A 56594-nucleotide genomic window follows, 5' to 3' on the forward strand; every position below is an offset into this window, starting at 1 on the left:
GCGGCGGGTGAACAGTTCGGCCATGGCGGCGTGTTTGCGTGCGCAGGCGGCGGCTTCGATGCGCGCCCAGCCGGTGATCGCGTCGCAGACCACCGAATCGGCCGACTCGGGCAGCTCGTCCATCTCCGGCGGCAACACGTCGAACATGTGTTCGATACTACTCTGCCGCTCTGACACGACACCTCCAAAGCGAAGCCGCGTGAGGGTTACGCCGCTTGCGCGAAGCCCCAGTCGAACAGGCCGATCGCCTGCCCATAGAGGTCCCCGCTGCCGTACATCTGGACCACCACCAGGCGGCGGTTGCCCCGCTGTGCGGCGCCGACGTAGGTCTTGCGGGCGAGGTTCGTGAAGCCGGTCTTGCCGCCGAGGTCGCCGGGGTAGCGGCTGAGCAGTTCGTTCTGGTTGGTGATCGACTTGCCGGGGAACTGCGCCGACGGCTGCCGCATGATGTGGGCGATCAGCGGATAGCGCAGCGCCGCCCGGGTGATCAGCGCGAGATCGTGCGCGGTGGTGATCGATTCCCATCCCGGACCGTCGAGTCCCGACGGCGACGACGCCCTGGTGCTGCGCGCACCGACACTCGCGGCCTTGCGGTTCATCGCCGCAACAGCGACCCGCTGGCCGCCGAGCATGTCGGCGAGCATGTTCGCCGCATCGTTGCCCGACACCATCAGAAGCGCCTCGAGCAGCTGGCGGGTGGTGTACGGCTGGCCGGGTTTCAGTCCGACACAGGAACATTCGACCTGGGTGTGCGACTGGTTGGCGCGGGCGAAGTTGTCCGGCCGCAGATGATCGAGCACCACCGTGGCCAGCAGGATCTTGATGGTGCTGGCCGGCGCATGCGGCTCATGAGGGTTGCGGCTGGCCAGTACCCGCCCGGAGTCCAGATCGGCGAGCAGCCACGACTGTGCCGGGCCTTCGGGCAGCGACACCGCACCCGCGGGCGCCACCCCGACGGGGTCCGCAGCGGCGGCGGGGAGGGGCACCACCGCCAGTATCGGGACGGCGAGCGCCGCTACCAGCGTGCGCGCCCAGGAACGCTCGCGCGACGTGGCCACGGCCGCCGAGCGTAGTGTTGCCGCCGCATCGAAATCGTCTCGAACTCATTGCAGCTCGGCGTCGACAGGTGTGACGACGCCGGCCGCGGGTTACAGCGCGCCGACCCCGGCGTCGCGGTTGAGCGCGAAACCCCAATCCAGCAGTGCCGCGGCCTGATCCCAGTACGTCGGCCCGCCCTCTTTGACGAGTCCGTACATCATCGCGACCACGAGCCTGCGGCCGTCGCGCTGCGCGGCGCCCACGAAGGTCTTGCGCGCGATGTCGGTGAAGCCGGTCTTGCCGCCGATGGCACCGGGGTAGCGGTGCAGTAATTCGTCCTGGTTGACCAGAACGGCGTCGCCGGCCTTGGTGAAGAACACCGTCGACGGCATCGCCGTGATCTGTGCGAACACCGGGTAGGCCATCGCCGCCCGGAAAATGACCGCGAGGTCGTGCGGCGTCGACCAGAACGGCATGCCGGGGCCGTCCAGTCCGGACGGGGTGACCGCGTTGGTGCCGTGCGCGCCGAGCGAGGCCGCCTTGGCGTTCATCTTCGCGACCGCGGCGTCGGCGCCACCGAGCATCCGGGCCAGCGTGTTGGCCGCGTCGTTCCCCGAGACCAGCAGCAGCGCCTCGAGCAGATGACGGGCGGTGTAGACGTGGCCGGGCTGCACGCCGGCGCAGTTGCACTCGACCCTGGTGTCGGCCTCGTCGGCGACGATCGTCGACTCCAGTGGCACCTCGTCGAGCACCACCTGCGCCAGCAGCACCTTGATGGTGCTGGCGGGGGCGTAGCGGGTGTTCTGCTCGCGGCCGGCGAGCACGCGGCCGGTGTCCATGTCGGCCACCACCCAGGCCTGGGCGGGTCCGTCGGGGATGGGCAGCGAACCCGTCGGCTGGCTGACGCCCACCGCGGGCACGGCCGAGGCCGTCACCGTGGTCGTCGTCGCGCTCGATGCGAACAGACACAGCGCGGCCGTCACGGCCGCCAACAGCCTCCCCATGGGCGGTGAGCCTAACCCGACGGTTGCGGGTGATTCCACATCCGGTCGCAGACGGGCGCCGGGACGGGCAGCGCGGACTCCGGCAGCGGGGGCACCGCCGACAGCAGTGGGTTCCTGTCCCTGCGCGCACCCGCCTCCCGGCCCTGACCCCAGCCGACCATCCGCCGGTACCCGCCGAGCAGGCCGGACCGGGCGACCGCGTCTTCGTCGGCGTGCGGGCTGTCCGCCCCGACGGGCGTCGCCGCGGGGGACACGTAGAGGGCGTCGGTGGGGCAGTACGCCTCGCACATGAAGCAGGTCTGGCAGTCGCCCTGACGGGCGATCGTCGGCACCCCGTCCGGTCCGCGGTCGAAGACGTCGGTGGGGCAGACCTTGATGCACATGTCGCAGGCGATGCAGGCCTGCGCGCTGACGATCTCGATCACGCGCAGGCCCCCGCGGCCACCGGGTCGGCCGCGAACCGCTGTGCGACCGGATCGATGGCCGTCCACACCTCGTCGAGACCGCCGACCAGGATTCGGTGCGCGAACGCCGGCGAGGTGTCGGGGAGGTCTTCGCGGCGGTGCAGGCCGCGGCTCTCCTGCCGCACCAGTGACGCCGCGGTGATCCAGCGGGCGGTCGCCACCAGCGCGACGGCCTGCCGCGCCTTGTAACCCTCCCGGTCGGGCAGCGGCGCCAGGCCGCCGGACACGTCGCGCCACAGCGTCTCCAGCGCCGCCGCCGACTCGCGGAGCCGGTCGGCGGCCTTCAGGTAGCTGCGCAGCGGCGGCAGGATGTGCGACTGCACCGCGCGCACCACCTCGTCGGCGGTGGGTGCACCGCTGCCGCCCCGGACGGACCCGGGCGTCGCTGCGGCCGGCGCGGCCCTGCGGCGCCTGCTGAACTCGGCGGCGCCGCGCCCCGCGAACGTCCCGGAGGCGATCGCCCATGACCCGTTGCGGCTGCCTCCACCGCTGACCGCGCCGGTGACCAGTTCGCGCGTCGCGGCGTCACCGGCGGCGAACACGCCGGGAACCGTTGTCGCGCAATCGGGCCCGGTGATCCGCAGGCCGCCGGTGCCGCGCACGCTGCCCTCGTAGACCATCCGCACCGGGTAGGCCGTGGTGAACGGGTCGATGCCTGCCTTGTCCAGGGGCAGGAAGTAGTTGGGCTGCGCGTCGCGCATCGTCTGCCGGACGTGGGCGGGGGCCCGGTCGAGCCGGGCGAACACCCGGCTGCCGTGCGCCAGCGCCCACTGGGCGTCCTGCCGTCCGGTCAGGCCCGGCCGGGTGGCCAGCGGCTGCCCGTCCTCGTCATAGAAGCTGCCCCACTGCAGCATCCGGCCCTTGGTGTGCCCACCCCACTCCGGCGCCAGCGCATACGCGCTGCAGAACTCCATGCCGGACAGGTGTGCACCGTGCTCGGCGGCCATCAGCAGGCCGTCGCCGGTGTCCACGTTGGTGCCGAATGTCCCGGACAGGAAGGCGGTGCCGCCGGTGGCGATGACCACCGCGCCCGCACGGATCCGCCACGGCCGTCCGCCGTCCTGCCGCGCGATGCCCGCGGCGCCGTCGACGACGCCGTCGCGGTCGGTGGTCAGCTCGAGTGCCGGATGGTGGTCGAGGATCCGCACGCCGCTGCGGTGGGTCCGGCGCCGCATCCGGCGCATGTACTCGGGTCCCTGCAGGCTGCTGCGCAGCGGTTCGCCGTCGGGCCCCACCGGGAACGGGTAACCCCACTGCGCCAGGTGTTCGATGCGCTCCCATGAGGTGGCGAGCACCCGCGACATCCAGTCCTGATCGGTGATGCCGCCGGCCACGGCCTGATGGCGGCGGACCGCGTCGTCGCGCGGGGACCCCGGCGGCACCAACCACAGATTGTTGCCCCCGGCCGCGGTGGCCCCGCTCGTTCCGCAGTAGCCCTTGTCCACCAGCGTGACGCGGCTGCCACTCTCGGCCGCCGAGATCGCCGCCCAGGTGGCGGCGGGGCCGCCGCCGAGCACGAGCACGTCGGTGTCGTGGATGTCAGGAGACGGCGTTGTGCCGGTCATCGCCCACCTCCTCGCGCACACCCAGTTCGGCGAGCAGGTCGCTGCGCAGCTCGGCGAAGCCGGCGTCGCCGCGGGTGCGCGGGAACGGCAGACCGACAGGGCGATTCAGCGACACCCGCCCGCCGGAGAGCACCACCACCCGGTCGGCCAGCAGGATCGCCTCGTCGACGTCGTGGGTGACGTGCAGCACCGCCATCCGCCTGCGGGCCCACAGTTCGTGCAGCAGCTTGTACATCTTGATCCGGGTGAGCGCGTCGAGGGCCCCGAACGGCTCGTCGAGCAGCATCAGGTCGGGTTCCCGGACGAGCGCGCGCGCGAGCGCGACCCGCTGGGCCTCGCCGCCGGACAGCGACAGCGGCCATGCAGCGGCCTTGTCGGTGAGGCCCACCTCGGCCAGTGCCGAGCGGCTACGGTCGGTCCGGCTCGGCGCGTCCGGTCCGCGGTCGGTCAGCGCGAAGGTGACGTTCTTCAGCGCCCGGCGCCAGGGCAGCAGCCGCGGATTCTGGAACACCACGGCCCGCGACCGCGGCGCCACCACCGATCCGGTGACCTGATGGTCGAGACCGGCCAGGATCCGCAGCAGCGTGCTCTTGCCGGAACCCGAGCGGCCCAGCATCGCGACGAATTCGCCCTCGGCGATGTCGATGTCGAGGTCGTCGAGCACTCGTTGCGCGCCGAATGCGCGGCGCAGCCCCCGGACGGTCACCACCGGAGCGCTCATGCGGTGCCCTCGAAACCGGTGAAGCCGTTGCGCCAGGACAGCAGCAGCCGTTCCAGCACCCGCACCAGTGAGTAGGACGCCAGGCCCGCCACCGCGTAGATCACGATCACCAGCAGCGAGACGTCGAACTGCAGATTGGTCTGCGCGCGCGACATCAGGAAGCCGATGCCCTCGGTGGTGTTGATCATCTCGGCGAAGATCAGGCTCAGCCACGCGCTGGACAGCCCGAGGCGAAGGCCGACAAGGAAATTCGGCATCGCGCCGGGCAGGATGACCTGGGTGATCAGCGTGGACCTGCGCGCCTCGAGGGTCTGGGCCATCTCGACCAGCTGCTGGTCCACACCGCGGATTCCCGCGTAGGTGTTGATGTAGATGGCGATCGCGACGCCGAGGGTGATGAGCACGATCTTGGGGCCCTCACCGATGCCCATCCAGATGATCAACAGCGGGGTGAGCGCGAAATTGGGTACGGCCTTGAGGATCTGCATCGTCCAGTCGAGCAGGTCCTCACCGGTGCGGGTGAGGCCCGCCAGCACCGCCAGCAGCACACCGAACAGGATGCCCAGCACGGTGCCGGTGAGCACCCGCGTCGCCGACACCCCGACGTGCAGGGCGAGCTGGCCGTCGGACAGCAGGCGCCATGCGGTGGTGGCGACGTGTGCCGGATTGGGGAACAGATCCGGGTTGAGCAGACCGGTGGTCGACCCGATGGTCCACGCCGCCAGGATCAGCACTGGGCTCACCATGCGGCGCACCGGGCGCGGGATCATGGCCCATACGCCGCGCCGCCGGCGGTGCCCGGCGACGACGTCGATCAACTCGGGTGCTGGGGCGCCGGCGCGTGCAGGCGCAACTGTGGCCGTCACTGCTTCGCCCCGGCCCATTCACGCACCGAGTACTCGTTCTCCAATGACCCGTCGGCGTTGAGGAACTCGTAGGCCGCCTCGAGCTGATCCACGCCTTCGGCGGGGAACGGTTCGGTGTTGAACTCGTCCTTCTTCGTCGCCTGTTTGACGAAGTCCAGTTGCGTTCCGTCGGTCTGGGCGACCCAGGCGAGGTAGGCGTCGAAGTTCTCGGTGATGTCGACATTGACCGCGGTGACGGCCTTGCGCCAGGCGTCGGCGAATTCGGGGTGCGCCTCGGTGAAGGTGTCGAGCGCGATGTTGGTGCCGGTGCTGCCGAAGCCGTGCCGCGACAGACTGTCGATGACGGGGAAGCCCTTGTTCTCCAGTTCGATCGCGCTGGCCCCGGTGACGACGGTGGCGTCGATCCGGCCCGAGCTCAACCCGGCGATGGATTCGGGTGTCGGCACGTCGCGGACCTTAATTTTTCCGGTGAGGCCGGCGGCGGCGATCAGCTGCTTGGCCGCCCGGTCGCGGATGGTGCCCTGCGGTGCGGTGACCGACTTGCCGACCAAGCTCGCGATGTCGGTCGGTCCGCCCTTGGCGCCCACCAGCCACGCGTCACCGTTGATCGAATCAAGGCTCAGCAGGACGACTTTCGGGTCTCTGCTGCGGGCGCGCAGCGCTGGGTTGTCCCCGATGGCGGCGACGTCGACGGCGCCGGCGAACAGCGCCGAGGCGACATCGCTGCCGGACTGGAAGAACGAGTACTCGATCTTGTCGACGCCGGCGGCCTTGAGCTGCTCGGAGAGGATGCCCTCCTTGTCGCCCCACCCCAGCGACCCGGCGGGGGTCCCGGTGGGAGAGGTCGCGCCGATGCGGAGTGTGTAGCCGGTGCCGTCGCCGTCATTGGCGCAGGCGACGACCGTCGCGAGGAGCAGTGCTGATGCCGCGGCGAGGCGTGAAAGACGGTTGAACACAGGAGAACTCCGAAGGTGAGGTGACGCGCGGGAACGCGGCGTCGGCGGGGCCCGTTTCGAGGGCTTGCTGTAGTACACGTCGATCGCCGGGTCCGGTCGATCCTTTGAATCACCTTGACCGCAAGATCACCTGCCGCTGCGGTCGTGTTGAATGACGCCATGTTGTCGCAGGCGGAGATCTCGGACCGGCTCGAGATCCAGCAGTTGCTGATCACCTACTCCGAGGCGATCGACCGGCGACGGTTCGACGAGCTGGACGAGGTGTTCGTGCCCGACGCCTACATCGACTACCGGGCCACCGGTGGCATCGACGGCCGCTACCCGGATATCAAGACCTGGCTGGCCGATGTGCTGCCGAAGTTCTTCAGCGGCTACGCCCACATGCTGGGGCTGCCGGCCATCCACCTCGACGGGGACACCGCCACCGCCCGCACGTTCTGCTTCAACCCGATGGTGTTCGTCGGCGAACGGCCGACCACCATGCTGATCGGCCTCTGGTACGAGGACGAGTTCGTCCGCGCCGACGCCGGCTGGCGGATGAGCAGGCGTGTCGAGGTGAAGTGCTTCGACAAGCAGTGACGCCGCGATTTCCGCTTGACCTGTCCGTTCTGGCACAATAGGCGGCTGTCTACCGGGCGACCCGCCCTGTGCGATCGGCCTCCGGCTTCTCGCGGGGTGCTTGTCCGGTGGTCACACACGCAAGGCAAAACCGGACCGGGCATCCCGCCCGCGTCGCTTGAATTGCAAGCGTGGCAGACACAGGAGAAGCGCCACACATGGCTGTCAAGATCAAACTTGCTCGTTTCGGCAAGATCCGCAACCCCCAGTACCGCATCGCCGTCGCCGACGCGCGCAACCGACGCGACGGCCGGTCCATTGAGGTCATCGGCCGGTACCACCCGAAGGAAGAGCCGAGCCTCATCGAGATCGATTCCGAGCGCGCGCAGTACTGGCTGGGCGTCGGCGCCCAGCCCACCGAACCCGTGCTGGCGCTGCTGAAGATCACCGGCGACTGGCAGAAGTTCAAGGGTCTGCCCGGCGCGGAGGGCACGCTGAAGGTCAAGGAGCCCAAGCCCAGCAAGCTCGACCTGTTCAACGCTGCGCTGGCCGAGGCCGACGGCGGCTCCGGCGCCGAGGCCACCCAGCCGAAGAAGAAGAAGGCGCCCGCCAAGAAGGCCGCCTCCGACATCGAGGCGACCGCCGATCCGTCCGGTTCGGCCGACAAGTCCGAGCCCGCGGCCGAGGGCGCTGACGCCACCGTCGCCGGCGCCACCGGCGCTGACGTCACCGAAAGCTGAGGCGGCCGTGACTGTCGTCGTCGACGCCGTCGAGCATCTGGTGCGCGGAATCGTGGACAACCCCGATGACGTGCAGGTCGACCTGGTGACCAACCGGCGTGGCCGCACCGTCGAGGTGCACGTCCATCCCGACGATCTCGGCAAGGTGATCGGGCGAGGCGGGCGTACCGCGACGGCGCTGCGCACCCTGGTCGCCGGGATCGGTGGCCGGGGCATCCGCGTCGACGTGGTGGACACCGACCAGTAGTCCCCCTGCCCCTGGGCAGGGCCGAAACGACGCGGGGAACACGATGGACCTGGTAGTCGGTCGTGTCGCCAAGGCGCACGGCGTAACGGGCGAATTCGTCGTCGACGTCCGCACCGACGATCCGGAAGGCCGATTCGTCGCCGGCGCCCTGCTGCGTGGCCGCTCGAGGGCCGGCCCCGAACGCGAGTTCGTGGTCGAGTCGGTGCGTCCCCACGGCGGGCGGCTGCTGGTCCGGGTGCAGGGCGTGGCGGACCGTACCGCCGCCGATGCGCTGCGCGGCACGGTGTTCCTCGTCGATTCCGCGGACCTGCCACCGATCGAGGAGCCCGACGAGTACTACGACCACCAGCTCGAGGGTCTCACCGTGCGCACCGTCGGGGGGCTCGAGGTGGGCACGGTGACCGAGGTGCTGCACACCGCGGGCGGCGAGCTGCTCGCGGTGCGCCGGTCAGGCGGCGCGGAGGTACTGGTGCCGTTCGTGGCCGCCATCGTCACCTCGGTGTCGCTGGCCGACGGCTCCGTTGAGATCGACCCGCCCGAGGGCCTGCTGGAGATGAACTGACGGCATGCGGATAGACGTCATCACGATCTTCCCGCGTTTCCTCGATCCGCTGCGGGAGTCGTTGCCCGGCAGGGCGATCGAGGCCGGCCACATCCAGTTCGGCGTACACGACCTGCGGCGGTGGACCCACGACGTGCACCGGTCGGTGGACGATTCGCCCTACGGCGGCGGCCCGGGCATGGTGATGAAGGCGCCGGTGTGGGGCGATGCGCTCGACGAGATCTGCACCCCCGACACGCTTCTGGTCGTCCCGACGCCGGCAGGCCGGCTCTTCGATCAGGCCACAGCGCGGCGGTGGACGGCCGAACGGCACCTGGTGTTCGCCTGCGGCCGGTACGAGGGCATCGACCAGCGGGTGCCCGACGACGCCGCGAGGCGCATGCGGGTCGAGGAGGTGTCGATCGGCGACTACGTGCTCACCGGCGGCGAGTCCGCGGCCGTCGTGATGGTCGAGGCGGTGGTGCGGTTGCTGCCCAACGTGCTCGGCAACCCGGCGTCGCACCAGGACGACTCGCACTCCGACGGGCTGCTGGAGGGCCCCAGCTACACGCGGCCGCCGACGTGGCGCGACCTGACGGTGCCGGAGGTGCTGCTGTCGGGCGATCACGCGAAGATCGCCGCGTGGCGGCGGGAGCAGGCGGTGCAGCGCACCAGGGACCGCAGGCCCGATCTGCTGGGCGGCGACTCCTAGGAGATCCTGCCGCCGGGGAACATCGTTCGGACGAACTGCGTGATCGTCTCGCGGGCCTCCGCGGCGCCGGCGGGCTGGTCGGAGCCCACCACCATCACGTACCGCCGGTCCTTACCGACGATGCCGGTGGACAGGTGCATCCAGTCCGACCCGACGCAGCACATCCAGCCCTGCTTGTAGCCGACCCGCTCGCCCGGCAACCCGTCGGGGATACCGAAGCGCTGGGGATAGGTCCCGCCCGGCTGGGTTCCGTCGAGTCCGGTGGGCGCCGCCGAGAACAGGTCGCCGACGATCATGTCGGCCTTGTCGGGAGGCAGCCCGCCTGCGCCGGAGAGCAGCATGTCGTAGAAGCGCACCAGGTCGGCGGCCGTGCTGATGGTGTTGTACCAGAGGCCGTTGCTCGGTGGGCGGGTGCCGCGCAGGCCGTAGCGGGCGGCCACCTTCGTGACGATCGAGCTTCCGCCGTAGCGATTCCAGAACACCTCGGCGGCGCTGTCGTCGGAGGAGCGCAGCATGGCGTCGAACAGCGTGCGGTCCTCCGGAGAGAGCGGTGCGTCGCTGCGCAGCATCTCGTCGGCGATGAAGAGCTTCACCACCGATGCGATGGCGATGCCGCGCGTGTTGCCGTTGGACACCGTCAGGCCGGTGTTGCGGTCGAGCACCAGGGCGGTGATGTCGGCCCCGGCGTCGGCGGCCTCGGCGGTGGCCAGCTGCGCCCGGTCGGCCAGCCCGTCGAAGCTGGCGGCAGGCTGGTCGGGCGGCGCGATGGGCAGCGGGGCCAAGCTGCCTTGCGGCGCCACCACCGTCAGGTGCGGGGCTTCGGCCGGAGGCGGCGGCGTGCCGTACACCCGCGCCTCGCAACCGGAGATCGCGAGCGCCGCGGCCAGCAGGGCTGCGCCGGCCGTCACGACCCTGCACGGCCGTCGCATATCTCTCCTCGGCATACTTTCGGGAGTCATCGCAACCGGCGGTCGCACCGTTGCCCTGGCCGGTGATTCCAGCCTAACGGCTCGGTGGGGGGCACGCCCGCCCGTCCGCCCCGGCCGGTCGCCCGCCGGTGGAACACGGCGATTTCGCTGCAACGGTGCCCGTCTGGCACAATTGAGCAGTTGTCCGCAGCGGCCGGTTACGTCCGTGTGCTGCGTGATACACCTCGAAACGCCCGGAACACCCCGGCACGGTGGCGCGCCGCACTGCGACAGCCTGCCCCGACGCCGCGAACAAACAAGGAAGTGTCACCGATGAACACGCTGGACTTCGTCGACCAGACGTCGCTGCGCGACGACATCCCGGCTTTCGGCCCCGGCGACACCATCAATGTCCACGTGAAGGTCATCGAGGGGTCCAAGGAGCGCATCCAGGTCTTCAAGGGTGTGGTCATCCGCCGGCAGGGTGGTGGCATCCGCGAGACCTTCACGGTCCGCAAGGAGAGCTACGGCGTCGGCGTCGAGCGCACCTTCCCGGTGCACTCGCCCAACGTCGACCACGTCGACGTGGTGACCCGCGGTGACGTTCGCCGGGCCAAGCTGTACTACCTGCGCGAACTGCGTGGCAAGAAGGCGAAGATCAAGGAAAAGCGCTGACTTGCCGCGCTGTGACCGTTGCGACGGTCGGCACGCCACGCTGGCTAGTCTGACCTGGTGACCCGATCCAGCGACCCCGCCGACACACCAGCCGACGGGATGGCCGAGGACACCGTCGACGAAGCGGGACCGGACCGAGAGCCGGATCGCGAGCAGGACAAGCCGGACCGGAAGCGCGGCGCGCTGCGCGAGGGCGCGATCCTCGTCTCCATCGCGCTGGTTCTGTACTACGTGATGCTCACGTTCGTCGCGCGGCCCTACCTGATCCCGTCGGAGTCCATGGAGCCGACGCTGCACGGGTGTCCAGGCTGTGTGGGTGACCGCATCATGGTCGACAAGCTGACCTACCGGTTCACCCAGCCCGAACCTGGTGACGTCGTCGTGTTCAAGGGCCCGCCGAACTGGAACATCGGCTACAAGTCGATCCGGTCGGACAACACCGCGATCCGCTTGGTGCAGAATGCGCTTTCGTTCGTCGGCTTCGTGCCGCCCGACGAGAACGATCTGGTCAAACGTGTGATCGCGACCGGTGGGCAGACGGTGGAGTGCCGTGCCGCGACCGGGCTGACAGTCAACGGCAAGCGGCTCGACGAGCCGTACCTCGACGCGCAGACCATGATGGCCGATCCCGCCATCTACCCGTGCCTGGGCAATGAGTTCGGCCCGGTCACCGTGCCGGACGGCAGGGTGTGGGTGATGGGCGACAACCGCACCCACTCCGCCGATTCCCGGGCGCACTGCAGCAATCAGCCGGCCGACGCGCAGCGTGGGCTGCTGTGCACGGGCGACCCGACGGCGGGCACCGTGCCGGTGGACAATGTGATCGGTAAGGCGAGGTTCATCGCGTGGCCGCCGTCGCGGTGGGGCGGCGTCGGCTCGGTGAACCCCCAGACGGATTCCTAGCGGCGGCGATCGAGCCGCGGCGCGAGATGCGGAGGCTGAGCGTGCCGGCGACCTGGCCGCCCCGGGCGGTGATGCGGAAGTCCGCCGGACTGCGCACCCTCGAATCGGCGCTGTACCGCGGTGGGCTCGGACCCGTCGCGGGCGTGGACGAGGTGGGCCGCGGTGCCTGCGCCGGTCCGCTGGTCGTCGCCGCGTGTGTGCTCGGCCCGAACCGGCTGGAGAGCCTGGCCGCCCTCGACGACTCCAAGAAGCTGGGCGAGAAGGAGCGCGAGCGGCTGTTCCCGCTGATCCGCCGCTACGCCCTGGCCTATCACGTGGTGTTCATCTCCTCGACCGAGGTCGACCGCCGCGGCGTGCACGTCGCGAACATCGAGGGGATGCGCCGTGCGGTGGCCGGCCTGCCGGTGCGGCCGGGGTACGTGCTGTCCGACGGGTTCCGGGTGCCGGGGTTGCCCATGCCGTCCCTGCCGGTCATCGGCGGTGACGCGGCGGCGGCGTGCATCGCGGCGGCGAGCGTGCTGGCGAAGGTGAGCCGGGACCGGTTGATGGTCGCCATGGAGGACGAGCATCCCGGCTACGGGTTCGCACTGCACAAGGGCTACTGCACGCCGACGCACACCGCGGCGCTGGCCGAGCTGGGGCCGTGTCCCGAGCACCGGTACTCGTTTGTGAACGTACGACGCGCGGGTAGCCGCACCGAGGTGGTGGTGCGCGAAGCCCCCGGCGGAGTATTGGACGCGCTGGATCAGGAGCCGGAGCAGCGGGGCGACGTCGGGTGAGGAAAGATGACATGAACCGAGCAGAAGGACAGCGCAGCCCATGAGTGCCGAGGATCTCGAGAAGTACGAAACCGAGATGGAGCTCTCGCTGTACCGCGAATACAAGGACATCGTCGGTCAGTTCAGCTATGTCGTGGAGACCGAACGGCGGTTCTACCTGGCCAACAGCGTCGAGATGGTGCCGCGCAACGCCAACGGCGAGGTGTACTTCGAGCTGCGGCTCTCCGACGCCTGGGTGTGGGACATGTACCGGCCCGCGCGGTTCGTCAAACAGGTGCGGGTGATCACCTTCAAGGACGTCAACATCGAAGAGGTCGAGAAGCCGGAGCTCCGGCTGCCGGAGTGATGCGGTTCAGGACGCGACGGCGACCGGCGCCAGGTAGCCGCGTTCCGCGGCGACGTCGGTGAGCAGCCGGCGCAGCTGCCGCCTGCCGCGGTGCACCCTCGACATCACGGTGCCCAGCGGCACGGCCATGATGTCGGCGATCTCCTGGTATTTGAATCCCTCGACGTCGGCGTAGTACACCGCGAGCCGCTGGCCCTCCGGCAGTGCGTCCAGCGCGGCCCGGACGTTGTCGTCGGTCATCGCCGCAAGGGCCTCCAGTTCGGCCGACGGCCGCATCGCCGCCGTGGCGTAGAACTGGGCGTCGGTCAGCTCGTCGGTGAGGAACTCGTCGGGCCGGCGCTGGGATGTCCGGTAGGCGCCGATCCAGGCGTTGCTCATGATGCGGAACAGCCAGGCCCGCAGGTTGCTGCCCTCGCGGAAGGTGGCGAAGCCGACGTAGGCCTTCATCATCGTCTCCTGCACGAGGTCCTCGGCGTCGACCCGGCTGCGGGTGTGGCGCAGTGCGCCCCGGTACAGCTGGTCGACGTAGGGCAGTGCGTCCCGCTCGAATCGCGCGGCCAGCTCCGCGTCGATCGCGGTCGGACCGCACGAGCGCAGAATTCGTTCTCCAGCAATCATTTCCGTAGCCACCATGTCCGTCATCCCTTTCGAGTCGGTACGGGAATGACGCTATGGCCACCGGGGTGCGGCCGGAATGCTGCTGGCCTCACAGCCTTGTGGGGGTTAGCACTACCTCGCGGAGCGGTCAGTCCGTCCTGGTGAGCGTGAACGGCATGCGGATGTTCAGCCATCTGTTGACCCCGCACGCGCCGCTGGGCCCGGTCGTCTCGTCGAATCCGGTGAGCCGGTCGTGGCGGTCGGGTGCGTCGAGGCGGGCCGCCCAGAAGGTGAACGACTGCTCGCCGGGTGCGGTGGACCCGTCGGGGCATCGTTGCCAGTCCGGGATGACGCGCACGGCCCGCCAGCGCTGGCTCTGGTACACCAGGTCGGCGCTCCAGCCCTGGTCGCTGGTGACGGTGCCGGTGCAGTCCTGGTAGGTGGTGCACGACGAGGTGAGGGTCCAGGTCGCCGTGACATCGGCCTGGTAAGCCATGATCTCGTTCGTCTTGGCCCACAGGCCGTCGGAGAACGCGGTGAAGGTGCCGTTGAGGGCGACCTCGTCGCCGGTGGCGGCTGCCGGCGCCGCCGTGACCCCGGCCGATGCGACGAGCGCGGCGACGAGGAGCGCCGGCGGGCGGGTCATCCGGCATCCGAGTAGACGAGGTTCTGCCAGGTCTTCGGGGTTCCGGGGGCCGCCACATCGGCCTGAGCGGATATTTCGCCGGTCGGGGATGCGTACTGACCGGTGGTCGGGTCGTAGCGTGCGACGGCGACAGTCGCGCTGCGGGAACCGGAATCGGTGGAGTATCCGCTCGGCGCGGCGACCGGACCGGGCGGCGGCCCCGGCGGTGGCGGATCCGCGGGCGCCGAGGGTGCGGGCCCGAAGGGCGGTGTTCCACCGAGGGGTCCGAAGATCCGCTCGTCGACGTCGACCCGCCCGTCCGGCGGGACGCCCTGCGCGATCAGATTCGGGTCGAGCGGATACGGACCCAGCGCGTGCTGCCGGGTGGCCAGCGGCTGAAAAGGCCTGTCGCTCTTGCACTCGTCGACAGTCGGCGCATACTTGCCGGGTTTGTCCATGCACGGGAAGTTGCGGGCGCCGCGCACTGCGACCGGGGAGTCCTGCGGCAGCTTGCAATAGAGACCGTCGGGTGTGTCGATGGTGGTCGTGTCCGCCGGGGACCGCCACTGCGACGGCGGCAGGAACCCGACGGTGCAGGACGGCGGGTCGCTCACCGAGATGCGGAAGTCTCCGATCGGGATGCCGGTGGCGTTGTTGCTGCCGACTGCCGACTGGTACATCGCCGACGCGGGCGGCAGCAGCACGAGTAGCTGCTCGAGGCCCGGCCGGTAGGTCACCGCGACCTGACCCAGTGACGTCATGTTGGCCAGCAGCACCGGCAATGTCGGCCGCACCTGTTCGAGCAGCCGCGAGACCTCCTGCGCTGCAGCGGGTCCGGTCTGCAGCAGGGTGCGGACCTGCGGGTCGTTCGTCACCAGTTGGCCACTCACCCCGGCCAGCCGCTTCGACCAGGTGCGCAGTGAATCGGCACTGACGGCCTGACCGTCGAGCACCGGGCGGGCGTCCTCGACGAGTGCTGCAGTCCGGTCGGCAACCGCGTCGGTGTCACCCGCGATGCGCGACGCCGAATCCATCAGGGACTGCAGGTCGTACGCGGCGCCGTCGAACGCCGCGAAGGACTCGTCCAGCAGTTCGGTCAGTCTGTCCTTCGGGATGCTGGTGATCAGGGCGCTCAGCCGGTCGAGCATCGGTGCCACCTCCTGCGGTATGACAACCGCCGCGGCCGGTATCACCGAGCCGTCGCGAAGGTAGGGGCCGCTGCGGGTACGCGGCTGCAGGTCCACGTACTGCTCGCCGACCGCGGAGACGCTGCGCACCTCGGCCTGCAGATCGGCGGGCACCGGTGGCGACGTCGCCAGCGACAGCGTGGCCACGGCACCACCGCGGTTCACGTCGACGCCCGTCACCCTGCCGATCTGCACACCGCGGTAGGTGACGTTCGCGAATCGGTAGAGGCCGCCGGCGTTGGGAAGTTCGAGTGTCACGTCGATCCGCCCGACACCGAGCATCGTCGGGACCTGCACGTATTTCACGACCATCACTGTGACGCCCACGATCGAGGCGAGGGTGAACACGGCCAGTTGGATCCTGATCAGACGGGTCAGCATCAGCCACCACCCCCCGGCGGCGGCCCCGGCGGGGCGGGCAGGGCGGTGGGTAGCCGCTCTGGTCCCAGCACCCCCACCGGCGGTGCGACGGCCTCACCCAACGGATTCTTGGAGTAGAACGAGGCGTAGCCCGGGTCCCCCGGGGCGGGCACCAGCGGGGCGTTCTCGTCGCCGAAGGACGTGCCTGCCAACAGACCCCGCTTGAAACGCCCGAGTGTCAGGTCGACGGTGACGAACAGGTTCATGTAATCGCCGCGAATACCGCGGTCGATGATGTTCTGGTTCAGCGGGAATGTCGTGGCGAAGCCGAGCGCCTGACTGATCTCCGGTCCGACGTCGACCAGTGCTCGCAGCGTCGGTGCGAGATGCCGCAGGTTCTCCAGGAGGTCCGCCTTGACGGCGTCGGTGACCGCGGTTGCGGTGTCGCTGAACGTGCGCAGGCTGTTCAGTGCCTCGATCAAACGGGGGCGCTCGCGCAGCAGCACGTCGAGCGCTGCGGGGACCTCATCGAGTGCCCGCCTGATGACGTCGCGCTGACCGGCCATGGCCGCGGCGAATCTGTTCAGTTCGGTGACCGTCGCGATGATGTTGTCGCGCTGGTCGTTCAGGGTGCCGACGAAGGTGTCGAGCCGGCCGAGCAGGTCGCGGATGTCGCTCTGGCGACCGGCGAACACAGCGTTGAGGGAGTGGATGATGTCGCCCATCTGACCGAGCCCACCTGCGTTGACCACCGCCGAGAGCGCGGCGAGTGTCTGCTCGGTCGAGGGATAGGTCGACGAGCGGTTCAGCGGGATCGTCGCGCCGGCGTCGAGCACACCGCTGGGCGGCTGCCCGATCGGGGTCGTCAGCTCCAGGTGCATGGAACCCAGCAGGCTGGTCTGGCCGACCGTCGCCGCGGCATTGGCGGGAATGTCGACGCCGGGGCGCACCGAGATCTCCACGTCGGCATGTCGGCCTGCGACGCGGATGTGCCGGACGTTGCCGATGACGACGTCGTTGATCATGACGGGCGAATTCGGTTCGAGTGTACCGACATTCGCCAGCTCTACGGTGTATGACGCACCGCCGCCGACTGTCCCCGGCAACGGCAGCGAGTTGGCGCCCTGGAAACTGCACCCCGTCACGCAGACCATCGCGGTCATGGTGACGGCGATGACACGCCGGCCGATCGTTCTCAGCGTCACGGCGAGGGCCTCTCGGCGGGCAGGAGCATGGCGGGCAGGTCGGCAGGCGGCGCAGGCGGCGCTGGTGGGCCCGGCGGAGGTCCTGCAGGCGGTTGTCCAACGGGTGGGGCGCCGCCACCCGCGGGTTGGTAGGCCGAGTCATCGGGCGCGATCGGCATGGGGTCGGACGTGGTGCCGGGCCCACCAGGCATCAACTTCGGGTCGGTGTAGATCAGCTTGCCGGGGGAGGGGACCGAGGTGAGAAGCGGGTTGATCGGAAACGGCAGCAAGTTGAAATTCAGCCGGTCCAACCCTGGGCCGAGGAACTGCGAACAGAGCTTGCTGGTCTCGCCCGAGGTGGCGTTCTCGAGCGCGCCGATCATGCCGCAGAAGAACAGCGTGGGGTTGGCCATGTTGTTGAAGATGAACACGCCGCTGGCGCCTCCGGTGCGCGGATCCATCATGTTGTAGGCGTTGGCGATCGCCGAGGGCGCGATGTGCAGGACCTGTTCCAGGTCGGGCTGGTGGTCGACGAGGTTCTGGGTCACGTTCACCAGGCGCTGTAGCTGTTCGGACGTTCGGTCACGGCTGCCCGCCACGAAGCGCTGCACCGCGCCCACGGCCTCGGACAGGTTCGTCAGCGCCGCGTCGAGGTCGTCGCGACTTCCGTCGAGAACGCTCGACAGGGTGGCGAGCCGGTCCTGGAACGAGACGATCTGCTCATTGCTGTCGCGCAGCACCGCGACGAACGTCTGGAGATTCTCGATCATCGCGGTGATGTCGCCGCTTCCGTCGGCGAGGACCCTGCTGATGCCGGCCAGTTGGGACACCGTTTGGCGCAGCTTCGCTCCGTTGCCCTCCATCGCACCGGCGGCGCTGTCGATGAACCGGCCAACCGAACTCGTCGACACCGGCCCGGTCGGCCCGAGGTCGGTGGCCAGTCGGTTCAGCTGCTCCTTGACCTCGTCCCATTCGACGGGGACAGCGGTCCGGTCCAGCGGGATCACTCCGCCGTCGGGCATGGTGGGGCCTTCGCCACCGGACGGAGTGAGCCCGACGAACCGGGCCGACACGAGGTTCTGCGCGACGATGACTGCTTTGGCAGCGGCGGCCACGCGGACCCCGTGATCGACCTCCATGGCCACGACGGTCTGGGTTCCGTCGGGCTGGATCCCGGTGATGGTGCCCACCTTCACGCCGGCGATCCGGACCTCGTCACCGGGGTAGATGGAGTTTGCGCTGGTGAAGATCGCGGTGATGGCGGTCGGGCGGAACATCTGCCGGTGGACGAGGAAGGCGCCGGCGGCGACGATCAGCACGACGAGTGTCACCGCGGCGGCCCGGACCAGGGCGGGTCGGGTCATCGCGGCGGCCTCTCGGGAATGCCGTTGCGCGGGAACGGTATCTCCGCCCTTGGCCCGACGTTGTCCGGCGGCTGCCCGGCGTTGACGCCGCGCCGGAAGCCGAACGCGTAGTCGAAGAACGGCTGCAGGACGAACGGCAGGTCGAGGTTCGGGATGTAGGCGGAGTAGAACGGTCCGCTTGCCACCGTCTCGCCGAGGGTGATCTGGAACTTGGCCAGTCGCGGCAGCGCGGTGGCGATGTTGTCGCGCTGGCGCTCGAGCATTGCGAGTACTTCGTTCAGCTGGTCGAGGGTGGGGGCGAGTTCCTGCTCGTTGTCCCGCACCAGCCCGGAGACCTGTTCGGCGAGGGCCGATGTGTAGGCCAGCAGTTCCACGATGACCTGTCGCCGCTCCGACAACGTGCCCACCAGCGCGTCGGCGTTGAGGATCAGGGTGGAGATCTGATCGCTGCGCCCGGCGAGGATCTCGGTGACGTCGCGGCCGCTGGCGAACAGCGCGCCGAGGGAGTCGTCGCGTTCGTTGAGTGCCTTCGAGATCCGCGTCAAACCGTCGAATGTCGGTCCGAGCTGCGGGGCGATCTGGTCGATCGTGGTCGACAGGGTGTCCAGCGCCATGTTGACATCGCCGGTGTTCGTAGCGGCGGTGTTCGTGGTGAGCTCACCGACGGCGTCGGTCAGCGTGTACGGAGAAAAGGTGCGCGACAACGGGATCACGTCGGACTGCCCCAGCGTGCCCTCGCCGGACGACTCCAGCGCGAGTACGCGCTCGCCCAGCAGCGTGCCGGTGCGGATGTGGGCGGTGGTTTCCGACCCCAGGGCGATCTTCGCGTCCGTGGCGAAGGTGATCAGCGCGTTGGGGTCCTGCAGCGAGATGCCGGTGACGCCGCCGATGGTCATTCCGGAGATCGTCACCTTGTTACCCACCGCCAGTCCGCTTGCGTCGGCGAACACCGCCTGGTGGCGGACCGACGTCGCCCAGCCGATCAGCCTCTCCGGGGAGAGCCCGACGGCCACGATCAGCACCGCCAGCACCAGGCCGATGAACCCGGCCCGGATGACCTTGACGCCACGGTATTTGAGCATCAGTTCTCAGCGCACCTTCCGCCGTCCTGCGAGTAGACCGGGAAAACCGCGGTCCGGCCCTGCAGATCGGTGACACGCACGCCGAGCGAGCAGATGTAGTAGTTGACGAAGCTGCCGTAGGAGCCGATGCGCACCAGCTTCCGGTAGTTATCGGGCGCCTTGACCAACGCGGTCTCGAGACGATCCAACTCGTTGACCAGATTCGGTGCCAGGGCGCTGAGTTCGTCGACCGTGGCGGCCAGCGGCGCGCGGGTGTCGTCGAGCAGGTCGGTGAGCGAGGCGGTGCCTGCGGCCAGCGAGTCAATGGCGGTGCCGATCGGTTCGCGTTCGACGGCCAGTTCGGAGACCAGGCGCTCGAGGCGGTCCAGCGCACCGGAGAATTCGTCCCCCTGATCGCTGAGCGTCGCCAGCGTCGTGCGCAGGTTCTCGATCACCTGGTCGATCACCTGACTCTTGTCGGCCAGCGCGTTGGAGAACGACGACGTCCGGGACAGCAGCGATTCCGCGGCGTCGCCCTGCCCCTGGACGATCTGGATGAGTGAGGCGGACAGTGCGTTGACGTCGTCCGCGTTGAGGCCCCGGATCACCGGTTTCAGGCCGCCGAGCAGCAGATCGAGATCAAGTGCCGGTGCGGTCCGGTCGGCGGGGATCCGGGCTCCGGCGGGCAGGAGCGTCGTCTCGCCCACGTCGTCGACCAGTTCGAGGAAGCGGTCACCGACGAGGTTGAGATACCGCACCACCGCGCGTGTCCCGGTGGTCAACACCACCGCTCGATCGGCATCGAAGGTCACCACGATGCTCTTGTCGTCCTGCAGCGCCAACTCTCTCACGCTGCCGATCCGTACGCCGGCGTAGCGCACCGTCTCGCCGGCGCGAAGGCTGGAGACGTCGGTGAAGACCGCGGAGTACTCGTTGGTCGGGCCGGTGCGGTACTGACCGAACACGGCGAACAGGCAGGCGGTGAGTGTCACCATCACCACGGTGAACGCGCCGATCCGGACGGCGGGGACGCCGGGCCGGCGACTCATCCGGGTTGCCCGATCTGGGCGCTGTTGCGGGGCGGGCCGTCCTGCGGGCCGAACAGAATCTGTTTGAGCAGGTCGGAGTTGAGCACGATGCCGCGGTTGTTGTACTTCCACGGATTGGCCCCGGTGTCGGCGATGACGAAGGGCGGCGCCTTGCCGTACGGGACGGCGGGCAGGTCGGTGCACTGCGGGCCACCGGTCGCGGCGACCTTCGGCAGGTCCGCCGGGTACCGGTAACGCTCCTGCCCCCAGAAGAATCCGGCGAGCACCTCCACGCCGGGCACGTTGAGCGGGCCGTTGTTGGACATCACGTTCAGCGACTGGAGTCCGCAGGTGAGCGCGCCGCGGTAGTCGTCGGTCAGGGTGGTGATCGGTGTCAGCAGCCGCAGCACGTCGGCGAGTGGCTGGCGGTTCTGCTCCAGCACCGGGGTGCCGACGTCGCCCAGGCCGATGAGGCTGACGAGCAGGGTGTCCAGGTCGTCCTGCCGGTCGACGACGGTGCGACTGAGCGTGGCGGCGTTGTCCGCGACGGTCAGCAGGTCGGGCGCGGCGTCGGCGTAGGCCGCGAACACCCCGGGCGCCGTCGCCAGGTCACGGTTCAACGCGTCGAGATGCGGGTTGATCTTCGCCAGTGCGGAATTGAGGTCCTGCAGTGCGTTGCCGATCCGATCGCCGCGCCCGTTCATCGCTGCGGCGATGGCGCCGAGTGTCTCGCTGAGCTTCTCCGGCTGCACCGTCGATAGCACCGATACCAGCTGCTCGAAGAGGGTGTTCACCTCGATCATCACCCGGTCGGTGTCGAGCACCTGGCCCGGCTGGATCGACGCCTCCGACGGATGTTCGGGTGGGATCAGGCGAATCACCTTGGCGCCGAACACTGTCGTCGAGGCGATGTCGACGGTGACGTTGGCGGGGATGACACCGACCCGGCGTGGTTCGATCGACAACCGGATGGCCGCACGGCCGTCGGCCAGGTCGTCGATCGCCTCGACCCTGCCGACCTGGACACCGTGGATCTGGACCTTGGCATCGGGGTTCATCACCAAGCCGGCGCGGGGTGACAGCACCGTCAGCGGGACCGATTCGGCGAAGCCGTCGCGGAAGAAGGTCGCCGACAATGCCACCAGTCCGATGACGAGCGCGACGCTTGTGGCGCCCATCAGTGGACGCACGACTGCGGCCTTCACCCCTGCTCCTTCCCCCCGTCCCGCGATCCGATGGTGTGCCGGTCTGCCGGTCAGCCCCCCGCGAACGAGTGTCGCGGAATGGTCAGCGGCAGGTCGACGGAGCTCAGCAGGCCCGATTGCGCCGTGACGACACAGGGGATCGCATTCACTACTCGCATGGCCGTCGACACCATCGCCCTGCACCGGAGGTCATTGCCGGGAACCCGGCCCGTACTGGGTTGCGATGAATCCGATGCCGCCCGTCGACCAGACGACGACCCGTTGCTGCGCTGCTGACGGTCCCGCGTTGGCCATGGGCCCTCCACTCAAGTAAAACCTAACGTTTGCTCCGGAAGTTAGCAGTCGCCACCAGGCCGGTCAAGGGTCGGATTGATCCTTGTAACATGAACACGGCAGCGCACAGGGCGTGCTACAGAAAGGCGCGGGCGAGCCGCACATTCGGCCGCATAGAACAAAAATTAGGTTAGAGTCGCACACCGTGACAGCTGCAGCCGCGAGGTGGCGTTGATGTTCACCATGCGGTTCGACATGCGTACTACCGCGGGCGCCGCATCCCGGCCCGATCTGTATGCGGCTGCCGTGGAGATGTGCGCGTGGGCCGAGACACGCGGCGCGCTCATCGCGGTCCTGTCCGAGCATCACGCCACCGACGACGGTCACCTGGCCGCACCACACCTGCTGGCGGCCGCGATCGCCGCCCGGACCCGGCAACTCGGCATCCTGCTCGCCGCCGTGCCCATCCCGTTCTGGGATCCGGTGCGGCTGGCCGAGGAGATGGCCGCACTGGACATCATCAGCCGCGGCAGGGTGTCCTTCGCCTTCGGGATCGGACACCGCAGTGAGGAGTACGACCATTTCGGGGTGGACCAGCGCACCCGTGGGCAGTCCGCCGACGAGCGGTTGGCCCTGGTGCTGCGGTTGATTCGGGGTGACACGGTCGAGGTCGACAGCCGCTGCGTCCGGATCAGCCCGCCGTGCGCCACAGCGGGCGGTCCGGCGGTCCTGGTCGCCGGCGGCAGTCCGGCGGCGGCGCGGCGTGCGGGCAGGCACGGCCTGGGCTTCATCTCCCAGACCGCCGATCCGCACCTGCGGGAACTGTACGAATCGGAATGCCTTGCGCACGAACTCCCCCCGGGCATGGTGCAGTTCCCGGTCGCCGGCGCGCCCACCGCGGTGTTCGTCGCCGACGACGTCGACCGGGCATGGGCTGAGCTCGGGCCCTTCCTGCTGCACGATGCGCGGACGGCGGCGGCCTACCGGCACGGTGAAGACACGGTGGCCAGCATCTCGCGGGCCGACAGTGTGGCGACACTGCGGGAGTCCGACGGGCCCTACCGCATCCTGACGCTTGCCGAGGCCTCCGATGCCGTCCGCGCGGGCCGGCCCCTGCCCCTGCTGCCGTTGTGCGCCGGCGTGCCCCCCGACGTCCCTGGCCCTACCTCGAACGCGCGGTCATGGCGGCAGGCCACGCGTGACCGACCCCTGCGAAGGAGCTGTCGTGCAGAGAGTTTCGAACCCCCCGCTGCGCACCGTCGTCTGGTCGACCGGCGGGGTCGGGGCCATCGCAATCGACGCGATCGCCCGCAGGCCCGACCTGGAACTGGCCGGGGTGTGGGTGCATTCGCCGGAGAAGGTCGGCATGGACGCCGGTGAACTCGCCGGACGGGAGCCGCTCGGGGTGACGGCCAGCGACGACGCCGATGCGCTGATCGCCCTGCGGCCCGACTGCGTCGTGTACGCAGCCAGCGGGCCGCAACGCGACTCCGGCGCGGTACCGGACTATGTGCGCCTCCTCGCCGCCGGGATCAACGTGGTGTCGACGTCGTCGACCAGCCTGGTCTATCCGCCGGCCTACTACTCGCCGGAGTGGCGGGACCAGCTGCAGGAGGCGGCGACATCGGGGCAGGCCTCGCTCTACGCTTCGGGTATCTTCCCGGGGTTCGGCTCCGACCAGCTCGCACTGCTACTCGCCACACAGTCCAAGAAGATCGACGTCATCACGGTCACCGAGATCGCCCTCAACGACCACTACCCGGTGGCGGACGTGATGATGGATGGGATGGGGTTCGGCAGGCCGCTGCAATTCGAACCGATGCTCAAGACACCGGGTTTCATCGAGATGGCCTGGAAGGCACCGATTCAACTGATGGCCGAGGGCCTGGGGGCCGAGGTCACCGAGGTGCGCGGCACGCTGGACCGGCGTATCACCGACCGCGACATCGAGGTCGCGTTCGGCACCATCCCGGCGGGCACCTGCGGCGCGGTGCGCACCAGGGCGGCCGGTGTGGTCAACGGACGCGAGGCGGTGGTGGTCGAGCACATCATCCGGATGGCGCGCGACGTCGCGCCGGACTGGCCGGCTTCGGAATTCGACGCAACGTACCGGGTCGACATCTCGGGCGATCCCGACATCCACTGTGCGATGAACCTCGGCGCCGCCGAGGGGCACGGCGCCGGCCGGGCCGCGATGGCGGCCACCGCGATGCGCGTGGTCAACGCGGTCCCGTACGTGGTCGACGCTCCTGCCGGTCTGCTCAGCTCGCTCGACCTGCCGAACACCCTGCCTCGCTACGCCTTCGAGTGAGCGGCGCTTGAGCTAGCCCGCGGTCACGCCGCGCAGGCTGGTGTCGCGGACGTGGATCAGAGAGGCCCTCGTCCCGATGTGGCGCAGGATGTTCTCCGGAATCCAGCTAACGCCGATCACCGACCGCGCCAGCATCTCGAGAGAGGGACTGGAGATCGTGATCTCACCGTCGCGGACAGCCTGCGCCAACAGGGCTCTCATCTGGCGTAACCGTTTGGCGTAGAGCCAGCCCGGGTTGGGGGTGTCCGGTGGGGCCAGCCGCATCCACGCGAGCTGGATCCGGAATTCGTCGCCGAACCGGTCCAGGGCGTTGGTGTGGATCCAGCTGATCGCGTCGAGCTTCTCGATCGCGGACGACTCCGACTGCAGCACACCGGTCCAGCCGACGGCGATCTTCTCGCCGAACGACCGCATGATCGCGGCCAGCAGTTGGTCCTTCGATCCGATCAACCGGTAGACGGTCCCGGTGCCCAGCCCGGTCGCCGCGGCGATGTCGCGCACAGTGGTGTTCTCGTAGCCGCGCCTGCCGAACTCGCTGCGAGCCACCGCGCGGATGTGCGACGTCCTGGCGTCGACCCCGGCGTCGACGTCACTCTGCCACGTGTCGACCACGTGGTCGGCCGCGACGAAGGCGGCCGACGCGTCGAGTGCGGCGTCGGTGGGCCGCCCGTCGGCGACGCCGTCGAGCAGGATGCGGCACAACAGGACGGCGGTCTTGTCGGTTGCGGCCCTGTGGCGCATGACATCGAGCCCGACCTGCAGCATGGTCGAGCAGATCCGGTCGGCCAGCACGGACAGATCGACGTCGGCGCGCAGGTATCCGCTCCAGCGCGCCGCCCGCAGCGTCTGCGCCATGGCGTCCAGCGTGGCTGTCGGCCGCAGGCCGGCCAGATCGACGAGTTCGGGATTGGGACTCGGACTTTCGTAAAACGACATCTGCAGGGCCGCACGGTGTGCGACCGCGCAACGAGCGATGGCGGTGCCGAGTTCCACGATCCGTTCGGAGGCCGCCCTGGGGTCTGGTTCGTCCAGCCGGTCCTGCGCGCGCGCGGCAATGCGGTCGAGATCGTCGTGGTAGCGCCGCAGCAACTCGACCAGCAGCGACTCCTTCGAGTCGAAGTGGTGATAGAGGCTGCCGGGGAGAATGCCTGCGGCGTCGGCGATCTCCTGCAGGGAGGTGCGAAGGCCTGACGTGGCGATCAGAGTTGCTGCGGTCTGCAGGATCTCGGTGCGGCGGGTGCCGTCGTCATGAGCAAGCCCAGTGGATTGACGCAAGCCGGAACGTGGGCCGGGGGCACGCCTCGGCGCGCTGCGCGGCCCCGCCGTCACGTGCGAACGCCCCACGACATCTCCACGAGCCCCTACTCCCGTCGCGACGACATCCGGCGGCGAGGGCGAATCCCGCCGGCGAACCGACCCAATGTTTGCTTCACGCTACCAGAGGGCACCGTCCCCTGAGGTGTCTGGTCATCGCGAAACCGCCGGTAGAGGCCGTGCGGGGGCATGCGGTGGACGGGCGGCGGGTTTACCCCGTCACGACGACGACACCGGCAGGCCCTTGGCGAGATCCAGGACCGTCACTGTGTCGGTGCCCGTTTTCTTCAGTCGTTCGGACGACCGGAAGCCGAGATCGACATCGGTCGCCTGAGCGCGCAGTGCGGCGACCGTCACCTGGTCCTTGGGCAGATGGGAGAACATGTCGAAGGAATACAGCCGCAGCGCGTTCTCGTGGGTGATCTTGTCCACCTCGACGTCACTGACGCCGTCCAGGTAGAGGGCAAGCGTTTCCGGCGCCACCGGCCAGGTGGAATCAGAGTGCGGATAATCGCATTCCCATGCCACCATGTCCATGTTCAGCTTGTGACGCGTCTCGATGCCGAAGCTGTCGTCGATGAAGCACAGCGCGATGCGGTCGAGGAACACCTCGCTCGGGAGCTTGTCGCCGAAGTCCTGGTGGGTCCATGCACGGTGCATGGAGTACACGCGGTCGATCCGCTCCAGGAAGTAGGGCACCCAACCGATGCCGCCCTCGGAGAGTGCGAAGGTGAGGTCGGGGAACCGGCGCAGCGTGGGCGACCAGATGAGATCTGCCGCGGCCTGCACGATGCTCATCGGTTGCAGGGTCATCATCGTGTCGACCGGGGCGTCGACCGAAGTGATGACCACGCTCGACGACGAACCGATGTGCAGGTTGACGATGGTGTTGGTGTCACTGCAGGCCTGCCAGAACGGATCCCAGTGCGGATCGTGCAGCGACGGGTACTGCAGTTTGGTCGGATTCTCCGAGAAGGTGACCGCATGGCAGCCCTTCTTGGCGACCCGGCGGACCTCGTCGGCCATCAGTTCGGGGTCCCAGATCGGCGGGAGCGCCTGCGGGATCATCCGGCCGGGATACGCGCCGCACCATTCGTCGATGTGCCAGTCGTTGTAGGCGCGAAGCACGGCCAGGCCGAGGTCCTTGTCCTGGGCGCGGGCGAAGTACTGACCGCAGAACTGGGGATAGGAGGGAAAGTTCAGCGCGGCGGCCACCCCGTTGGCGTTCATGTCGCGGATGCGTTCGTGGATGTCGTAACAGCCTTCGCGAATCTCGCTGAGCTTCGTGGGCTCGGCGCCGTACTCGTCCGGCGGGCGGCCCGCTACGGCGTTCAGGCCGACGTTCGTCGCCTCCTGGCCCTCGAAGACCCAGGCATCCGTGCCGTCGGCGCGCTGAATCAGTTTGGGCACATCGTCTTTGTACTTGTCGGGGATGTGGCCCTCGAACATGTCGGGCGGTTCGACGAGATGGTCGTCCACCGAGACCAGTACGAAATCGTTCATCTCCATGCGGACCGACGATAGCGCGGAACGAATGTTTGGTCAACCTCAATGGCGGTCCGGGGCCGGTCTGGTGGAACGGGGATCCAATGACGAGCGGGACGGCGACCCAAGGGTGCGATCGGCGACTCGGATTCAGATATCGCGGACCGTGATTCCGCGCAACGTGGTGTCGCGCGCGAGGACCAGCGCGTTGCGGGTGCCGATCTCCTGCAGGATGTTCTCCGGGATCCACTGCTCACCGATGATGCACCGGCTCAACATGTCGGCGGTCGGGCTGTCGACCCGGATGTCGTCGGCGCGCAGACCCTCGGACAGCAGCGCCTTCATCTGACGGATCCGGGTGGCGAACGACCAGGCAGGGTTGGCCGAATCGGGGGGCGAGTGCCGCAGCCAGGCCAGCTGGATCCGGAACTCGTCCGGGAACTGGTCGAGCGCGTTGATGTTCAGCCAGCTCAAGGCGTCGAGCTTCTCCACCGTCGTGGAGTCCGTGCGGACGATCGCCGCCCACCCACCGCCGACCTTGTGGCCGAACTCCAGCATGATCGACATCAGCAACTCGTCCTTGGAGCCGATGATGCGGTACACCGTGCCGGTGCCCAGGCCGGCGGCCGACGCGATGTCGCGGATGGTCGTCATCTCGTAGCCGCGACGGCCGAACTCCGCGCGCGCCACCGCGCGCAGGTGAGAGGCCTTCAGGTCGGTGTCGTCCTCGGTGTCGACCCAGCTGTCGATGATCTCCTGGGCGGCGGCGAAGGCGTGCGACCGGTCCAGGTCGGCGTCCAGTGGCGCGGTGGCGGCGAGGCCGTGCAGGGCGATCCGGCATTTCAGCGCGGCGACGTCATCCGACGCCGCGTTGTGCCGGATGACGTCGAGGCCGACGTGCAGCATGCTCTGACAGAGTCGGTCGGCGAGGGTGGGCAGGTCGACATCGGACCGGATCTCGCCACGCCAGCGCCCTGCGCGCAGCGTCTGCAGCATCGCGGCCTGGATCTTCGATGGTGCCAGGGTGGTCAGCTCGCGCAGCTCAGGATCGTTGCTCGGTCCCTCGAAGAAGGACATCTGTAGCGCGGCGCGGTGCTCTACCGCGCACCGGGCGATGGCACGGCCGAGTGCGGTCAGCTGTTCGGCGACCGGCCGGGGGTCGGCATCGTCGACGCGGGCCAGGGCGATGTCGCCGATGCGGTCGAGGTCCGCGTGGTACAGCCGGATCAGCTCGACGAGGATGGCTTCCTTCGATTCGAAATGGTGGTACAGGCTGCCCGCGAGAATTCCTGCGGCGTCGGCGATCTGTTGCAGAGAGCTGCGCAGGCCCGAGGTGGCGAAGACAGAATTCGCGGTCTGGAGGATCTCGGTGCGGCGGGTCGCGTCGACCGACGGCGGATCGGTGACGGCGGCGAGGCGCTTGCCGCCCTGGGTATTCTTCGCCGCAGGACGACTGCGTCTGGTGTTGCGCCCTCTGGCGTCCGCGCCCGTCATCACTGCAGATCCTAGCTTCAACTCGCGGAACCGAGGGGGCTCAGCCCGCGGGTTCGGGGAAGGCGACCTCGGCGTCGTCGGGCATCGTGCTGATACCCCGTCGCTCGCACACCTGCAGCACCTCGTCGACGATCGACTCCGGCACGATGAAGCGGTCGGTGGCCGACACCTCGTCCAGGTGCGCCTCGATGTCCTCGGCGATGGGATCGCTCGCCGCATCGGCCAGCCAGCCGTCGCCGATTCCCACGAACACCCGTGCGTAGCGACCGGCGCCGGTCACCACTGCGACCTGTCCAGTGAAGTCGATCATGCCGTCCTCCCGACGAGTTCGCGTCCGAGCCGCTCGGCGTGACCGCCCGGCGATCCGAGGAACCGGCTGAATCCCAGTAGCCGGCGCAGATACAGCTGGGCGTCGTGCTCCCAGGTGAACCCGATCCCGCCGAACACCTGGATGGCCGTGTCGCCGACCCCGGCCAACCGGCCGGCGAACGCCTTGAGGCGCAGCGCCGCCCGGTGTCGCTCGGCACGGTCGGCGGCATCGGCGGCCCACAGGGCGTGGGCGACACCGCTGCGCGCGAGCTCCACGGTCTCGTACATGTCGACGCACAGGTGCGCGACGGCCTGGAAACTGCCGATGGGGGCGCCGAACTGATGACGGACCTTCGCGTGGTCGACCGTCATCTGCAGCACCCGTCCGGCCGCGCCGAGCGCGTCGGCCGCCCAGGCGATCAGCAGGTCGTCGACGAGGGCCTCGACGGCGCGCTGGTCGGCCACGGCGACGCGATCGCCGCGAGCACCGTCGAGGTCGACCCGGAACAGCCTGCGCGTCAGGTCGATCGCGGCGTCGGCGGTGACGCCGACCTGCGGGGAGGCCATCGGCACCGCGACCAGCGCAGGCCGTGGGTCCCCGCCGACCACCAGGAGTACGTCCGCGGTGGCGGCGTCGGGAACCCCAGCGATTGACCCGTGCACAGTGACGGACCCCTCGCGTTCGGTGAAGGTCGGCGCATCGCCGTCGGCCGGGGCGGCCACCGTGACCGTCAGCGAGCCGTCGGCGATGCCGCCGAACAGTTCGGCAGCGCGGTCACCGTCGGCGCCGAACCTGGTGAGCGCCCGCGGCGCGGCCACCGCGGTGGACAGCAGAGGGCCGGAATACAGTGCGGCGCCGAGCTCTTCGCACACCAGGCCGGCGTCGGTCATCGCCATCGCCTCGCCGCCGTGTTCCACCGGAACCAGCAGCGCCGTCGCGCCGAGGTCAACCAGACCCCGCCAGACCTCGTCGGTGGTGCCCCGGGGATCGCCGAGCATGGGCCGCACGTGCGTCGAGATGCCCGCCCGGTCGGACAGGTACCGGCGCACGGTGTCGCGCAGGGCGAGTTGTTCGTCGCTGAGCTCGAGGTTCATCGGCGCGGCAGTCCCAGCACCCGTTGGGCGGTGATGTTCTTGTTGATCTGGGTGGTCCCACCCGCGATGGTCAGCGCGTGGGAGGTCAGCCGGAACTCGTCCCACCGTCCCGCGGCGGCGCCGGGATCCAGCGTGTCGAATGCCAGCGCGGCCATGTCCTTGCCGATGTCGCCCCAGACCGACTTCGCCAAGCTGGCAGTGGCGAACCCGTCGCCGCCGCTCATCCCGGCCGAGATGGACCGCAGGCAGAGCACCTCGAGGAACGCGATCCGCACGTCGAGTTCCCCCAGCCGGCGCAGCGTGGCCGGGTCGTCGAGCGCGGATCCGTTCGCGCCGCGGGTCGCCGCGATATCGGTCACGAGAGCGGCCATGCGAACCTGCATCTCGGCGTACAGCCGCGCGGCCGCCGCGCGTTCGAAGCTCAGCGTGGTGGTGGCCACCTGCCAGCCCTGGTTCAGCGGGCCGAGCAGCGCGTCCGCGGGTACCCGAACGTCGTCGAAGAAGACCTCGGCGAAGTCGGCGCTGCCATTGAGCGTGACGAGCGGGCGCGCCTCGATGCCGGGCAGCGTCATGTCCACGATGAGACACGAGATGCCCTTGTGCTTGGGTGCTTCCGGGTCGGTGCGCACATACAGCTGACACCAGTCGGCGCGGTGCCCGAGGGAGGTCCAGATCTTCTGGCCGTTGACGACGAAGTGGTCGCCGTCGCGGACGGCCCGGGTGCGCAGCGCGGCCAGGTCCGAGCCGGCCTCTGGCTCGGACATGCCCTGACACCAGATGTCGTCGGCGCGCAGCATCCGGGTGAGCAGGTGCTCCTTCTGGGCGTCGGTGCCGTACTGCATGATCGCCGGGGCGATGTTGTTGATGCCGATGATGTTGAGCGGGTTGGGCACGCGCGCCCGCGTCGTCTCCTCGGCGTAGACCAGCTGCTCCAGCGGGGTGGCGCCGCGGCCGCCGTACTCCCGGGGCCAGGACACGGCGGCCCAGCCGGCGTCGGCGATGGTGGCGTTCCACTCGCGCAGCGTCGCGAACGCGCCGTCGTCGGCGCCGCGGCGGTCGTTGCTGTCGATGACCACGTCGGTCAGGTGGGCGGACAGCCAGGCCCGCAACTCCTTGCGGAACTGCTCGGCCTCGGGCGGGTACGAGAAATCCACGGCTGTCGGCGCCCTCCGGTTGATTGACTCGGGTGGGTGCGAACTCTACGGTGGAACAGATATTTGGTCAACGGAGCTGGTGCGCGAGCGGAGGTGGTCCGATGGCCGGCGGCACGGCCGACGTCGACGGTGGCGTCGACGGCAACCGGTTCTGCGGACTCGCGATGCTTGCCTCCGCGCTGGCGCACCGGGCGATGGCGGTGGCACCGGGGGAGCCGGGTGAGCCGCCGTGGACCGACGGCGACACCGTGTTCGTCGACCCCGTGGCCGATGCCCGCGCGCACCTGGAGTCGGTGGCGGTGCAGGCCTCCCTCGTCGCCGCGGGCAGCCTCACGCCGGATGTCGTCACCGCGCTGGTGCGTCATCCGCGGACCGCCCGCCGCTATCTGGCCGTCGAGGGTCACCGCGCCCTGGTCGCCAACGACGCATTGCTCCCCGCGGTGCTGGGCACGGTCGCCGATCGTGCCGAGGGCGGGCGCAGCGACTCGGCCGCCGCGTCGCTGGCGATCGCGTCGTCGCGCGACGCCGTCGGCGAGGCACCGGTGTGCTTCGGGGTGATCCGCCCGAAGAAGGTGCTGGCGGCGAGCCGGCGGGCGGCGGCGCAGGTGGACCACGAGACCCCCGGGCACGTCCCGAGGCGCACCGACGAGAAGCAGGCCCTCGAAGAACTCGACGACGGCGAATCCGACGACACCGACCACCCCGATATGTTCACCAGCCCCGTCGGTGGGGGCGGCGCCCTGGGCAAGTGGTTCAAGAAGATGTTGTCGTCAGTCCGCAAGACGGGCAGCGGCGGCGGACCGCCGGGCGCGGATTCGCCGACACACCGGGTCAATTCGGCGAACCGGGGCGCGAACGCGGTGTCCTCCTCGGCTCCCGTGTCGGCCGAGGAGGGGGCCGACATCGCATCGGACGGTGTCACCTACCCCGAGTGGGACGTCCGACGCAGGAGTTACCGGCCGGACTGGTGCACCGTGCGGGAGGTCGACCCGCAGGTCAAGGCGTCGGCGCCGCAGGGGATCGACGGTGCCATCGGGGTACGCAGGCCTCTTGCGCGGCTCGGCACGGGACTGCACCGCCGCCACCGCCAGGCCCAAGGCGACGACATCGACATCGACGCGGCCGTGGAGGCGCGGGTCGAGGCGAGGGCCGGGTCGGTACCGGATGAGGCGGTCTACCTCGACAGCCTGCGCCGGCGCCGGGACCTGTCCGTGCTGCTCCTGCTCGACGTGTCCGGTTCCACCGCCGAACCGGGAACGGTCGGCCGGACGGTGCACCAGCAGCAGCGCGAGGCGGTCGCGCACCTAGTGGTCGCCCTGCACGATCTCGGCGACCGCGTCGCGCTCTACGGGTACTTCTCGGCCGGGCGCAAGGACGTGACGATGGTGCCGGTCAAGCGGTTCGACGACCACGTCGACATCGGTGTGATCAAGAAGCTCAACAGCCTCGAACCGGGTGCGTACTCCCGGCTCGGAGCGGCGATCCGGCACGGGTCGTCGGTGGTGGAGTCGCGTGGCGGCACGTCGAGGAGGCTGCTCGTAGTGGTCTCCGACGGGCTGGCCTACGACCACGGGTACGAGCGTGAGTACGGCGCGGCGGATGCCAGGCGCGCGCTCACCGAGGCCCGTCGCCGGGGCACCGGCTGCGTGTGCCTGACGGTGGGCGCGAACACCGACGTGACCTCGTTGCGGCGGGTGTTCGGCACCGCCGCACACGCCACGATCGGCCGGCCTGACCAGCTCGCGGGGGTGATCGGCCCGCTGTTCCGTTCGGCGCTGCGCGCGGCGGAGGTCCGCCGCCGCGTGGCATGAGATTCGGCCCCGATGCTGATCTGCTGCGGCGGAATGCTGTTGAACCGCGGGTCCGACCCGATCTGTCCGAACTGTTGAAAACAAACATCTGTTCCGGCTAGTGTCGACCCATCGCGACGACGCGGTGGAGGAGGTGCGCGATGGCAGGCGAACTCGGGCTGGTCGCCCGGAACGGCGCACATGGGCCGTCCGGTGAGGAAAGTCCGTACTACGCGCCGGTCGGCAACGAGGAGGCCGTCTTCACGGCGGCGTACCGCCAGGGCCTCTCGGTGGTGCTGAAGGGCCCGACCGGGTGCGGTAAGACCCGGTTCGTCGAGGCGATGGCCCACCGGCTCGGCCGTCCCCTGATCACCGTCGCCTGCCATGACGACCTGACCACCGCGGACCTGGTCGGCAGATACCTGCTGCAGGGTGACGAGACGGTGTGGGTGGACGGTCCGCTGACCCGCGCGGTCCGCGAGGGCGCGATCTGCTACCTGGACGAGGTGGTCGAGGCCCGGCAGGACACCACGGTGGTGCTGCATCCGCTCGCCGACCATCGCCGTCAGCTGCCGATCGAACGGCTCGGGGTGACCCTCGACGCGGCGCCCGGCTTCGGATTGGTGGTCTCGTACAACCCCGGCTACCAGAGTGTGCTGAAGGATCTCAAGGATTCGACGCGACAGCGCATGGTGGCCATCGAGTTCGGTTTCCCCGCACCCGAGCTGGAGGAGCAGATCGTCGCGCACGAAGCCGGCGTCGACGCGGACACCGCGGCCGAGCTGGTGCGCTTCGGGCAGGCGATTCGTCGGCTGGAGACCGGGGGGCTGCGCGAGGTGGCCTCCACCCGGGTGCTTGTGGCGGCGGGGCGCCTCACCGTGGAGGGGCTGACCATGCGCGAGGCCGCGACCGCTGCGATCGCCGGCCCGCTCACCGACGACGCGGTGGTGAGCCGCGGCCTCGCCGAGATGATCGACGTGTACCTCGCGGCACCGGCCGGGTGATTGACGCTGCCCAGCGGCGCCGCTAGGGTCTGAACAAATATTAGGTCAGTTCGGAATCGCGACAGCACACCGCCGGCCGACCGAGGAGGTCAGATGTCGTACGAGAGCACTGCGGAGCCCATCAAGGTCGGTTACTTGATGGATTTCACACTGCCTCCGGGGTTTCCGGACGAGCTGAAGGCTTCGTTCACCCGGACCTTCGACCTGGTCTTCGAGGAGGCCGTCGCGCAGGGTGTGATGGACCGCCCCGTGCAGATGATCTACCGCGAGGTCGAGGGCCTGCCCAAGGGTTCGGTCAAGGCGGTGATCGATGCCTACGGCGAACTCGTCGACGAGGGTTGCCTGGTGGTGTTCGGGCCCAACATCACCGACAACTGCGTGCCGACGCGCGAGGCCATCGAGGAGCGCTTCAAGGTGCCCGCGATCAGCGTGACCGGCACCGACGACTGGCTGGGCGAGTGGACCTTCGCCTTCCCGCAGGGATCGATGACCGACGAACCCATCTTCCTGGCCGATCTCGTCGCCAAACGGGGCCTCACCGAGATCGGCGTGCTGGTCGAACAGAGCCTGATCGGCGAGAGCTACCTGCGCAACCTGCGAAGTGCATGCGCGCGCAAGGGAATTCGCATCGTCGCGGAGGCAGTCATCGCGCAGACGGCGCAGGACATCAACGCCGCGGTGAGCGTGCTACACGACGCCAAGGCCGAGGCGATCGTGCACCTCGGCTTCGGCTTCGGCGTCGTCTTCATCAACCCCGCCCTCGAGGCGGTGGACTGGGATCCGCCCCGGTTCACCACCACGGCGTTCCAGAACGCCTGGGTCAACCCGATCATGTGGAACGCCTTTCTCGGGTGGATCGGGGTGGATCAGTACGACGAGGGCAACGCGGTCGGGCAGGAATTCCTCGACCGCTACGCGCAGAAGTACGACGGCAGCAGGCCCGAGTACTGCGTGAGCGTGGTCAACCACGACGTCGCAGCCACCCTCGTGCGCGCGTTCAGCGACGCCCACCCGCTCAGCCCGCGCGGGGTCAAGGAGGCCCTCGAGCGGGTGAAGATGATGCCCGCCGCCTCGGGCGCGCCGGGAACCCTTGTCTCGCTGGGCAAGTGGACCCGGCGCGCCTGGATGGGGTCGGGCTACCTGGTGGCCCGCACGCTCGACGCCGACGGCGTCAACTCCCATCTCGTCGACCGTTTCGGTGAGGAGTGAGGACATGACCACCAAGGACACCGCGCCCTCGGTCTCGCCCGGCGACGCGTCGCCCGCGCCGGCGCGGAGAAGCTACGCCGGGTGGATCGCCTTCCTGGCGCTCATCGCGTTCTTCGCGCTGTTCGCACTCTCGTCCCGCCGGCATCTCGACCCCCGCGTCGGCAACCCGGACGTCGAGGGCCGGCCGCGACCGGTCGAGTTCCTGTTCGGGTTCGACCACTGGATCTACTTCCTCGAGATCGGCACCGTGCTGGCGCTCATCACGCTGGTGGCGGTCTTCGTCATCGGCTGGAAGCGCAACCCCGGTAGCCCGGTGATGCTGATGTTCCTGTGCACCACGCTGATCGTGTGGCAGGACCCGATCATGAACTGGGCGCCGTTCGCGGTGTACAACCCGGAGTTGCTGCACTGGCCGGAATCCTGGCCGCTGGTGTCCCTGTCGCCGACGGTGGAACCCTTCGTGGTGTTCGGCTACGTGATGTTCTACTTCGGCCCGTACTTCCCGGCGGTGGCGATCCTGCGGAGACTGCAGGCGCGGAAGGGTCCGACGGCGTTCGTATCCCGGCGGCCGCTCGTCAGCCTCGGCCTGCTGACGCTGGTGATCGGATTCCTCTTCGACGCGGCGCTCGAGATCTCCCTGGTTCACACCGGGATGTACATCTACTCCCAGGTGATCCCGTTCGGATCCCTGTTCGCCGGCACGACATTCCAATTCCCCCTGATCTGGGAATCGTTCGCCGTCTGCTTCGTGATGGTTCCCGCGGCGATCCTGTGTTACCGGGACGACACCGGCAAGTCGGTGGCCGAGAAGCTGGCCGCCAGAGCGCGATTCTTCCCGGCCAAACCGGTGCTCGGGACCTTCGTGGTGATGTTCGCGATCATCAACGTCTCCTACTTTGCCTACGGGGCCTGGTTCGCCGTGATCAAGGCCAGTGGCGCCGCGACCGCGGTGGCCTGCCCATGGCCCTATCCCGAGGCGAAGGTCTACGACCCGCAGGGGTACTACGAGAAGGAAGGCGCCAGAGGCCCCTTCTCCGTGGGCATCTGGTCCACCTGGATGAGTGGTCAGCCCGACGGACGGCCCGATGTCGAGCCACCGCCGCCCGGCGAAGGCACCTGCGCGAACGAGAACACCGATGGCTGAGCCGGGCGGTGTGCGCTGCGTCGTCATCACGGGCGCATCCCGCGGGTTGGGCTTCGCCTCGGCGAGCCACCTCTACGCGCAGGGCTGGCGGGTGGTCGCCGCGATGCGCACCCCTGACACCGCGATGCCGCGGCTGCGCGCAGCCACCGGTGCCGACGAACACGACGACCGGCTTATCGGGGTCGCGCTGGATCTCGGCGACCGGGCATCCATCGACGCCGCCGCCAAGGCGATCGAGGAGGCGGTGGGCGCGCCCTACGCCATCGTCCACAACGCGGGCATCTCCGCGGCGGGGATGGTCGAGGAGTCACCACCGGAGTTGTGGGAGGACATGTTCCAGACCCATGTCATCGGACCGCTCCAGCTGACTCAGGCCCTGCTGCCTGCCATGCGATCGGCGGGACGCGGACGCATCGTGATGGTCTCGAGCCAGGGCGGTGTGCGTGGGATGCCCGCCATCGCCGCGTACTCCGCGTCCAAGGGCGCCCTCGAACGGTGGGCCGAATCGATGGCTGGGGAGATCGCGCCGTTTGGCCTCGGGGTGACGGTACTGGTCGCAGGAACGTACGACACCGAGATCATCACCGACGCGGGCACCACCGACCTAAGGGACTTCGACGGCCCGTACATGCCGCTGCACATGAAGATCGACAAGCGCGGTCGGCTCGCGATGCGGATCGCGAGGTCGCCCGACAGGTTCGCGCGCGGGCTCGCCAAAGCACTCGATGACACCGCCCCCTACACCAAGCATCCCGTCGGCCCCGATGCCCGGATGCTGACGATGTCGAGCCGGATGTTGTCCCAAGGCGGGATGTACCAGATGAGCCGGGTCGCGATGGGGCTGCCGCGTCAGGGGGCGGTCCGCGACGGCACGGCGTCCCTGACGGTGTCGCAACGTCTGATGATCGCCGCCGCGAAGACCCTGCCCGCGTCGGTCATGCAGCGTGTTGCGCTGCTGGTGATGAAGATCAGTCCGCCACCTAAAGCCCCCGAGGAGAACCAGTGACGGCCGATGTGACGACCCACGAGTCCCGGATGCTGGTCGACGGCGAACTCGTCGACGGTGAGTCGGGCACCTTCGCCGTCATCAACCCGGCGAACGAAGACGTCGTCGGCGAGGTCGCCGACGCATCGGCCGCGGACATGAACCGGGCGATCGACGCCGCGCGCCGATCGTTCGACGGAACCGACTGGTCGACGAACCACCAACTGCGCCAACGGTGCCTGCTCCAACTCCACGAGGCGATCGAGGGCGAATCGGAGGAGCTGCGCGAGGAACTCATCCGTGAGGTGGGAGCACCCCGTGCGGTCACCCACGGCCCGCAGTTGGACGCGCCCTTGGCCGACGGGCTGAAGTATCCGGCCCGGCTGATCGACACCTTCTCGTGGGAGACCGACCTCGGTGACACGGTGGTGTCCGTCACCGGGGTCAACACCACGCGGAAGGTGTGGCACGAGCCGGTCGGGGTGGTGGGCGCCATTGTGCCCTGGAACTTCCCTTTCGAGGTGACAATCAACAAACTCGGCCAGGCACTGGCAGCGGGCAACACCGTCGTGCTCAAGCCCGCACCCGACACCCCGATGAACGCCACCCGGATCGGGCGGCTCATCGCCGAGAAGACCGACATCCCAGCGGGTGTGGTGAACGTGGTGATCGCATCGGACCACCTCGTCGGCGAGGAGCTGACGATCTCACCCAAAGTGGACATGATCTCGTTCACCGGATCGACCGCGGTCGGCAAGCGGATCATGGAAAAGGGCGCCGCGACCATGAAGCGGCTGTTCCTCGAACTCGGCGGCAAGTCGGCGACGATCGTGCTGGAGGACGCCGACTTCAACCTCGCCTGCCTGATCGGCATCGGCCCGCTGATGCATGCGGGACAGGGCTGCGCCGCGCCCACCCGGATGCTGCTGCCGCGCTCGCGGTACGACGAAGGCGTGGCGATACTGAAGAACCTCTACGAGAACATCGCCGCGGGCGATCCGCAGGACCCGGGAACCATCTGCGGCCCCGTCATCTCCGCCAGGCAGCAGGAACGCATCCTCGGCTACATCCGCAAGGGGGTCGACGAGGGCGCCACCCTGCTGGTGGGCAGCACCGAGGCGCCGACGCGGTTCGACAAGGGATTCTGGGTCGACCCGACCCTGTTCACCGACGTCGACAACGCGATGACGATCGCTCAGGAAGAGATCTTCGGACCGGTGCTGGCGGTCATCCCGTACGAGGACGAGGACGACGCCGTCCGGATCGCGAACGACAGTGCGTACGGCCTTGCCGGCAACGTGATGTCGAGTTCACTGGACCGCTCGCTGGCCGTTGCGCGGCGGTTGCGGGCCGGGTTCATCGGGCTCAACGGCACCGCGGGCTACGGCGCGGACACCCCGTTCGGGGGATATAAGGACAGCGGTGTCGGACGGCAGAACGGCCTCGTGGGATTCAGCCAGTACACCGAAGTCAAGTCAGTCGCCTACCCGGCCCAGTAGCGCGACCCGCACCAAAGGAGTTCATTCGTGGAGCAATTATTCGACGATCTCGAGGATTTCGGTTCCTTCGACGATGCCGTCTCAGGTGATGTGCGGGACCCGTATCCGGAACTGGCCCGGCTACGGCGCGAGGAGCCGATCCAGCGGATCGACATGTCCGCGATGCCCGGTGAGGAAGGCAAGCCCGTTTTCATCGTGTACCGCTACGAGGACGCGCAGCAGATGTTGCGCGACAACGTGACGTTCTCGTCGTCGGGGGTGATCGCGGCGTTCGGGCCGGTGCTCGGTGAACGCGTGATGCTCGGCATGGACGAACCGGTCCACGGCCGGCTGCGCGGCCTGGTGTCGAAGGCGTTCTCCCAGAAGTCCCTGGCGCGCTGGCAGGACGAGCTGGTGGGCCGTGTCGGGAACGAACTCATCGACGAGTTCGCGGCGAACGGCAAGGCGGACCTGGTGAAGGAGTTCACCTTCGACTATCCAAGCCGGATCATCGCAGGCCTTCTGGGTCTGCCGCAGGAGGACTATCCGCAGTTCCAGCGCTGGTCCATCTCGCTGCTGAGCTGGATCATGAACCCGGAGCGGGGACTCGCCGCGGCGGCCGCACTGTGCGACTACTTCGCGCCAATTCTCGAAGCCCGCAGGGCCGAGCCGAAGGACGACCTGATCAGCCTGCTCGCCGAGGCCGAGATCGACGGCGAGAAACTGACCGACGAGGAGATCTTCTCGTTCCTGAGGCTGCTGCTCCCCGCAGGCGTCGAGACCACCTACCGGTCGCTGGGCAACCTGCTCTTCGCGTTGCTCACCGACACAACCCAGCTCGACGCGATCCGCGCCGACCGGTCGCTGCTCCCGCAGGCCATCGAGGAAGCGGTGCGGTGGAATCCGCCCCTGCTCACGATCACTCGCACCACGACCTGCGATACCGAGCTCGGCGGGGTGCAGATCCCCGAAGGCTGTTCGGTGCTGCCGATGCTCGGGTCGACGAACCGGCAGGAGGACCGCTGGGAGAACCCGGACGACTTCGACATCTTCCGCGCCCCGAAGGGGAATCTCGGGTGGGGTCACGGCGTCCACGTGTGTCTCGGCATGCACCTCGCGCGGCTGGAGATGCGGACGGCGATCAACCTGCTGCTCGACCGGCTGCCCAACCTGCGGATGGACCCCGACGGGAACGACCCGCACATCCGCGGTCAGGTGTTTCGCTCGCCGACCGCACTGCCCGTACTCTTCGATCCCGCCTAGGAGCAGTGGTGACCGACACCCAGAACGACACCGAAGCCGATTCTGCGACCGACTTCGACAGCGTTGACTTCTTCACCGACGCAGCCCTGGTGCCCGACCCCTATCCCTACTTCGACCACCTGCGGTCGAAGTGTCCGGTGGCGCCGGCGACGCCGTTCGGCGTGCTCACTGTCACCGGGTACGACGAAGCGCTTGCGGTGTACAAGGATCCGGCGTTCTCGTCGTGCGTGTCGGTGGCGGGGCCGTTCTCCGGCCTGCCGTTCGGCGCCGACGGCAGTGACGACGTAGGCGAGCTCATCGAGGAGTACCGCGCCTCGGTGCCGATGGCCGAGCACATCACCTCCCAGGACCCGCCGCTGCACACCCGCACCCGCGGCCTGATGAACAAGCTGATCACGCCCAAGCGCCTCAAGGAGAACGAGGACTTCATGTGGCGGTTGGCCGATCAGCAACTCGATACATTCATCGAACGCGGAAGATCGGAGTTCCTGGCCGACTACGCCAAACCGTTCTCGCTGCTGGTGATCGCGGATCTGCTCGGCGTGCCTGCGGAGGACCACGACGAATTCAAGTCGGTCTTCGCGCTGGAGACGGTGGGGGAGTTGGGCAAAGAGGCGCCGACCACCCACAACCCGCTGCAGTGGCTGAACGACAAGTTCCACGCCTACATCGAGGACCGCAGGCGGACGCCGCGTGAGGATGTGTTGACCGAGTTGGCGGCGGCCAAGTACGAGGACGGGTCGACGCCGGACATCGAAGACGTGATGAACCTGTCGACGTTCCTGTTTGCGGCCGGCACCGAGACGACGACGAAGCTGGTCAGCTCCGCGGTCCGGTTCATCGGCGACAACCCGGGTTTCGAGGCCATGCTGCGCGACGACCGCAGCAAGATCCCGGCCTTCCTCGAGGAGACGCTCCGCATGGAGAGTCCGGTCAAGTCGCATTTCCGGATGGCGCGTACCACCACCTCCATCGGCGACGTCGAGGTGCCCGCCGGAACCACCGTGATGGTGCTGCCCGGCGCGTGCAACCGCGACGAGCGCAAGTTCGCCGATCCCGCGGAGTTCCGCCCCGACCGGCCCAACGTCCGCGAGCAGATCGCGTTCATCCGAGGCGTGCACTCGTGCCCGGGCGCGCCACTGGCCAGGGCGGAGGGGCGGATCTCGCTGCACCGGATCCTGGACCGGATGAAGGACATCACGATCTCCGAAGAGCACCACGGTCCGGCGCAGGACCGCCGGTATGCCTACGAGCCGACATTCATCATGCGGGGCCTGAGCGAACTTCACATCACGTTCACCCCGGTCGGTTAGGCCGGTCACCACACCCCGCTCGGCAGAAGAACAGGAGCATGACATGACCGGAAAGCTGGACGGCATGGTCGCTTTCATCACCGGCGCCGCCCGCGGACAGGGCAGGGCGCACGCGATCGCGATGGCCAGGGAGGGCGCCGACATCATCGCCGTCGACATCTGCCGCGACATCCCGTCGAACCCGTACCCGCTGGCCACACCCGACGACCTGGCCGAGACCGAGCGAGCGGTCAAGGGAATCGGTCGTCGGGTGGTGGCGCGGATCGCCGACGTACGCGAGCGCCACGAGCTGCGCGACGCCGTCGAGGCGGGCGTAGCCGACCTCGGCAAGGTCGACATCGTCGTCGCCAACGCCGGCATCCTGCCGATGGCGATGGGCAACCCCGATCCCATGGGATTCGTCGACGCGTCCGACGTCGACCTGCTCGGCGTGATGAACACCGTCGCCGTGGCCATCCCGCACCTGCCGGACGGTGCGTCGATCATCGTCACCGGGTCGACGGCGGGGATGATCCGCGGCACCACCACCAGCCCCGACATGGGGCCCGGCGGTGCCGGATACGGCTGGAGCAAGCGCATCGTGATGGAGTACGTCGACGAGATGTGCCTTCACCTGGCGCCCCGGATGATCCGTGTCAACGCGATCCACCCGACCAACTGCAATACCCACCTGCTGCAGAACGAGGGCATGTACGGCGTGTTCCGGCCCGACCTCAAGGCCGAGGGCAAGACGGCCACCCGAGAGGATGCCGAACCGCTGTTCAGCCTCTTCCAGGCCATGCCGATCCCGTACATCGAACCGGAGGACATGGCCAACCTCGGTGTGTTCCTCGCGAGCGAGGACAGTCGCTACATCACCGGCCAGCACATCCGCGTCGACGCCGGGTCACTGCTCAAGTGGCCCAACGGCCCCGGCGGCTAGAGCGGGTGTCCAGCGGTCAGTCGGGGCGGTGCAGGAAGCCGTGCAGGATCGCCTGCACGAGTTCGTCGACGATCGCCTCCCGCGGTGGTGGCGTGTTGCCGAAGAACGTCGACCGCAGCGCGACCATCCCCACGATCATCGACACCGTGGAGAGCGCAGGCAGGTCCGGCTGACTCGACTGCTTTCCCCGCAACTGCATGCCTTCGGCACTGATCCGGCCGAGCATGGCGAGCGAGCGGCGGATGTCGCCGATCCCGGTCGCCTCGGTGTCCTCGTCGCTGAGCCCGTCGGATGCGACGAGCGTGAGCAGCAGACCCTGGTGCTCGACGAGCACGTCGTAGAGCTGGCCGACGAACTGCCGCGACAGTTGCTCCTCATCGGTCTCGTCAGGAACGACAGCTCGCCAGGTGGCGGCGAACTCATCGAGGAAGCCGGTGAACGGCAGAACCAGGGCCTCACGGAAAAGGCCTGCCTTGGAGCCGAAGTGGCGGAACAACAGGTATTCGGTGACGCCGGCCGCCTCGGCGATCTCGCGGGTGGTGGTGCTGCGGTAGTCGCGGTGGGCGAACAGTTCGCGCGCGGCGTCGAGGAGGAGCCTGCGCGCCTCGCCCGGGGGCCGGCGCGCGCCTGCGCCGTTTCTCCTCGACGAGCTTCGCTCCGACACAGGAATTCACGATAGCCGTCCCTTGAGCGGGAGCTTGGTAATAGTGTTCACTATTAACACCGGATGTCGTCTGGAAGGGAACGTGCCGTGGGCCAACTCATCATGCTCGGAACGCTGTTCGGGTTGATCGCTCTGATATTCGGACTGGTGGTGTACTCCGACCCGGAGGCACGCGGACCCCGGCCCGACGCGGCCGTGCAGGACGCTGACCGATGAGCACCGAACTGACCCCGGCCCTGATCGCCGGCCTGTCCTTCGCCTATATCGGCGGAATCCTGTTCCTGGCCTACGGCATCTTCCTGAGCGTCCGGCGCGGGCGGCTGCATCCGCTGCTGCTGGTGTCGATCTCGGCGATTTCGTTCTCGTGGATCGAGGCGCCCTACGACTGGGCGATGTACGCGCAGTTCCCCCCGGCGCTGCCCCGCATGCCGTCGTGGTGGCCGATGAACCTGACGTGGGGCGGCGGCCTGCCGTCGGCCGTGCCGATCGGCTACATCGCCTACTTCGTGTTGCCCGGCCTGATCGGTGCTGCGCTCGGGCGCCGGCTGGTCGCACGATTCGGCTGGCGCAGGCCGCAGACGTTCCTGGCCGTCGGACTTCTCGTCGGATTCTGCTGGGCGCTGCTGTTCAACGCGTTCTTCGGACCCCGGCTCGGGGTCTTCTACTACGGCTACATCATCCCGGGTCTCGGCCTGTTCGAGGGCAGCAAGTACCAGTACCCGATCTACGACGCGATCGCGATGGGCGTGCAGGTGATGGTGTTCGCTTACCTGCTCGGACGCACGGACTCCGAAGGGCGCAACGTCATCGAATCCTGGTCGGACCGCAAGACCGCGAGCGTCGTCGGATCTTCGGTTCTGTCGGTCGTCGCCGTCGTCATCCTCGGACATGCGGTGTACGGCGCCGTGTTCGCCCCGCACCTGATCACGATGAAGGCCGGTTACGTGACCGAGGGGCCGAGCGAGCAGCTGTTCCCCGGCGTACCGAATCAGCCCAGATAAACCCGCACACAACATCTCCGGAAGGTTTCCACCGTGACCATCGATCCAGCCGTCGAGCTGTACTACGACCCCTTCGATTTCGCGATCGACGACGACCCCTACCCGATCTGGCGGCGGATGCGCGAGGAGGCGCCGCTGTACTACAACGAGAAGCACAACTTCTACGCGCTGAGCCGCTGGGATGACGTCACGAGGGCGCTGCCGGACTGGGAGACCTATCGGTCCGGGCGGGGCACGACTGCCGACATCCTGTTCAGCGGGATCGAGGTGCCGCCGGGCATCCTCCTCTTCGAAGACCCGCCCCTGCACGACCTGCACCGGCGGCTTCTGTCGCGGGTGTTCACCCCGCGCCGGATGCTGGCCGTCGAGGACCTGGTGCGTGACTTCTGCTCGCGCGCACTGGATCCGCTGCGCGATGCCGAAGGCTTCGACTTCGTCGCCGATCTCGGGGCGATCATGCCGATGCGCACGATCGGGTTCCTGCTGGGGATTCCCGAAGATGCCCAGCAGAACATCCGCGACCGCAACGACAAGAGCATCACGATGGCCTCGCAGGACGGCACCGCTGACCTGAGCCCGACGATATTCCAGGATTCGATCGCGCTGTTCGCCGAGTACATCGAGTGGCGGGCGACCCACCCGTCCGATGACCTGATGACCGAACTGCTCAACGCCGAGGTGGAGGAGCCCGGCGGCACGCGCCGCAGGCTGGAGCACAACGAGGTGCTCGCCTACACCGCGATGATCGCCGGCGCCGGTAACGAGACCACTGCGCGATTGATCGGAGCGATGGGTCAACTACTGGGGGAGCACACCGACCAGCGGCACGAACTCGTCGCCGATCATGCGCTGATCCCATCGGCGGTCGAGGAGAGCCTGCGGTACGAGCCGCCGTCGCCGGTACAGGCCCGCTACGTCGCCCGCGACGTCGAACACTACGGCCACACCGTGACCGAAGGTTCGTACATGTTGCTGCTCAACGCATCGGCCAACCGGGACGACAGCCGGTTCAGCGATCCCGACCGCTTCGACATCCACCGCACCGGCGGCCACCTGAGCTTCGGGCAGGGATTGCATTTCTGCCTCGGATCGGCGCTCGCGCGGCTCGAAGCCCGGGTAGCGTTCGAAGAGGTGCTCAAGCGGTGGACCGACTGGGACGTCGACTACGACAACGCCAGCAGGGCCCACACGTCCAGCGTGCGGGGCTGGGCACGACTGCCGGTACGTACCGGCTGATCATCAGCGCACAGGGCTTGCCACGGCTGACACACTGAACGGGTGCGTGACACACCGAAGTGCTGGCTCACCGACATGGACGGCGTCCTGGTCCGCGAGGAGCACGCCCTGCCGGGCGCGGCCGAGTTCCTGATGCGACTCACCGAACTCGAACGGCCGTTCCTCGTCCTGACGAACAACTCGATCTTCACCCCGCGCGACCTGGCCGCCCGGCTCTCGCGGTCGGGGCTCACGGTGCCGGAGAACTCGATCTGGACCTCGGCGCTGGCGACCGCGACCTTCCTCGCCGACCAGCTGCCCGGCGGGTCCGCCTACGTCATCGGCGAGGCCGGCCTGACCACCGCGCTGCACGAGGCCGGCTACACCCTCACCGACGTCGACCCCGACTTCGTCGTGCTCGGCGAGACGCGGACCTACTCGTTCGAGGCGATCACCAAGGCGGTCCGGCTGATCCTGAACGGCTCCCGGTTCATCGCGACCAATCCCGACGTCAGCGGGCCGTCGGCCGAGGGGCCGCTGCCTGCGACGGGTTCGGTGGCGGCGATGATCACCAAGGCCACCGGCCGGGAGCCGTACTTCGTGGGCAAGCCGAACCCGATGATGTTCCGTAGCGCACTCAACCGGATCGAGGCGCATTCGGAGAGCACCGTGATGGTGGGCGACCGGATGGACACCGACGTGGTGGCGGGGATCGAGGCGGGGCTGGAGACCATCCTGGTGCTCACCGGCTCCACGACGCAGGCCGACATCGAGCGATACCCGTTCCGGCCCAGCCGGGTGCTGCCGTCGATCGCCGAGGCCATCGAGCTCATCTGACGATGACGACCGTCGAGCTGATCGGTGTGCCGTTCGACGGCTACGGACGCGCAGGCAACCAGGCGCGCGCCGCGGCGGCCCTGCGCGCCGCCGGCCTCGCCGGAGCCGTCGGTGGCGTGGTCTGCGACGACGACATCGCGCTGCCCACAGCCGAATCCGCCCGCGGTCCCAACGGCCTGATCAACGAGCCGGCGCTGCTGGCGATGACAGACGGGCTCAACGAACGGGTGGGCGCCGCGGTCACCGCAGGCCGGTTCCCGATCGTGTTCGGCGGCGACTGCGCCATGCTCCTCGGCATCGTCACCGGCCTGCGCGATCACGCGGGCGACACCGCAGTGGTGTTCGTCGACGGCCACGAGGACACCATGCCGCTCGACGTGTCCGAGGACGGAGAGGCCGCCAATACCGAGATCGGTCTGCTGCTCGGCATCACCGGCCGACTCCTGCAAGGCCCACTGGCGCAGCGGCTGCCCGCGCTGCAACGGGACCGGCTGGCGGTGCTCGGATCCCGCGACGAGTCGTGGCGCAGGCAGTTCAACGTCGGCACACTGGCCGACTGCGGGGTGTGGCTGGCGCCGCTGGCCGACGTCGCCGCCGACCCGCCGCAGACCGGGCGCCGTGCGCTGGCCGCGCTGCCGACTGAGAATTGGTGGCTGCACATCGATCTCGACGTCCTCGACCCTGTCGAGTTCCCCGCGCAGGGGCTGCCTGACGTCCCCGACGAACCCGGTGGACTGACGTGGCGGCAGCTCACCGCGCTGGTCCTGGCGATGGCCGAGGCCGGCGGCTGTGTGGGTGCCAGCCTCGCGATCTACGACCCCGACCAGGACCCCGACGGCGCCGACGCGGCGCGCATCGTCGAATTCGCCCGCGACGTCCTGCCCGCCGTAACCGGGACGGCGTGAATGGCCGAGTCCATCGACACGAACTTCCTCGCGGCCGTGCGAGCGATGACCGCAGGCACCCCTCGTGACGGGACAAGGCTCACCGCACCGCTGGCCCTCGACGTCTTCGACGCCCAGCTCCGCAGCCGCCACCTCGACATCGCCGCGCGCGAGTTGCGCTCAGAAGGCAAGGGCTACTACACGATCGGCTCGTCCGGGCACGAGGGCAACGCGGCGGTGGCCGCCGCCCTTCGCGTCACCGATCCCGCCTTGCTGCACTACCGGTCCGGTGGCTTCTTCCTGGCGCGGGCCGGCCAGGCCGGCGGTGTCGACGGCATGGCGAGGGCCGTGCGCGACGTGCTGCTCGGACTGGTCGCCGCGGCCGCGGAACCCATCTCCGGAGGACGGCACAAGGTCTTCGGCAGCCACGGCCTCAACGTGATCCCGCAGACGTCGACCATCGCCTCGCACCTGCCGCGCGCCGTCGGCGTGGCGTTCTCCATCGCCCGGGCCCGCAAGCTCGGCGTCACCGGCGCCTGGCCCGACGACGCGCTGGCGGTGTGCAGCTTCGGCGACGCCTCGGTGAACCACTCCACCGCGGTCGGCGCCATCAACACCGCGACGCACTCCGCCTACCAGGGTCTGCCGATGCCCCTGCTGCTGGTCTGCGAGGACAACGGCATCGGGATCAGCACCCCGACACCGCGCGGCTGGGTGGCCAGGACCTATGAGAACCGGGCCGGGCTGCAGTATTTCGCGGCGGACGGCGCCGACCCGGCCGAGACGTTCGACGTGGCACAGGCGGCCGCCGAGTACGTGCGCAGCCACCGCAGGCCGGCCTTCCTGCACCTGCGCACCGTCCGGTTGATGGGGCACGCGGGTTCGGATTACGAGCCCGCCTACCGCAGGCCCGACGAGATCATGGCCGACTTCGACCGGGACCCGGTGCTCGGCACGGCCGCCCACCTCGTCTCCGCGGGTGTGCTGACGCCCGAGCAGGTGATCGACCGCTACGAGGCCGTCCGTGCCGAGGTGCTCGGGGCGGCCCGCGAGGTGGTCGGGCTGCCGCAACTCCTGACGACCGCCGAGGTGGTGAGGCCGCTGCGCGATGCGATGGCCGAGGCGGTCGCGGCGTCGGCGCGCCCGGCATCGCTTGTGCCCGTTGCGGGCAGGGGCGGGGAGCCGCTGACGCTCGCCCAGTCGATCAACCGCGCGCTGCGCGAGATCCTCGAACACAGGCCCGGCGCGCTGGTGTTCGGGGAGGACGTGGCCCGCAAGGGCGGCGTGTACGGGGTGACCCGCGGACTGCAGAACGCGGCCGGGCCGGCCCGCGTGTTCGACACCCTGCTCGACGAGCAGGCCATCCTCGGGCTGGCGCTCGGCGCGGGTATGTCGGGGCTGCTGCCCATCCCGGAGATCCAGTACCTGGCGTACCTGCACAACGCCGCCGACCAGATCCGCGGCGAGGGCGCGACACTGCAGTTCTTCTCCGACCGGCAGTACCGCAACCCGATGATCGTGCGGATCGCCGGATACGGCTACCAGAAGGGGTTCGGCGGCCACTTCCACAACGACAACTCGATCGCCGCGATCCGCGACATCCCCGGCGTGGTGATCGCCTCGCCGTCGCGGCCCGACGACGCCGCGGCGATGCTGCACGCCTGCGCCGCGGCCGCTGACGCCGCGGGCACGGTGTGCGTCTACCTCGAGCCGATCGCGCTCTATCACACCCGCGACCTGCACCAGGACGGCGACGAGCAGTGGCTGGCGCGCTACCCGGACGAGGCCGCGCCGATCGGGCGGGCCCGCACCCACGGCGACGGCGCCGACCTGACGATCCTGACGTTCGGCAACGGCGTGCGGATGAGTCTGCGGGTGGCGCGCCGTCTGGAGCGTGCCGGCATCGGCATCCGCGTCGTCGACCTGCGCTGGCTGGCGCCGCTGCCCGTGGAGGACATGCTGCGCGAGGCGCGCGCCACCGGCCGGGTGCTCGTCGTCGACGAGACCAGGACTACGGGCGGCGTCGGCGAAGGACTGCTCGCCACCCTGCTCGCCCACGGCTACACCGGCCGGTTGGCCCGCGTCGCGGGCGAGGACAGCTTCATCCCGCTCGGCGATGCCGCGCTGCAGGTGCTGCTCTCGGAGGACACCATCGAGTCGGCGGTGCTCACCGTGACCAAGCTCTGACGGCCGCTTGCTAGCTTGAGCGGATGGCCCAACCCGCTCCCGACCCGACGCGCCCGCTGGCCGGCGTCCGGATCGTCGAGATCTCGAGCTTCGTCGCGGTGCCGCTGGCCGGGATGACGCTCGCGCAGCTCGGCGCCGAGGTGATCCGCGTCGACCCGATCGGCGGCGCGGCCGACTACCGCCGCTGGCCGGTGACCGACGCCGGGGACAGCATCTACTGGGCCGGGCTGAACAAGGGGAAGCGGTCCGTCGCGGCCGACCTGCGCTCACCCGAAGGGCAGGACCTCGTCACCCGGCTCATCGCCGACGCCGGCGTCTTCATCACGAATGTGGCCGGCCGGCAATGGCACTCGTACGACACGCTGGTGGCGCGCCGGCCCGACATCGTGCACGTCGAGGTGTCGGGGCGCGCCGACGGCGGGACCGGGGTGGACTACACGGTCAACGCCTCGGTCGGCTTCCCGCTGGTGACCGGTCCGGCGCAGCTGGCCACACCGGTCAACCACGTGCTGCCCGCTTGGGACGTCACCTGCGGGCTGTACACCGCGCTCGCGGTGTCGACGGCGCTGCGGCACCGCGACGCCACCTGCACCGGCGCGCGGATCGCCATCCCGCTCGACAACGTCGCCCTCGCCACCGCGGGCAACCTGAGCTTCCTGACCGAGGTGATGGTCAACGGCGCGCAGCGACAGCGGATCGGCAACTCGCTCTTCGGCACCTACGGGCAGAACTTCACCAGCAGCGACGGCGCCGCGTTCATGGTCGTCGCGCTCACCAACCGGCACTTCCGCGACCTGACCGAGACCACCGGCACCGCCAAAGCCGTTGCCGCACTGGGCCAGGCCCTCGGCGCCGACTTCACCGACGAAGGCGAACGGTACCGCCACCGCGACGCGCTGACCGGGCTGTTCACCGTCTGGTTCACCGAACACACCGCCGACGAGATCGCCGCGGCCCTGACCACGACGTCGGTGCTGTGGGAGCGCTACCGCAGCTTCGCCGACGTCGCCACCGACGCCCGGGTCACCGACAACCCGCTGTTCACCCGCCTCGACCAGCCACGGATCGGCGAGTATCTGGCGCCGGGGCTGCCGATGGCGATCGGCGGTGTCTACCCGCCGGCCGTCGCGGCGCCCGCGCTGGGCGACGACACCGCCGCGGTGCTGTCCGACTGGCTGGGCCTCGGCGCCGACGACGTCGGCCGTCTCATCGAAAGCGGCTTCGTGGCAACGAGTTCCGAGTGAGTCGGCTGCTCACCCTGCTCGACGTGCAGCCGGCGCAGGACGGCTGCTGGACGGGCGCGGCCAGCGGCCCGGCGGGCAAGCGGTCGTTCGGCGGCCAGTTCGCCGCGCAGAGCCTCGCGGCCGCGGCGCGCACCGTCGACGCCGACCGCCCGCCGACCAACATGCATCTGCAGTTCCTACGCGGCGGCGAGGCCGGCGACCCGGTCGACTACACCGTCACACCGGTGTTCGACGGCCGCACCGCCGCCGCGCGCCGGGTCGACTCGCAGCAGGGGAGTCGCCTGCTCACCACCGCCACCGTGTCGTTCGCCGCCCCGATCGCCGGACCCGAGCACGGGCGACGATCCGCGATGCCCGCCCATCCGGACACCCTGCCGCAGACCGGGCCGCCGGGGCCCGCGCCGTCGCTGCCGCTGGACGAACTCGACATCCGCATCGCCGACGAACGCTCGGATGACCTGTTCGTGCGGCGGATGTGGTGGCGCGCCACCGTCGACCTGCCCGACGACCCGCTCACCCACACCCTGGTCGCCGTCTACGTCACCGACCTGTACATGATCGATCCGGCGCTGCAGGTGCACGGCCACTCCATGCAGGCCCGCACGCACCGCAGCGGCACCACAGACTCCTCGATCTGGTTCCACCAACCGGTGCGCGCCGACCACTGGAACCTGCTCGAATCGAGCTCACCCGCCGCGGCGCGGGGCCGCGCCGTGATCACCGCCAGCCTGGTCCGCGACGACGGCGTCATCGCCGCCACGCTGGTGCAGGAGGGGCTGATCGCGAACCGGGAGTAGCCGCCTGCGCAGCATCGTCATCGCCTGGGTGAGCGTCACGCCCACCGCGACCGCGGCGACGACGCCGACGGCGGGATGGCCGTCGAACAGCGGATAGACCTGATAGTGCGTCAGATAGGTGTACAGCGACGCCTCGGCGACCACGCCGGCCACCACGGTCAGGCCCGCCGGGCAGCGGATCGCAGGCAGCCAGATCAACAACGCGAAACCGGTCAGCACCATCACTTCCCGCAGCGGGTCGCCGAAGTAGCCGATCAGGCCGACGGCCACCACGCACGTCACGGCGAGGCGCTGCCACACCGTCGTCGCCTTCGCCGCGGCCCATCCTGCCGCGAAGAACCAGAAAGCCAGCACCGTGAACCAGGCGTCCCGGCCGAGGTCGAGGCCGAGCACGTCGTAGCGCAGTGCGACGCCGAACCCCAGGAACACCGCGGCGACCGCGAACGGGTACCGCCGCTCCCACCGGTCGAACGCGGTCGACGCGCACAGCAGCGCGACCCCGACCAGGATCCACACCAGCACCTCGACGAACCACAGCCGGCCCGCGGTCATGCTGTCGTGCGGGCCGAGGATCTTGTTGGCCAGCAACAGGTTCGACGCGTGATAGTGGTCGCTGAACAGCAGTGTCAGCGCCACCCACAGCACCGACGGCACGGCGATCCAGGCGATGGTGGTCCGCAGGTGGCGCAGCCGTTCGCGGCGCGGCAGCGGTGTCAGGCAGAACCGGCCCACGTTGTAGCCGGCCACTCCGAGCAGCAGGTGCGCCCCGCCCCACAGTTCGAACAAACCTGCGTGCGAGCCGACGATCAACACGATCGCGACGGCGCGCAACGCCACACTGGTCTCCAGCGTCGCGCCCCAGCGTCGCCGCGGCGGCCGGCCGGCCCGCTCGAGGTCGCGCACCGGGAGGCGCTGCCAGTCGGCGGGCAGCCGGCCGAGTGCCCGCTCGAGGCGCACCGACATCGTCACGTAGGACAGCGAATTGCCGCCGAGGTCCACGAAACTCCGCTCGGGCGTGACGGCCGCGGGCTCGATCTGCAGCACGTCGGCGAAGATGGACCGCAGATCGGAGGTGTCGGGTGGATCGACCGGGCGGCCGGCCAGCAGCCGCACGGCCGGGTAGTCGGGCTTGCCCGACGGCAGCTGCGGGAGTTCCGGCACCGTCGCCGCGCGCACCGTGTCGGCGGGCACGCCAGCGACCTCGGCGGTGAGACGCCGTAACGCGGCACCGTCCGTCGGGCCGGTCGCCGCGACGGCCAGGCCGTCGCCGAGATCGGTGCAGAACGCGCTCACCCCGCGCTCGGCGAGCGCGGACTCGACGGCCTGCAGGTCGATGCGCAGACCGTAGACTTTGACGAACCGGCTGCGGCGGCCGATCACCTCGTAGAGGCCGTCGGCGGTGCGGCGGGCGATGTCGCCGGTGCGCAGCGTGTCGCCGCCCGCACCGAGCGCGAGGTCGGCCGGGCTGTGCGCGTAACCCATCATGACGTTGGCGCCGCGGTAGACCAGCTCGCCGGTGCCGTCGGGCCAGCCGTCGGCGTGGTCGATAAAGAATGATCCGCCGGGGATCGGCACGCCGATCGAGGCTGGCCGCGTCGCCGCGAGATGCGGTGGCAGATAAGCCATCCGGGCGGTCGCCTCGGTGGCGCCGTACATGACGAACAGCTGCCAGCCGCGGTCGGCGCCCAGCGCGGCGTATCGGCGCACCCGCTCGGCCGGCAGCCGGCCGCCGGCCTGGGTGAGGTAGCGCAGGTCGGGCAGGTCCATCGCGTCGAATCCGATGCGGTCCAGGAGTTCGAAGGTGTAGGGCACCCCGGGGAACGTCGTCCCGCGGTGCCGGCGGAACAGCTGCCAGAACTCGTCGTCGACCACCGATCGCTCGGTGAGGATCAGCCCGGCGCCGCGCAGCAGATGGCTGTGCACCACCGAGAGGCCGTAGCAGTACGACATCGGCAGAGTCGTTGCGGCGCGGTCGGTTCGGCGGATGTCGAGATAGTCGGCGATGGCGGCGGCGTTGGCGGTCAGATTGCGGCGGGAGAGCCGGACCAGCTTGGGTGAACCGGTGCTGCCCGACGTCGACAGCAGCACCGCGAGGTCGGGGTGCAGGTCGTGGCGGCTGCCGTCGCGGCGGTGGTGCACGCCCTCCGGGGTGACCACCACGTCGGGGTCGTAGGTGTGCAGGATCGCCGAGTGGTCGCGCCCCGCGGGCACCGGGAGGACGACGTGACCGGCGGCCAGCGCGCCGAGATGGTGCACGAGGGTGTGGACGTCGTTGCGGGTCTCGAGGAGCACCAGTCTGCGGTCGGGTCCGAGCGTGCGCGCGGCGGCGCCCACCCGACCGGCGAGGTCGCGGTAGGTCAGCATGTGCGCCGACGTCAGCACCGCGGTGTCGTCGCCGTGGGCGAGCAGACGTTCGGTTAGCCTCACCTGCTCGAACCTACCGCTGTCCGGCAAACGCCGCGGTGCGGTTGAGCGTGCGTCGGGCGGGTAATTGACCAGCGGGTCCGAAGGCCGGGCCCGGCCCGACGACACGAGGAACGACACGACATGACCTCCCCAGCAACCACCGTGCGCCGTGGAATCGGCGGCGCGTTCGCCGCCTGCCTGCTCGGCGGTGCCGCGGCCGCCACCATCGCGCTCCCGACGGCGAGCGCGCAGCCCGACCCGTGCAGCGCCAGCGGCTACGCCACCACCGCCAGCGGTGTGCTGAACGCCGCGGGCGGCTACCTGGCCGCCCACCCGGGCGCGAACGACGTGCTGACCGCCGCGGTCAACCAGCCGGCCGCCGACGCCGAGCGCAACGTGCGGGGATACTTCGAGGCCCATCCGAACGAGTACTTCGACCTGCAGAACATCGCCCGGCCGCTGACGGACCTGCGGAACCGGTGCGGGACCGCGGTCACTCCGAGCCAGCTGGCCACGCTGTTCGACGCGCTGGAGGACTGACCCTCCGCTGAAACGCCGAACGTGCGCTCACTGCGACATCCGAGCCGGGATCTCGCACTGAGCGCACGTTCGGCGCGTCGGTGGGTGTTCTACATCCGCCCGTAGCGCGCCCGCACGAAGCTGTAGGCGCCGAACGCGGCGATACCGATCGCCGCGGCCACGAGGAGGAACTTGCCGAACGGCGCCTCGCCGAGGGCCTTGACCGCGGCGTCCAGTCCGGAGGCCTTGGCCGGATCGGCCTGCAGGGTCGCCACGATGACCAGGATGCCCGCGCCGGCGAGCACGAGGCCCTTGGCCACGTAGCCGGCGATGCCGACGGCCTTGACTCCGCTGCCGCCGGACACCCGGAGATCCTTGAAGAACTTCTTCGTCACGCCCTTGTAGACGTGGTAGCCGCCGACGCCGATCACGCCGAGGCCGACCGCGACGAGCAGCAGCTTTCCCCAGCCCGATTGCATCAGCTGCGCCGACATGCCGGAGTTCTGCTGGCCGCTGGACTGGCCACTGCCGGTGGCGAAGCGCGCCGCCGAGAACGCGATCGCGAAGTTGACGATCGCCAGCGCCACGGCCTTGCCCCGCTTCCAGGCGGGCGAGTCGTCCTGTCCCCGACCGGAGCTCTCGCCGGGCTTCGAGCCGATCACCGCTTCGGCCAGCCGCCACAGGCCGAGCGCGACCAGTCCGACGACCGCGATCCACAGCATGATCTTGCCGCCGGTCTGGTTGCCGATCGTGGCGAGCGCGCCGGACTGGTCGGCGTTGCCGCCGGATCCGAATGCGATGCGCAGGATGATGTAGCCGACGAGCAGGTGCAGCACCCCGCTGATGGCGAAGCCTGCGCGCGCCGCGTATTCGAAAGCGTCGCTGTCGGTGGCCCTGTCGACCACGCCCTGGCTCGGTCTGGCACTCATGTGGACCTCCTGCGACTTCGCAGATCGACTGGATGGGACGCGGCGGTATACCCCGTTTTTTACGCTTGCGAAACCCGGTCCTGCCCGCATTGTGGACGAACCCGTGGCTGGGGATGGACTCCGGTCTCCTGTCGGTGCGCCGGACCAGCGTTGCGGCCATGACCACGTGGACACGTGCCGAGATCGGCGCACTCGGTGAGAAGCTCGCCGTCGAGCACCTCACATCGCTCGGGCTGCGGGTGCTGGCCCGCAACTGGCGTTGCCGCTACGGCGAACTCGACGTCATCGCCACCGACCCGGCGGCGCGGGCGGTGGTGTTCGTCGAAGTCAAGACGCGGACATCGGACCGGTTCGGTGGGGTGGCGCAGGCGGTCACCCCACAGAAGGTGCGCCGGCTACGGCGGTTGGCGGGGATCTGGCTGGCAGGTCAGACCGACAGCTGGGCGTCGGTGCGGCTGGATGTCATCGGGGTACGCATCGGACGCTGCCCGGTGCCGGAGATCACCCACGTGCAGGGGGTGGGGTAGATGGCGGTGGGCCGGGCGTTCTCGGTGGCGGTCCGCGGCCTGGACGGCCACATCGTCGAGATCGAGGCCGACATCGCCAACGGTCTGCCCGGCGTGCACCTGGTGGGGTTGCCCGACGCGGCGCTGCAGGAGTCGCGCGACCGGGTGCGCGCGGCGATCACCAACTGCGGCTACGAGTGGCCGATGAGGCGCCTGACGCTCGCCCTCTCACCGGCCACCCTGCCGAAGATGGGATCGGTCTACGACATCGCGCTGGCCTCCGCGGTGCTGTCGGCGCACTCGAAGAAGGAGTGGCCGCGGCTGGAGAAGGCGGTGCTGCTGGGCGAACTCGCGCTCGACGGCCGGGTGAGGGCGATCAAGGGCGTGCTGCCCGCGGTGCTGGCGGCCAAGCGGGAAGGCTGGCCGACGGTGGTGGTGCCGGTGGAGAATCTCGCCGAGGCCAGCCTCATCGACGGCATCGACGTGCTCGGCGCCCGCACCCTGGGGCAGCTGCAGGCGTGGCTGGCGGGCAAGGCGCCGCTCGCCGAACGGATCTGCGCGCCGCCCGCGCCGCCCGAGGAGACGGTCGACCTCGCCGACGTGGTCGGCCAGACGGAGGCCCGCTACGCCGTCGAGGTGGCCGCCGCGGGCGCCCACCACCTGATGTTGACCGGGCCGCCGGGGGTGGGCAAAACCATGCTGGCGCAACGGCTTCCGGGACTGCTGCCGCCGCTGTCACACGAGGAGTCGCTCGAGGTCACGGCGATCCACTCGGTGGCAGGCCTGCTGTCGGGCAGCGCGCCCCTGATCACCCGCCCGCCGTTCGTGGCGCCGCACCACACGTCGAGCGTGGCGGCACTGGTGGGCGGCGGGACGGGAATGGCCCGCCCGGGTGCGGTGAGCCGGGCGCATAGAGGGGTGCTGTTCCTCGACGAGTGTGCCGAGATCGGTCTCAGCGTGCTGGAGGCGTTGCGAACTCCGCTGGAGGACGGTGAGATCCGGCTCGCACGGCGCGACGGGGTGGCGCGCTATCCCGCGCGGTTCCAGCTGGTGATGGCCGCCAATCCGTGTCCGTGCGCACCGATCGACCCGCGGGACTGCATGTGCGGCAGCGCCGAGAAGCGCCGCTACCTGGGCAGGCTGTCCGGCCCGCTGATGGACCGGGTGGACCTGCGGGTGCAGATGCACTCGGCCCGTGGCGGGGCGTTCGCCGCCGAGGACGGTGAAC

General features: G+C 69.3%; 54 protein-coding genes and 2 pseudogenes (1 of these 56 running past the window's edge). 31 read left to right on the forward strand and 25 right to left on the reverse strand.

The annotated features are described in order from the left end of the window. Positions 1-206: 206 nt before the first annotated feature. From O6P37_RS23825 to O6P37_RS23855, 7 genes are all read right to left on the reverse strand, one after another. The gene (locus O6P37_RS23825) at positions 207-998 is read right to left on the reverse strand and encodes a D-alanyl-D-alanine carboxypeptidase family protein (RefSeq protein WP_408633243.1); all 792 of its coding nucleotides are present in this window, start codon (positions 996-998) and stop codon (positions 207-209) included. Positions 999-1148: 150 nt separating this feature from the next. After that, positions 1149-2042 (reverse strand): D-alanyl-D-alanine carboxypeptidase family protein, encoded by an 894-nt coding sequence (locus O6P37_RS23830; RefSeq protein WP_269896403.1) that lies wholly within the window; start codon positions 2040-2042, stop codon positions 1149-1151. Positions 2043-2053: 11 nt separating this feature from the next. Further along, positions 2054-2467: a 4Fe-4S dicluster domain-containing protein gene (locus O6P37_RS23835; RefSeq protein WP_269896404.1), complete on the reverse strand. Its 414-nt coding sequence runs from the start codon at positions 2465-2467 to the stop codon at positions 2054-2056. Next, positions 2464-4071, reverse strand: coding sequence for an FAD-binding protein (locus O6P37_RS23840; RefSeq protein WP_269896405.1), 1608 nt, complete (start codon positions 4069-4071; stop codon positions 2464-2466). The genes O6P37_RS23835 and O6P37_RS23840 overlap by 4 nt, the downstream gene beginning before the upstream one ends. Beyond that, positions 4046-4792: an ABC transporter ATP-binding protein gene (locus O6P37_RS23845; protein WP_269896406.1), complete on the reverse strand. Its 747-nt coding sequence runs from the start codon at positions 4790-4792 to the stop codon at positions 4046-4048. Before O6P37_RS23845 ends, O6P37_RS23840 begins: the two co-directional genes overlap by 26 nt. Then, the gene (locus O6P37_RS23850; protein WP_332909812.1) at positions 4789-5676 is read right to left on the reverse strand and encodes an ABC transporter permease; all 888 of its coding nucleotides are present in this window, start codon (positions 5674-5676) and stop codon (positions 4789-4791) included. Before O6P37_RS23850 ends, O6P37_RS23845 begins: the two co-directional genes overlap by 4 nt. Beyond that, positions 5655-6575, reverse strand: coding sequence for an ABC transporter substrate-binding protein (locus O6P37_RS23855; RefSeq protein WP_408633244.1), 921 nt, complete (start codon positions 6573-6575; stop codon positions 5655-5657). Before O6P37_RS23855 ends, O6P37_RS23850 begins: the two co-directional genes overlap by 22 nt. 198 nt (positions 6576-6773) lie before the next feature. Between O6P37_RS23855 and O6P37_RS23860 the strand changes: the two genes are divergently transcribed. The 5 genes from O6P37_RS23860 (at position 6774) to trmD (ending at position 9412) form a co-directional block, all read left to right on the forward strand. After that, positions 6774-7193, forward strand: coding sequence for a nuclear transport factor 2 family protein (locus tag O6P37_RS23860; RefSeq protein WP_269896409.1), 420 nt, complete (start codon positions 6774-6776; stop codon positions 7191-7193). Positions 7194-7390: 197 nt separating this feature from the next. Then, a complete protein-coding gene (gene rpsP, locus O6P37_RS23865) occupies positions 7391-7912 on the forward strand; it encodes a 30S ribosomal protein S16 (RefSeq protein WP_269896410.1) in 522 nt (173 codons plus the stop codon). Positions 7913-7919: 7 nt separating this feature from the next. Next, positions 7920-8159, forward strand: a complete 240-nt coding sequence (locus O6P37_RS23870; protein WP_264011389.1) for an RNA-binding protein — start codon at positions 7920-7922, stop codon at positions 8157-8159. Positions 8160-8202: 43 nt separating this feature from the next. Continuing rightward, entirely contained in the window at positions 8203-8721 is a 519-nt protein-coding gene (gene rimM, locus O6P37_RS23875; protein ID WP_269896411.1) for a ribosome maturation factor RimM, read from the forward strand. Positions 8722-8725: 4 nt separating this feature from the next. Beyond that, complete coding sequence (gene trmD / locus O6P37_RS23880; protein WP_269896412.1) at positions 8726-9412, forward strand: tRNA (guanosine(37)-N1)-methyltransferase TrmD; 687 nt, start codon at positions 8726-8728, stop codon at positions 9410-9412. Here trmD and O6P37_RS23885 read toward each other — a convergent pair. Beyond that, positions 9409-10341 carry a serine hydrolase gene (locus O6P37_RS23885; RefSeq protein WP_269896413.1) on the reverse strand — a complete coding sequence of 311 codons (933 nt, stop codon included), beginning with the start codon at positions 10339-10341 and terminating at the stop codon, positions 9409-9411. The two genes, trmD and O6P37_RS23885, sit on opposite strands and share 4 nt — an antisense overlap. A 312-nt stretch (positions 10342-10653) precedes the next feature. On the opposite strand from O6P37_RS23885, the gene rplS reads away from it, so the two are divergent. The 4 genes from rplS to O6P37_RS23905 all read left to right on the forward strand — a co-directional run bounded on the left by rplS (position 10654) and on the right by O6P37_RS23905 (position 13023). Further along, positions 10654-10995 carry a 50S ribosomal protein L19 gene (gene rplS / locus O6P37_RS23890; RefSeq protein ID WP_264010512.1) on the forward strand — a complete coding sequence of 114 codons (342 nt, stop codon included), beginning with the start codon at positions 10654-10656 and terminating at the stop codon, positions 10993-10995. Positions 10996-11094: 99 nt separating this feature from the next. Continuing rightward, positions 11095-11898 (forward strand): signal peptidase I, encoded by an 804-nt coding sequence (gene lepB / locus O6P37_RS23895; RefSeq protein WP_269896532.1) that lies wholly within the window; start codon positions 11095-11097, stop codon positions 11896-11898. A 41-nt stretch (positions 11899-11939) separates the two neighbouring features. Continuing rightward, positions 11940-12677, forward strand: coding sequence for a ribonuclease HII (locus tag O6P37_RS23900; protein ID WP_269896414.1), 738 nt, complete (start codon positions 11940-11942; stop codon positions 12675-12677). 40 nt (positions 12678-12717) lie between these two features. Further along, positions 12718-13023: a DUF2469 domain-containing protein gene (locus O6P37_RS23905; protein ID WP_207358246.1), complete on the forward strand. Its 306-nt coding sequence runs from the start codon at positions 12718-12720 to the stop codon at positions 13021-13023. A gap of 6 nt (positions 13024-13029) precedes the next feature. On the opposite strand, the gene O6P37_RS23910 is transcribed toward O6P37_RS23905, so the two are convergent. From O6P37_RS23910 to O6P37_RS23945, 8 genes are all read right to left on the reverse strand, one after another. Continuing rightward, entirely contained in the window at positions 13030-13656 is a 627-nt protein-coding gene (locus tag O6P37_RS23910) for a sigma-70 family RNA polymerase sigma factor (protein WP_408633241.1), read from the reverse strand. A gap of 112 nt (positions 13657-13768) precedes the next feature. Beyond that, entirely contained in the window at positions 13769-14266 is a 498-nt protein-coding gene (locus O6P37_RS23915; RefSeq protein ID WP_269896415.1) for an Rv2253/PknI dimerization domain-containing protein, read from the reverse strand. Beyond that, positions 14263-15813, reverse strand: coding sequence for an MCE family protein (locus O6P37_RS23920; RefSeq protein WP_269896416.1), 1551 nt, complete (start codon positions 15811-15813; stop codon positions 14263-14265). Before O6P37_RS23920 ends, O6P37_RS23915 begins: the two co-directional genes overlap by 4 nt. Beyond that, positions 15813-16955: an MCE family protein gene (locus tag O6P37_RS23925; protein WP_269896534.1), complete on the reverse strand. Its 1143-nt coding sequence runs from the start codon at positions 16953-16955 to the stop codon at positions 15813-15815. Before O6P37_RS23925 ends, O6P37_RS23920 begins: the two co-directional genes overlap by 1 nt. A gap of 38 nt (positions 16956-16993) precedes the next feature. Further along, on the reverse strand, positions 16994-18340 hold the full coding sequence (locus tag O6P37_RS23930) for an MCE family protein (RefSeq protein ID WP_269896417.1): 1347 nt from the start codon (positions 18338-18340) through the stop codon (positions 16994-16996). After that, positions 18337-19422 (reverse strand): MCE family protein, encoded by a 1086-nt coding sequence (locus tag O6P37_RS23935; RefSeq protein ID WP_269896418.1) that lies wholly within the window; start codon positions 19420-19422, stop codon positions 18337-18339. The genes O6P37_RS23930 and O6P37_RS23935 overlap by 4 nt, the downstream gene beginning before the upstream one ends. Further along, the gene (locus tag O6P37_RS23940; RefSeq protein WP_269896419.1) at positions 19422-20450 is read right to left on the reverse strand and encodes an MCE family protein; all 1029 of its coding nucleotides are present in this window, start codon (positions 20448-20450) and stop codon (positions 19422-19424) included. Before O6P37_RS23940 ends, O6P37_RS23935 begins: the two co-directional genes overlap by 1 nt. Beyond that, complete coding sequence (locus O6P37_RS23945) at positions 20447-21634, reverse strand: MCE family protein (RefSeq protein ID WP_269896420.1); 1188 nt, start codon at positions 21632-21634, stop codon at positions 20447-20449. Before O6P37_RS23945 ends, O6P37_RS23940 begins: the two co-directional genes overlap by 4 nt. 507 nt (positions 21635-22141) lie before the next feature. Here O6P37_RS23945 and O6P37_RS23955 point away from each other — a divergent pair. Beyond that, positions 22142-23109, forward strand: a pseudogene (locus O6P37_RS23955) (LLM class flavin-dependent oxidoreductase). A gap of 23 nt (positions 23110-23132) precedes the next feature. Next, positions 23133-24218 carry an NAD(P)H-dependent amine dehydrogenase family protein gene (locus O6P37_RS23960; RefSeq protein WP_269896421.1) on the forward strand — a complete coding sequence of 362 codons (1086 nt, stop codon included), beginning with the start codon at positions 23133-23135 and terminating at the stop codon, positions 24216-24218. 12 nt (positions 24219-24230) lie between these two features. Here the strand turns inward: O6P37_RS23960 and O6P37_RS23965 are convergent, their stop codons facing one another. The 6 genes and pseudogenes from O6P37_RS23965 to O6P37_RS23990 form a co-directional block, all read right to left on the reverse strand. Then, the gene (locus O6P37_RS23965; RefSeq protein ID WP_269896422.1) at positions 24231-25493 is read right to left on the reverse strand and encodes a TetR/AcrR family transcriptional regulator; all 1263 of its coding nucleotides are present in this window, start codon (positions 25491-25493) and stop codon (positions 24231-24233) included. Between the two features lie 258 nt (positions 25494-25751). Continuing rightward, the gene (locus tag O6P37_RS23970; protein WP_269896423.1) at positions 25752-27041 is read right to left on the reverse strand and encodes an amidohydrolase family protein; all 1290 of its coding nucleotides are present in this window, start codon (positions 27039-27041) and stop codon (positions 25752-25754) included. A gap of 126 nt (positions 27042-27167) precedes the next feature. Beyond that, positions 27168-28511 carry a TetR/AcrR family transcriptional regulator gene (locus O6P37_RS23975; protein ID WP_269896424.1) on the reverse strand — a complete coding sequence of 448 codons (1344 nt, stop codon included), beginning with the start codon at positions 28509-28511 and terminating at the stop codon, positions 27168-27170. Positions 28512-28551: 40 nt separating this feature from the next. Further along, positions 28552-28782, reverse strand: a pseudogene (locus O6P37_RS23980) (short-chain dehydrogenase); the annotation flags it as partial. 35 nt (positions 28783-28817) lie between these two features. Beyond that, positions 28818-29915 (reverse strand): acyl-CoA dehydrogenase family protein, encoded by a 1098-nt coding sequence (locus O6P37_RS23985; RefSeq protein ID WP_269896425.1) that lies wholly within the window; start codon positions 29913-29915, stop codon positions 28818-28820. Beyond that, complete coding sequence (locus O6P37_RS23990; RefSeq protein ID WP_269896426.1) at positions 29912-31069, reverse strand: acyl-CoA dehydrogenase family protein; 1158 nt, start codon at positions 31067-31069, stop codon at positions 29912-29914. The genes O6P37_RS23985 and O6P37_RS23990 overlap by 4 nt, the downstream gene beginning before the upstream one ends. 101 nt (positions 31070-31170) lie before the next feature. Between O6P37_RS23990 and O6P37_RS23995 the strand changes: the two genes are divergently transcribed. The 9 genes from O6P37_RS23995 to O6P37_RS24035 all read left to right on the forward strand — a co-directional run bounded on the left by O6P37_RS23995 (position 31171) and on the right by O6P37_RS24035 (position 42177). Beyond that, positions 31171-32880, forward strand: coding sequence for a nitric oxide reductase activation protein NorD (locus tag O6P37_RS23995; protein WP_269896427.1), 1710 nt, complete (start codon positions 31171-31173; stop codon positions 32878-32880). 140 nt (positions 32881-33020) lie between these two features. Then, positions 33021-33863 carry a CbbQ/NirQ/NorQ/GpvN family protein gene (locus O6P37_RS24000; RefSeq protein WP_269896428.1) on the forward strand — a complete coding sequence of 281 codons (843 nt, stop codon included), beginning with the start codon at positions 33021-33023 and terminating at the stop codon, positions 33861-33863. A gap of 93 nt (positions 33864-33956) precedes the next feature. Further along, positions 33957-35072, forward strand: coding sequence for an ABC transporter substrate-binding protein (locus O6P37_RS24005; RefSeq protein ID WP_269896429.1), 1116 nt, complete (start codon positions 33957-33959; stop codon positions 35070-35072). Positions 35073-35076: 4 nt separating this feature from the next. Continuing rightward, the gene (locus O6P37_RS24010; RefSeq protein ID WP_269896430.1) at positions 35077-36216 is read left to right on the forward strand and encodes a spirocyclase AveC family protein; all 1140 of its coding nucleotides are present in this window, start codon (positions 35077-35079) and stop codon (positions 36214-36216) included. Then, on the forward strand, positions 36209-37222 hold the full coding sequence (locus O6P37_RS24015) for an SDR family oxidoreductase (RefSeq protein WP_269896431.1): 1014 nt from the start codon (positions 36209-36211) through the stop codon (positions 37220-37222). The genes O6P37_RS24010 and O6P37_RS24015 overlap by 8 nt, the downstream gene beginning before the upstream one ends. Positions 37223-37251: 29 nt before the next feature. Next, a complete protein-coding gene (locus O6P37_RS24020; RefSeq protein WP_269896535.1) occupies positions 37252-38700 on the forward strand; it encodes an aldehyde dehydrogenase family protein in 1449 nt (482 codons plus the stop codon). Positions 38701-38727: 27 nt separating this feature from the next. Next, positions 38728-39942: a cytochrome P450 gene (locus tag O6P37_RS24025; RefSeq protein WP_269896432.1), complete on the forward strand. Its 1215-nt coding sequence runs from the start codon at positions 38728-38730 to the stop codon at positions 39940-39942. Positions 39943-39950: 8 nt separating this feature from the next. Further along, positions 39951-41255 carry a cytochrome P450 gene (locus tag O6P37_RS24030; RefSeq protein WP_269896433.1) on the forward strand — a complete coding sequence of 435 codons (1305 nt, stop codon included), beginning with the start codon at positions 39951-39953 and terminating at the stop codon, positions 41253-41255. Between the two features lie 43 nt (positions 41256-41298). Further along, complete coding sequence (locus O6P37_RS24035) at positions 41299-42177, forward strand: mycofactocin-coupled SDR family oxidoreductase (protein ID WP_269896434.1); 879 nt, start codon at positions 41299-41301, stop codon at positions 42175-42177. A gap of 16 nt (positions 42178-42193) precedes the next feature. On the opposite strand, the gene O6P37_RS24040 is transcribed toward O6P37_RS24035, so the two are convergent. Continuing rightward, the gene (locus O6P37_RS24040) at positions 42194-42841 is read right to left on the reverse strand and encodes a TetR/AcrR family transcriptional regulator (protein WP_269896435.1); all 648 of its coding nucleotides are present in this window, start codon (positions 42839-42841) and stop codon (positions 42194-42196) included. A gap of 87 nt (positions 42842-42928) precedes the next feature. On the opposite strand from O6P37_RS24040, the gene O6P37_RS24045 reads away from it, so the two are divergent. The 8 genes from O6P37_RS24045 (at position 42929) to O6P37_RS24080 (ending at position 51006) form a co-directional block, all read left to right on the forward strand. Next, the gene (locus O6P37_RS24045; protein ID WP_269896436.1) at positions 42929-43057 is read left to right on the forward strand and encodes a hypothetical protein; all 129 of its coding nucleotides are present in this window, start codon (positions 42929-42931) and stop codon (positions 43055-43057) included. Continuing rightward, on the forward strand, positions 43054-43842 hold the full coding sequence (locus tag O6P37_RS24050; RefSeq protein WP_269896437.1) for a spirocyclase AveC family protein: 789 nt from the start codon (positions 43054-43056) through the stop codon (positions 43840-43842). Before O6P37_RS24045 ends, O6P37_RS24050 begins: the two co-directional genes overlap by 4 nt. Before the next feature lie 33 nt (positions 43843-43875). Beyond that, positions 43876-45078, forward strand: coding sequence for a cytochrome P450 (locus O6P37_RS24055; protein WP_269896438.1), 1203 nt, complete (start codon positions 43876-43878; stop codon positions 45076-45078). Between the two features lie 75 nt (positions 45079-45153). Then, on the forward strand, positions 45154-45894 hold the full coding sequence (locus O6P37_RS24060; protein ID WP_408633245.1) for an HAD-IIA family hydrolase: 741 nt from the start codon (positions 45154-45156) through the stop codon (positions 45892-45894). Between the two features lie 2 nt (positions 45895-45896). After that, positions 45897-46799, forward strand: a complete 903-nt coding sequence (locus O6P37_RS24065; RefSeq protein ID WP_269896440.1) for an arginase family protein — start codon at positions 45897-45899, stop codon at positions 46797-46799. Continuing rightward, positions 46800-48965 carry a thiamine pyrophosphate-dependent enzyme gene (locus tag O6P37_RS24070; protein WP_269896441.1) on the forward strand — a complete coding sequence of 722 codons (2166 nt, stop codon included), beginning with the start codon at positions 46800-46802 and terminating at the stop codon, positions 48963-48965. It abuts the gene before it with no gap. Between the two features lie 23 nt (positions 48966-48988). After that, positions 48989-50209: a CoA transferase gene (locus tag O6P37_RS24075; protein WP_269896442.1), complete on the forward strand. Its 1221-nt coding sequence runs from the start codon at positions 48989-48991 to the stop codon at positions 50207-50209. Continuing rightward, a complete protein-coding gene (locus O6P37_RS24080; protein WP_269896443.1) occupies positions 50206-51006 on the forward strand; it encodes an acyl-CoA thioesterase in 801 nt (266 codons plus the stop codon). The genes O6P37_RS24075 and O6P37_RS24080 overlap by 4 nt, the downstream gene beginning before the upstream one ends. Here the strand turns inward: O6P37_RS24080 and O6P37_RS24085 are convergent. Next, positions 50896-53433: an AMP-binding protein gene (locus O6P37_RS24085; RefSeq protein ID WP_408633242.1), complete on the reverse strand. Its 2538-nt coding sequence runs from the start codon at positions 53431-53433 to the stop codon at positions 50896-50898. The genes O6P37_RS24080 and O6P37_RS24085 overlap by 111 nt on opposite strands. Positions 53434-53553: 120 nt before the next feature. Between O6P37_RS24085 and O6P37_RS24090 the strand changes: the two genes are divergently transcribed. Beyond that, positions 53554-53952: a heme-binding protein gene (locus O6P37_RS24090; protein WP_269896444.1), complete on the forward strand. Its 399-nt coding sequence runs from the start codon at positions 53554-53556 to the stop codon at positions 53950-53952. An 89-nt stretch (positions 53953-54041) separates the two neighbouring features. Here the strand turns inward: O6P37_RS24090 and O6P37_RS24095 are convergent, their stop codons facing one another. Next, positions 54042-54860, reverse strand: coding sequence for a DUF1206 domain-containing protein (locus O6P37_RS24095; RefSeq protein ID WP_269896445.1), 819 nt, complete (start codon positions 54858-54860; stop codon positions 54042-54044). 158 nt (positions 54861-55018) lie between these two features. Between O6P37_RS24095 and O6P37_RS24100 the strand changes: the two genes are divergently transcribed. Both O6P37_RS24100 and O6P37_RS24105 read left to right on the forward strand, forming a co-directional pair. Beyond that, positions 55019-55387, forward strand: coding sequence for a YraN family protein (locus tag O6P37_RS24100; RefSeq protein WP_269896446.1), 369 nt, complete (start codon positions 55019-55021; stop codon positions 55385-55387). Then, positions 55388-56594, forward strand: the 5' portion of a protein-coding gene (locus tag O6P37_RS24105) for a YifB family Mg chelatase-like AAA ATPase (protein ID WP_269896447.1). Its footprint extends 305 nt past the window's final position; only the first 1207 of its 1512 coding nucleotides appear in the window; it begins with the start codon at positions 55388-55390; its stop codon lies beyond the right edge, outside the window.

Origin of the sequence: Mycobacterium hippophais (assembly GCF_027529605.1) — a bacterium.
Classification (GTDB): Bacteria; Actinomycetota; Actinomycetes; order Mycobacteriales; family Mycobacteriaceae; genus Mycobacterium; species Mycobacterium arseniciresistens.

What these genes read in the sequence shown, in the direction of transcription:
- O6P37_RS23830 (WP_269896403.1), bottom strand. Translation starts at nt 2,042, where the DNA reads ATGGGGAGGCTGTTGGCGGCCGTGACGGCCGCGCTGTGTCTGTTCGCA.
- O6P37_RS23840 (WP_269896405.1), bottom strand. Translation starts at nt 4,071, where the DNA reads ATGACCGGCACAACGCCGTCTCCTGACATCCACGACACCGACGTGCTC.
- O6P37_RS23845 (WP_269896406.1), bottom strand. Translation starts at nt 4,792, where the DNA reads ATGAGCGCTCCGGTGGTGACCGTCCGGGGGCTGCGCCGCGCATTCGGC.
- O6P37_RS23850 (WP_332909812.1), bottom strand. Translation starts at nt 5,676, where the DNA reads ATGGGCCGGGGCGAAGCAGTGACGGCCACAGTTGCGCCTGCACGCGCC.
- O6P37_RS23860 (WP_269896409.1), top strand. Translation starts at nt 6,774, where the DNA reads ATGTTGTCGCAGGCGGAGATCTCGGACCGGCTCGAGATCCAGCAGTTG.
- rpsP (WP_269896410.1), top strand. Translation starts at nt 7,391, where the DNA reads ATGGCTGTCAAGATCAAACTTGCTCGTTTCGGCAAGATCCGCAACCCC.
- rimM (WP_269896411.1), top strand. Translation starts at nt 8,203, where the DNA reads ATGGACCTGGTAGTCGGTCGTGTCGCCAAGGCGCACGGCGTAACGGGC.
- trmD (WP_269896412.1), top strand. Translation starts at nt 8,726, where the DNA reads ATGCGGATAGACGTCATCACGATCTTCCCGCGTTTCCTCGATCCGCTG.
- O6P37_RS23885 (WP_269896413.1), bottom strand. Translation starts at nt 10,341, where the DNA reads ATGCGACGGCCGTGCAGGGTCGTGACGGCCGGCGCAGCCCTGCTGGCC.
- rplS (WP_264010512.1), top strand. Translation starts at nt 10,654, where the DNA reads ATGAACACGCTGGACTTCGTCGACCAGACGTCGCTGCGCGACGACATC.
- lepB (WP_269896532.1), top strand. Translation starts at nt 11,095, where the DNA reads ATGGCCGAGGACACCGTCGACGAAGCGGGACCGGACCGAGAGCCGGAT.
- O6P37_RS23905 (WP_207358246.1), top strand. Translation starts at nt 12,718, where the DNA reads ATGAGTGCCGAGGATCTCGAGAAGTACGAAACCGAGATGGAGCTCTCG.
- O6P37_RS23910 (WP_408633241.1), bottom strand. Translation starts at nt 13,656, where the DNA reads ATGGTGGCTACGGAAATGATTGCTGGAGAACGAATTCTGCGCTCGTGC.
- O6P37_RS23915 (WP_269896415.1), bottom strand. Translation starts at nt 14,266, where the DNA reads ATGACCCGCCCGCCGGCGCTCCTCGTCGCCGCGCTCGTCGCATCGGCC.
- O6P37_RS23920 (WP_269896416.1), bottom strand. Translation starts at nt 15,813, where the DNA reads ATGCTGACCCGTCTGATCAGGATCCAACTGGCCGTGTTCACCCTCGCC.
- O6P37_RS23925 (WP_269896534.1), bottom strand. Translation starts at nt 16,955, where the DNA reads ATGACCGCGATGGTCTGCGTGACGGGGTGCAGTTTCCAGGGCGCCAAC.
- O6P37_RS23930 (WP_269896417.1), bottom strand. Translation starts at nt 18,340, where the DNA reads ATGACCCGACCCGCCCTGGTCCGGGCCGCCGCGGTGACACTCGTCGTG.
- O6P37_RS23935 (WP_269896418.1), bottom strand. Translation starts at nt 19,422, where the DNA reads ATGCTCAAATACCGTGGCGTCAAGGTCATCCGGGCCGGGTTCATCGGC.
- O6P37_RS23940 (WP_269896419.1), bottom strand. Translation starts at nt 20,450, where the DNA reads ATGAGTCGCCGGCCCGGCGTCCCCGCCGTCCGGATCGGCGCGTTCACC.
- O6P37_RS23970 (WP_269896423.1), bottom strand. Translation starts at nt 27,041, where the DNA reads ATGGAGATGAACGATTTCGTACTGGTCTCGGTGGACGACCATCTCGTC.
- O6P37_RS23975 (WP_269896424.1), bottom strand. Translation starts at nt 28,511, where the DNA reads ATGACGGGCGCGGACGCCAGAGGGCGCAACACCAGACGCAGTCGTCCT.
- O6P37_RS23985 (WP_269896425.1), bottom strand. Translation starts at nt 29,915, where the DNA reads ATGAACCTCGAGCTCAGCGACGAACAACTCGCCCTGCGCGACACCGTG.
- O6P37_RS23995 (WP_269896427.1), top strand. Translation starts at nt 31,171, where the DNA reads ATGGCCGGCGGCACGGCCGACGTCGACGGTGGCGTCGACGGCAACCGG.
- O6P37_RS24000 (WP_269896428.1), top strand. Translation starts at nt 33,021, where the DNA reads ATGGCAGGCGAACTCGGGCTGGTCGCCCGGAACGGCGCACATGGGCCG.
- O6P37_RS24005 (WP_269896429.1), top strand. Translation starts at nt 33,957, where the DNA reads ATGTCGTACGAGAGCACTGCGGAGCCCATCAAGGTCGGTTACTTGATG.
- O6P37_RS24010 (WP_269896430.1), top strand. Translation starts at nt 35,077, where the DNA reads ATGACCACCAAGGACACCGCGCCCTCGGTCTCGCCCGGCGACGCGTCG.
- O6P37_RS24015 (WP_269896431.1), top strand. Translation starts at nt 36,209, where the DNA reads ATGGCTGAGCCGGGCGGTGTGCGCTGCGTCGTCATCACGGGCGCATCC.
- O6P37_RS24020 (WP_269896535.1), top strand. Translation starts at nt 37,252, where the DNA reads ATGCTGGTCGACGGCGAACTCGTCGACGGTGAGTCGGGCACCTTCGCC.
- O6P37_RS24035 (WP_269896434.1), top strand. Translation starts at nt 41,299, where the DNA reads ATGACCGGAAAGCTGGACGGCATGGTCGCTTTCATCACCGGCGCCGCC.
- O6P37_RS24050 (WP_269896437.1), top strand. Translation starts at nt 43,054, where the DNA reads ATGAGCACCGAACTGACCCCGGCCCTGATCGCCGGCCTGTCCTTCGCC.
- O6P37_RS24060 (WP_408633245.1), top strand. Translation starts at nt 45,154, where the DNA reads ATGGACGGCGTCCTGGTCCGCGAGGAGCACGCCCTGCCGGGCGCGGCC.
- O6P37_RS24065 (WP_269896440.1), top strand. Translation starts at nt 45,897, where the DNA reads ATGACGACCGTCGAGCTGATCGGTGTGCCGTTCGACGGCTACGGACGC.
- O6P37_RS24070 (WP_269896441.1), top strand. Translation starts at nt 46,800, where the DNA reads ATGGCCGAGTCCATCGACACGAACTTCCTCGCGGCCGTGCGAGCGATG.
- O6P37_RS24075 (WP_269896442.1), top strand. Translation starts at nt 48,989, where the DNA reads ATGGCCCAACCCGCTCCCGACCCGACGCGCCCGCTGGCCGGCGTCCGG.
- O6P37_RS24090 (WP_269896444.1), top strand. Translation starts at nt 53,554, where the DNA reads ATGACCTCCCCAGCAACCACCGTGCGCCGTGGAATCGGCGGCGCGTTC.
- O6P37_RS24095 (WP_269896445.1), bottom strand. Translation starts at nt 54,860, where the DNA reads ATGAGTGCCAGACCGAGCCAGGGCGTGGTCGACAGGGCCACCGACAGC.
- O6P37_RS24100 (WP_269896446.1), top strand. Translation starts at nt 55,019, where the DNA reads ATGACCACGTGGACACGTGCCGAGATCGGCGCACTCGGTGAGAAGCTC.